The following is a 56,482-nucleotide window of genomic DNA, read 5'->3' on the forward strand; positions in this document are numbered from 1 at the left end:
CCGTAAATCACCACCGCACCGGCCGCTTGCAGACGGCTGGCCAGTTGCAGGTTGGACTCTTCATCGAACCGCGCACGCAATTCGATCACCGCGGTGACCTCTTTGCCGTTACGCGCCGCATCCACCAGCGCATCGACGATTTCCGAGTTGGCGCCAGAGCGGTACAGGGTCTGACGGACCGCCAAAACATGCGGGTCCTTGGCAGCCTGGCGCAGCAGGTCGACCACCGGGGTGAATGACTCGAACGGGTGCAGCAACAGGATGTCCTGCTTGCTGATCACGCTGAAGATGTTCTCGCTGTTCTGCAGCAGTTTCGGGATCTGCGGGGTGAACGGCACGTATTGCAGGTCACGCTGACTGTCCAGACCGGTGATGCTGAACAGGCGGGTCAGGTTGACCGGACCGTTGACCTGATACAGCTCGGTCTCGTGCAGGTTGAACTGCTTGAGCAAGTAGTCGGACAAGTGTTTCGGGCACGTGTCGGCGACTTCCAGGCGCACCGCGTCACCGTAACGACGCGAGAACAACTCGCCGCGCAGGGCGCGGGCCAGGTCTTCTACATCTTCGGTGTCGACGGCGAGGTCGGCGTTTCGGGTCAGACGGAACTGGTAGCAGCCCTTGACCTTCATGCCCTGGAACAGGTCATCGGCGTGCGCATGGATCATCGACGACAGGAACACGTAGTTGTCGCCCGAGCCGCCCACTTCTTCCGGCAACTTGATGACGCGCGGAAGCAGACGTGGCGCCGGGATGATCGCCAGACCGGAATCGCGGCCGAAGGCGTCGATACCTTCGAGCTCGACGATGAAGTTCAGGCTCTTGTTCACCAGCAACGGGAACGGGTGCGTCGGGTCGAGGCCGATCGGGGTAATGATCGGCGCGATCTCGTCGCGGAAATAGCGGCGCACCCAGGTTTTGATCTTGGTGGTCCAGTGACGCCGGCGGATGAAGCGGACCTGATGTTTTTCCAGCTCCGGCAACAGAATGTCGTTGAGGATCGCGTACTGGCGGTCGACGTGACCGTGCACCAGTTCGCTGATGCGGGCCAGGGCCTGGTGCGGTTGCAGGCCATCGGCGCCGGCCTGTTCACGGGCGAAGGTGATCTGCTTCTTCAGGCCGGCCACACGAATCTCGAAGAACTCGTCCAGGTTGCTGGAGAAGATCAGCAGAAACTTCAGCCGCTCCAGCAACGGGTAGGACTCATCCAGCGCCTGCTCCAGCACGCGGATGTTGAACTGCAGTTGCGAGAGCTCGCGATGGATGTACAGGCTGCTGTCATCCAGGCCGGGAATGGCAATCGCCGGCGCCGCCGCAGCAGGCTCGGCCACCGCCGCGGGTGGAGCAGGCTCCAGTTCCGGCGGGGTTTCGGCGATTTGCTCCACCACAGGTTGAGCGTCTTTTACGGCAACTTCAGTGAGCACTTCGGTATTCATCGAATGTTCCTGGGAGGGCTATTTTTGCTCTCGTAACAATTGAGCAGCACGGACGGCAAAGTAAGTCAGGATGCCATCAGCGCCTGCACGTTTAAAAGCGGTCAGGGATTCGAGGATAACCCCTTCGCTCAACCAGCCATTCTGGATTGCCGCCATGTGCATGGCGTATTCACCGCTGACCTGATAAACAAAGGTCGGCACTTTAAATTCTTCTTTGACCCGGTAGAGGATGTCCAGATACGGCATGCCTGGCTTGACCATGACCATGTCCGCGCCTTCTGACAAGTCCGCCGCCACTTCGTGCAGGGCTTCGTTGCTGTTGGCCGGGTCCATCTGATAGGAGGCCTTGTTGGCCTTGCCCAGGTTCAGCGCCGAACCGACCGCATCGCGGAACGGGCCGTAATAGGCGCTGGCGTACTTCGCCGAGTAGGCCATGATCCGCACATTGATGTGATCGGCCAGTTCCAGCGCTTCGCGGATCGCCTGGATGCGCCCGTCCATCATGTCCGACGGGGCCACCACCTGAGCGCCGGCTTCGGCGTGGGACAGCGCCTGCTTGACCAGTGCGTCGACGGTGATGTCGTTCTGCACGTAGCCTTCTTCGTCGAGGATACCGTCCTGGCCATGAGTGGTGAACGGGTCCAGAGCGACGTCAGTGATCACACCCAACTCAGGAAATTGCGCACGCAATGCGCGGGTGGCGCGCTGGGCAATGCCGTTCGGGTTCCAGGCTTCGGCGGCGTCCAGAGACTTGAGCCCCGGCGGCGTCACCGGGAACAGTGCCAGCGCCGGAATCCCCAGCTCGACCCACTTGGCCGCTTCTTCAAGCAACAGATCGATGGTCAGGCGCTCGACGCCCGGCATCGACGCCACCGCTTCGCGACGGTTTTCACCGTCCAGCACGAACACCGGCAGGATCAGATCGTCGACGGTCAGAACGTTTTCACGGACCAGTCGACGCGAAAAATCATCACGGCGATTGCGACGCAGGCGGGTTGCTGGAAACAAACGGTTGGCGGGGGTAAAGCTCACGGCAGACTCCTGAGCCCGCGCTGGCGGGCGAGCGTGACAGTTATAAGCGGCCATTATGACCAACGTATGACAGTTATGTGCATCCCTGCGTCACGTAGCCGCATTCCATTGTCCTTGTAGGAAATGTTCACGTCGAGACACATTTGGACACTTTCATGAATGTTCCCGAAGGGTTAGGCTGCGCGTTCATTTCGCCAGCATCCAGACAATGCTCCAACAATTTCTTCAGGAATTCGGCTACTTCGCCCTCTTTCTCGGCACGTTTTTCGAAGGCGAAACCATTCTGGTGCTCGCGGGCTTCCTCGCGTTCCGCGGATACATGGACCTCAAAGTGGTCATGATCGTGGCGTTCCTCGGCAGTTATGCCGGTGATCAGCTGTGGTATTTCCTGGGGCGCAAGCACGGCCGCAAGTTGCTGGCACGCAAACCGCGCTGGCAATTGATGGGCGACCGGGCGCTGGAACACATCCGCAGGCACCCGGACATCTGGGTACTGAGCTTCCGCTTTGTCTATGGCCTGCGCACGGTGATGCCGGTGGCGATCGGCCTGTCGGGCTATCCGCCGGGACGTTATCTGCTGCTCAACGGGATTGGTGCCGCGATCTGGGCCGCGGCGCTGGCTGCCGCCGCCTATCACTTCGGTGCGGTGCTCGAAGGCATGCTCGGCAGCGTCAAGAAGTACGAGCTGTGGGTGCTCGGCGCCCTGCTGATACTGGGCTTTTGCCTGTGGCTGCGCCGACGCTTCAAGAACGCTCGTCTGGCGAAGAAGATCTACGCCGACGAGCAGGCCTTGAAAGCTGAACAAGCCAAAACCAACGAACCTACGACGCCAGCCGAGTGAAACGGTTTCTGCAGCAGTAGAGACCGATACCGCTGAGCAGGCTGTAACTCAGCAGGCCGACCCAACCTGCCGCGCTGGCCGGCCACAGCCCAACGACCGGTGCCAGCCACACCAGCGGCACATTCGACGCCAGGCGCAGCAGCTCCAGCTTCAGCGCCCACGGGCGATTCTCCAGGGCCACGCCCAACGTAAACAAACCCAGCGCCACAGCACTCCAGCCGAGCACCAGCGCGGCGGTTGGCAAACTCTGCTCCAGGTTCATCAAGTAGCTGCCCAGCGCGATGTAGACGCAGAACTGCAACACGACGTAAAGCTGCTGACGCCCGTCCAGCGGCACCTCGAATTTACGGAACTGACTCAGGTCTGGCTTGTTCATCGGGTACTTGGCCGCCACGTCCGCCGGCCGCCAACCGGTGCGCATGAACCAGATGCGCAGCTTGTCCCATTTGCTTTGTGCACGCCGCGCGTCATCCCACAGTTGGGCGTAGAACTGCACGTTCGCCCACAACGGATTCCAGCTCGTGAGCGGCGTGGTGACACCGAAAATCACCGGTTCGTTATCGTCCTCTTCCTGGAACGAGCCAAATAGACGGTCCCAAACAATGAACACCCCGCCGTAGTTGCGATCCATGTAGAGAGCGTTCTGTGCATGGTGAGCCCGATGATTGGACGGCGTGACAAAGAACCACTCGAACCAGCCGAGCTTGGGAATGTGTTTGGTATGCACCCAGAATTGGTACAGCAAGTTCAGCGAGGCGACGCTGAAGAACACCAGCAGCGGCACGCCGAGCACGGCCATCGGCAGATAGAAAATCCAGCTCAACAGGAAGCCGGTACTGGTCTGGCGCAGCGCCGTGGACAGGTTGTAATCCTCGCTCTGGTGATGCACCGAATGCGCCGCCCAGAGGATGTTGCGTTCATGGCCCATGCGATGCAGCCAGTAGTAGCAGAAGTCGTAGAGGACGAAGGCGAATATCCAGACCCAAACGCTGTCGGCCGAGAGCTCGAACAGCGCCAGGTGCTTGAGGGCAAACGCATACGTCACCAGGCCGACGCCTTTGGTCAACAGGCCGGTGGTGGTCGACAGCACGCCGGTGCTCATGCTGTTGATCGCGTCCGCCACACGATAATTGCTCACCCCGCGCCAACGGTCGGCCAGCAGTTCGACGGCAATCAGCACAAAGAAAAACGGCACCGCATACAGAATGAAGTCCATGACGCGCCCTGATCGGAATCTTGAGGACAGATCCTAGGTGTAGCCGCGAATTAACCCTATGGCAACGAGTGACAAATTAGTGGACATTTAACGCCATGAATCTGGAGAAAAGCCCATGAGCAAAAAAATTGCAGTGATCCTATCCGGCTGTGGCGTGTACGACGGCGCCGAGATCCACGAAAGCGTGATCACCCTGCTGCGTCTGGACCAGCGGGGGGCTCTGGTGCAGTGTTTCGCACCGAACATCGCGCAGCTACATGTGATCAATCACCTGACCGGCGAAGAAATGCCCGAGTCGCGCAACGTACTAGTGGAATCGGCGCGGATCGCCCGAGGCAATATCAAGGATATCCGCGAAGCGGACGTTGAAGACTTCGATGCGCTGATCGTTCCGGGCGGTTTTGGGGCGGCCAAGAACCTGTCGAACTTCGCCGTCGAAGGCGCCGGCTGCACCGTGCAACCGGAAGTCCTGGCGCTGGCTGAAGCCTTTGCCGAGGCCGGCAAACCGGTCGGGCTGATCTGCATCTCGCCGGCGCTCGCGGCGAAGATCTATGGACCGGGCGTGACCTGCACCATCGGCAACGACGCCGATACTGCCGCCGCCATGAACAAGATGGGCGCCACCCACAAAGATTGCGCGGTGAGCGACATCGTCGAAGACAAGGCCCGCAAACTGGTGTGCACCCCGGCTTACATGCTGGCGCAATCGATCAGCGAGGCAGCGTCAGGCATCAACAAACTGGTCGACCGCGTTCTGGAACTGACCCACGAAAACGACGCGTAAAGGTAAGATCAAAAGATCGCAGGCTTCGCCAGCTCCTACATAGGGTCGATGTTCACCCGTAGGAGCTGCCGCAGGCTGCGATCTTTTCAGGCTTTGCGGGAAAGCCGCGTGAGGATCCGGTCCAGCGCATTGGCAAACGCCTGCTTCTCACGCTCGCCAAACGGTGCTGGCCCGCCGCTCATCTGCCCCTGTTCACGTAGATCGGTAAACAGGTTACGCACCGCCAATCGATCACCCATGTTCTGCGCATCGAACTCTTTGCCCCGTGGATCCAGCGCCGCAACGCCCTTTTTCACCAGACGGTCGGCCAGTGGCACATCGCTGCAGATCACCAATTCGCCGGGTACCGCGTATTCCACCAGGTAGTCGTCTGCGGCATCCGGACCGCTTGGCACCACGATCAGCTTCACCAGGGCCAAACCCGGTTTGATCTGCGGCTGTCCGGCCACCAACACCACTTCGAACTGGCGCTTGAGGGCGAACTTCACCACCAGATCCTTGGCCGCCCGGGGGCAGGCGTCGGCATCGATCCATACACGCATGTTTTTACCTCTTGAGGATCTCTCGGATCAGGAAACCTGCACCCGCCGCTTCTCAGCCAGCCAACTGCGACCATACAGCACGATGATCGCAATGATCGCCACGACCTGCGCACTCAGCGAATACGCATCCGCATGAATCCCCAGCCAGTCGAAGTCAAAGAACGGCACTGGCCGGGTGCCGAAAATCCCGGCTTCCTGCAACGCCTTCACGCCATGCCCGGCAAACACTACCGACAACGCGCACAACAGACCGGCGTTGATACTGAAGAATAACGACAGCGGTAGTTTCGCCGATCCGCGCAGAATCACCCACGCCAGCCCCACCAACATAACCAACGCCGTCGCACCACCCGCCAGTACCGCGTTATGGCCCGCTGGCCCCGCCTGCAACCACAGGGTCTCGTAGAACAGAATCACTTCAAACAGCTCGCGATACACCGAGAAGAACGCCAGCGTCGCAAACCCGAAACGCCCGCCGCCGCCCACCAGGCTGCTCTTGATGTAATCCTGCCAGGCCGCCGCGTGACGACGGTCGTGCATCCACACACCGAGCCAAAGCACCATGACGGCGGCAAACAACGCCGTCGCACCTTCCAGCAATTCGCGTTGCGAGCCGCTGACATCGATCACGTACGCCGCCAGCGCCCAGGTCGCCAGACCCGCCAGCAGCGCCAGCCCCCAGCCGACGTTGACGCTGCGTACCGCCGATTGCTGGCCGGTATTGCGCAGGAACGCGAGGATCGCTGCCAGCACCAGGATCGCTTCCAGGCCTTCGCGCAGTAGAATCAACAAACCGGAAATGTAGCTCAGGGACCAACTCAAACCATCGCTGCCCAGCAGGCCGGCGGATTCCTTCAGCTTGGCCTTGGCCGCGTCCAGACGCTGCTGGGCCTGGGCCACCGGCAAACCATCCTGCAACGACTGACGGTACGCCATCAGCGATTTTTCCGTGTCTTTGCGCACGTTGGCGTCGACGTTGTCCAGCGAGCTTTCGACCAGTTCGAATCCCTCCAGATAAGCGGCCACCGACAGGTCATAGGCCTGATCGTGATCGCCGGCACGGTAGGCCGCTATGCTTTTGTCCAGTGTCGCAGCGGTGTAGTCGAGCAACTGCGCCGGGCCACGCTTGACCTGCGGCGGTTGCGCTCGCTGCGCACGGAAGGTCGCCGCAGCTTGCGGCCCCTCGGCAACCTGCACTTCTGCGGGAGTCTGACGGGCCAGGTCGGCGATGTTGTAGGTTTTTTCGGATTTTGCAGCAGCCGGGTCGGCGCTGAAGCTGGCGATGTAGGTTGCCAGGTCCCACCGCTGACGATCGTCCAGCTGATCGGCGAAGGCCGGCATGTCGGTGCCTTCGACACCGAGGCCCAGGGTGCTGTAGATCGCGTAGAGGCTCAGGTGATCCAGTCGCGCCGCATCACGCAGATTGGACGGCGGTGGCGTCAGACCGACACCCGCCGGGCCATCCCCGGCACCCGCGTCGCCATGGCAAACCGAACAATGCTGAGCGTACAGCGGCGCACCACGGGTCGGATCCGGCGTAATGATCGGCGCCTGGCTGACTTCATAGGTCACCGCCAGTTTCGCGCCGAGTTGCCGTGCCTGACGGGCGACGTCTGCGCCGTCTTGTCGCGCAGCAATGGCGTTGCGCAGCGTGCTGACGCCCTGCTCCAGTCCGGCTTTTTCTGGCTTGGCCGGCATCGCGGCGATCAAGCCTTGCAGCGCCTTGATGGATTCCAGCTGCTGTTGGTATTCGGACTTATTAATGACCTTACCCGCCTGCACCGCTTCCGGGTAATCCGCGCCGATGTAATCGAGCAAATGCAGCGCTTGCGGCGCGCCTTCAACCGTGTCGGCCAGCAGGTTGAAACTGCACAGGGCAAACAACGGCAACATCAGCCAGGCCAGGAAACGGGACGGGGCAGTCATGAATGAATCTCAATTGGAAATACGAAGTAACACATTGTTCACTTCCAATGACTTTCACTCAAGCTTTGTTGTGGGGTGCACGGCACGGCTGGGTGGCCGACGCATCGGTTCGCGCTTCCGAGCCATGATGGCACTCCGTCAAAATGCGCAATTAAAAAGCCATTACATGGCCAGCATCCCTGTTTATAATGCCGCGCCCTCGTTATTGCGAAACGGTATTTAAGCTCCTCTTTTTATGAGGAATTGGCAGGATGCCAACATCCCCCGCCAGTAGGTCCCATCAGCCCGACCAGCATTTGCGGCTGCTTACATTCAGGGAAGAAGTACCCCAATGGCATCCCGCGCCCTTACCTCGATCGCGCTCAGCGCCGTCACCTTGCTCTCCGGCTGCTCGGCATTTCGTAACTACGACTCCGAACTGGCCCAAACCAACCAGCAACTGGCCGCCGGCAATGTCGATGCCGCGTTGACCCTGCTGGAAAAGAACAACACCAGCCCGGACAAAGACCTGCTCTATTACTTCGAGAAGGGTGAACTGCTGCGCGCCAAGGGCGATTTGTCCGGCAGTCAGAATGCCTGGAGCAGCGCCGATCAAGTGGTTGGCAAGTGGGAAGACTCGGTCAAGCTTGATACCGGCAAATACCTCGCCCAGTTCGGCAGTTTCCTGGTGAACGACAAGGTCCGTCGCTACGAAGGCTACGACTACGAAAAAGTCATGCTGACCACGCAGATGGCCCTCAACCTGCTGGCGGTGAACGACTTCGACGGCGCGCGCATGTCGATCAAAAAGACCCACGAACGCGAAGCCGTGATCGCCGACCTGCGCGACAAGGAATACCTCAAGAGCGAAGAGGAAGCCGAGAAAGAAGGCGTCAAAACCCAGTACAAGGATTTGCAGGGTTACCCGGTCGCCAGCCTCGACGCCCCGGAAGTGGTCAGCCTGAAAAACAGCTACCAGAGTGCGTTCAGCCACTACCTGGCCGGCTTCGTCTACGAAGCCCTGGGTGAAAAAGACCTGGCCGCGCCGGGCTATCGCAAAGCCGCCGAACTGCGCCCGAACACCCCGCTGCTCGAACAGGCGCTGGTCAATCTCGACAAGCCAAGTGGCAAGAACGATGACAGCGACATCCTGATCGTCGTGCAAAGTGGTCTGGCGCCGTCGCGCGATTCGATCCGCATCCCATTGCCCTTGCCGATCAGCAACCAGTTGGTGATCACGCCACTGTCGTTCCCGATCATCAAGCCGGACACCTCCACCGCCACGCTGACCCAGATTGGCGTGGACGGCCAGCAACTGAACTTGACGCAACTCAACAGCACCACTGCCATGTCCCGCCGCGCCCTGCGTGACGACATGCCAGGCATCATCCTGCGCACCACCGTACGTGCCGTGACCAAAGGCGTGGCGCAGAAGCAGATCAACGAAACCAACCCGCTGGCGGGCCTGGCGGTCGGTATTTCTTCAGCCGTGCTCGAAGGTGCCGATACCCGTACGTGGCGCACCCTGCCGGACTACACGCAAGTGGTGCGTCTGCGCCTGAAGAAAGGTGAGCACCAAGTCACCCTGCCGAGCGCCGTGGGCGGTTCGGTGGTCAAGGTCACCGTCGATCAGCGTTACCAGGTCATCAGCCTGCGCGCCGTGGGCAATCAGGTGTTCGCCAGCGGCCTGGCCGCGCATGTGATCCCGAGCGCCAACCCGACCGCCGTGGCCAGCCTCAAACCTTAAGAACGGAGTCTTTGCATGCGTTTCAAACTCATCGCTGTTGTCGCCCTGGCCTTACTGGCCGGGTGCGCCACCCCGCCACCGCCGGAACCTGGCAGCGCCGCCAGCAAGGTCGTGGCCATGGGCAAGCTCAAGAACATCGTGGTCGGCGCCATGCGCGTCGCCCGGGAAAATGGCTTCATGACGGTCAATGCGCAGCTGAGCAACACCAGCTTCAACAACAAGACCTTCTACTACCGTTTTGCCTGGCTCGGCCCTGAAGGCTTCCCCGTCGCCGAAGAAGAAACCTGGAAAAGCCAGATGATGTACGGCGAGCAGACCAGCTTCATTCAGGCGATCGCGCCAACCGCCAAAGCCGTGGATTTCCGTCTCGAAATCAAAACGCCTTAAGCCCGACACCCTATTCGTTCAGTTCTAGAGAGCATTCCCATGTTTGCACGCTTTTCGTTCATTGCCGTTATCGCCCTTCTGGCCAGCGGTTGCGCCAACACTTCGCCAACGCTGGGCAGCAAAAGCATCAGCTACGGTGACACCAAGGCTGTGGAAACAGTGACCAACGAGTTCGGTTCCACCGACCTGCAGATGATCGCTGAATCCATGACCCGCTCCCTGGCCCAGTCCGGCATCATGCAGGGTCGTCCGGTGGTTCAGGTCTACGACGTGAAGAACAAGACCAGCGAGTACATCGATACCCGCGAAATCACCACCAGCATCAAGACCCAGCTGATGAAAACCGGTGTCGCGCGCTTCGCCAGCGACAACAACGCGATGCAGAGCCAGGTTGACCAGCTCAAGCTGCAAAACCAGAGCGGCCTGTACAAGAAAAGCACCGTGGCCAAGACCGGCAACATGATCGCCGCCAAATACCGTATCGAAGGTTCGATCAGCTCGATCGTCAAGCGCAGCAGCGACTACAAGGACGTCTTCTACAAATTCAGCCTGCAATTGATTGACGTTGAAAGCGGTCTGGCCGAGTGGATGGACGAGAAAGAGATCCGCAAGACCACGGAGCGTTAATCAATGCGCGCATGGATTGGCATGATGGCCCTGGCTTGCGCGTTCAGCGTGCAAGCGGCCCCGAAAGTCGCGGTGACGGACCTCGCGTACCAGGAGCGAGTGGAGCAGTACATCCACATCGTTTCGGCACAGAGCAACCACAGCCAGAGTTACTACGGCGCCAGCGGCTCTTCGAGTTACAACGAAATCGAAGCCACCACCAGCTACATCGAACAAGGGGAATTGCGCAAATTCACCGGCGACATCAAGGGCGAGATTCTTCGTACCGGCATGTTCCAGTTGGTCCAGGGCACGCCTTACACATCGGCGTCCAAGGGTGACGTCTATGACGTGATCAAGCGGATCAAGGCCGGCAACTTCAAAGGCGCCGACTACGTGTTGTTCGGCACCGTGTCGGACATCGACTTCAACAACGACATCAACGAGCTCGCCAACACCGACAGCTATTCGGCGGTGCTGGCGTTGACCCTGGTGGCGGATTTCAGCCTGATCAATACCAAGACCTTCGAAATCACCTCGGCCTTCACGGCGATGGGCGAAGGTCAGGACACCAAACTGATGAACCATCGGGACATCCGTGTCTCGCTGAACCGCCCACGGGTGGTGCGTGACGTGTCCAAGTCCTTGGGCGAAGACGTGGCGGGGCAACTGAGCCAACAGCTCGGTGGCGGCGGTTACGAGCAGCCGCGGCAAGCCCCGCTGCGCAATAACCTGCCAGCGGACATAGCACCGGTCATTCTGCGCTGATCTAAGGCTTGCTCTGACCCTGTGGTGAACTGCTTTTGTGGTGAGGGGATTTATCCCCGTTGGACTGCGTAGCAGTCCCATCTCTGGGGCCGCTTCGCGACCCAACGGGGATAAATCCCCTCGCCACGAGGGCATCCGCATCACAAATGAAAAAGGCGACCTCGTGAGGTCGCCTTTTTTTGTGCCTGACGGTTTTACACAGCCACTTTGCGAAGGGTCGCCATGAATGCCGCCGCACCAATGAACAGCCCGGCAAACGTGCGGTTCATGCGTCTCTGCTGCTTGGGCGTGCGCAACATCCGCAGCACCTTCGATGCAAGTCCGGTGTAACCGGCCATGACGATCAAATCAACGCAGACCATGGTCACACCAATGATCAGGTACTGGATCAGCAGCGGCGCATGCGGATCAATGAACTGCGGCAACACCGCCAGCATGAACACCAGCGCCTTGGGGTTGCTGATGTTCACCAGAAAACCACGGAACACCAGGGCCATTGGCTTGCCAATCTGACGCACGGCCGCGTCATCGCTCATGTCGCTGGGTAGCGCACGCCATTGCTTGATCGCAAGGTAAACCAGATAGGCGACACCGAACCATTTGATCGCATAGAACGCCGTGGCCGACGCCGTGAGAATCGCGCCAACACCGGCACCGACAATCGCAATCTGTAACGCCAGACCCAGTTGCAGGCCCAGGGCGTTCCAGTAACCGCGCCAGAAACCGTATCGCAGACCGCTGGACATCGACGCAATGGCGCCGGCACCGGGAGACAGACTGATCACCCAGCAGGCGGCAAAAAACGCCAGCCATGTTTGAAGCACCATCGCACACCTCGACTCAGACTCGTGACAGACGTCTAAGCTAATGCGGCTTTGGGCCGATGACTACCGATTTTTTGCAGGACAGAACAGCTGCCGACCAACGTGGTCGGCATGTCGGCTACTTTTCGAAACCGTTGGAAGGGAATACATCGCTGCCGCGCCAGCGTCGAACCGAGCGCTGGAAGAACAGGCTGTTGGGCACTTGCACCATGGCGCTGCCGGTGCCGAGTTCTTCGGCTTCGATCAGCGTGGTGTAGAGCAGATTGATCGCAACGACCCGGCCTTTGACGCCGGGCTTGTCGGTGGTGTCCACCAACTCGACCACGTCGCCGAGGCGAAACGGGCCGACGGTGAAGATCAGGATTGCGCATAACAGATTCGAGAGCACGCTCCACATGGCGAAGAACGCCACTGCCGCTACCGCGACAAACCCGGACAGCGCGGTCCAGAGCACCGTCGCCGACACCCCGAGGCGTTCCAGCACGAAGATCAGCGCGCTGCCCATGATCAGCCAGCGCAGACCACCGCGCAGCGGCATCAGCAATTGTGGCGGCAACGGATAGCGCTCACCCAGGCGAGTCAGGCACTTGGCGACGCAACGCTGGGCAACATATCCCGCCAACAGAATCAGCAGGATCTGCACGAAGAGCCAGATCGGCTCGATCCACACAGCAGGCAATGGCAGCTTGAAGGCTTCCATCAGGACAGAGCCTCCAGCTCCGCCTGCATGCTTTCGAGCAGTTCCAGCGCTTCCATCCAGGCTTCTTCCAGCTCGGCTTCACGGACCTTCAGCTTGGCCTGTTCGGCCAGCAGATCACGCAAATCGTTCTTGCGCGCCGGCTCGTAAATGTCGCTGTCGCCGAGGCTGGTATCGATCTTCGCCAGTTTCTCGTGCAGCTTGCCCAGTTCGACTTCGAGCTTGTCAGCCTCGCGCTTGTGCGGTGCCAGTTGCTGACGCAACGCGGCCGCCGCCTGGCGCTGGGCCTTCTTGTCGGTCTTGTCCGGATTGACCGGCGTATTGCTGACCGGGGCGTTGCGCTGACGGTAGTCCACCAGCCAACGGGTGTAGTCTTCCAGGTCGCCGTCGAACTCCTCGACCTTGCCGTCCGCCACCAGATAGAAATTGTCGGTGGTGCTTTTGAGCAAATGGCGATCGTGGGAGACCACCAGTACCGCGCCACTGAATTCCTGAAGGGCCATGGTCAGCGCCAAGCGCATTTCCAGGTCCAGGTGGTTGGTCGGTTCGTCGAGCAGCAACAGGTTCGGCCGGCCCCAGGCGATCAACGCCAGCGCCAGACGAGCCTTTTCGCCACCGGAAAAGTTCAGCACCGGCTCATCGATCCGCGCGCCGCGGAAGTCGAAACCACCGAGGAAGTCGCGCAGGGTCTGCTCGCGCTCGGTCGGCGCCAGGCGCTGCATGTGTAGCAACGGGCTGGCCTTGGAGTCGAGTGAGTCCAGCTGATGTTGGGCGAAGTAGCCAACGACGGTGTTCTCGCCACGGGTCAGTCGGCCGGACAACGGCTCGAGTTCCCCGGCAAGGTTTTTGATCAGGGTCGATTTACCGGCGCCGTTCGGGCCGAGCAAACCGATCCGTGCACCGGGGGTCAGTTGCAGCTTGACCTTTTCCAGCACGGCCCGCTCGCCGTAACCCAGTCGGGCGTCGGAGAGGTCAATCAACGGGCTGGAGATTTTCACTGATTCGCGGAAAACGAAATCGAATGGCGAATCGACGTGGGCGGCGGACAATTCTTCCATCCGCTCCAGTGCCTTGATCCGGCTCTGGGCCTGACGGGCCTTGGTGGCCTGGGCCTTGAAGCGGGCGATGTAGCTTTCCATGTGCGCACGTTGCGCCTGCTGCTTCTCGTAGGCCTGCTGTTGCTGGGCCAGACGTTCGGCACGGGCGCGTTCGAAGGCGCTGTAACCACCGCGATACAGGGTGATCTTGCGCTGATCAACGTGGGCCACGTGATCGACCACGGCATCGAGGAAGTCCCGATCGTGGGAAATCAGCATCAAGGTGCCGGGATAGCTTTTGAGCCATTCTTCGAGCCAGATGATGGCGTCGAGGTCCAAGTGGTTGGTCGGTTCGTCGAGCAACAACAAATCCGAGGGGCACATCAAAGCCTGCGCCAGGTTCAGACGCATCCGCCAACCACCAGAGAAATCTCCTACCTGGCGATCCATCTGTTCATTGGTGAACCCAAGGCCGGCCAGCAGTTTTCGGGCCCGGGCATCGGCGGTGTAACCGTCGGCGCTGTCGAGTTCCGAGTGCAGGCGGGCCTGAGCGGTACCGTCATGGGCCGCTTCGGCTGCCGCGAGGTCGCGTTGCACCTCGCGCAGCCGCAGGTCGCCATCGAGCACATAGTCGACCGCCACGCGATCGAGAGTGTCGATCTCCTGGCGCATGTGGGCGATGCGCCAGTCCGCCGGCAGGAAGCAATCACCCGAGTCCGGGTGCAGGTCACCCAGAAGCAAGGCGAACAGGCTCGATTTGCCGGCGCCGTTGGCACCGATGAGGCCGGCTTTGTGGCCGGCGTGCAGGGTCAGCTCGGCGTCTTCTAGCAGACGTTGAGGGCCACGCTGTAAAGTCAGGTTCTGAAGTCGAATCATAATGGCGGCGGAGTCTACCAGCTTCGCTCGCAACTGGCGCGAGTAGCACTATGTCCTCTGACCTGTGGAGCTTTTCCCTTAGTACTTACGCCCGTCCCGGCGTTGAACCCGCATGCCTGCAGTTGCAGTCGGCGGGTATCAATGTGTGCTTGCTGCTCTGCGGGCTGTGGCTGGGAGAACGTGGCGTCGCCTGTAACGAACACCGATTGCAGCAACTGCGTAGCGTGGCCGAGCCGTGGGACGCAGACGTGGTGCGACCGCTGCGAGCCTTGCGGGTGAATTGGAAAGTCGCCGCCGACGACGATGGCGAACTTAATGCTTTACGCGAGCAAGTGAAGGCACTCGAACTGGACGCCGAGCGACATCTGTTGGTGCGACTGGAACGATCGGCGCTGAGTTGGCCGCAGGGTGAGGCGACCGATCTAACGGCTTGGCTGGAAGGTGTGGCGGCTGGCGCCGCCCACCTGGACCGCGACGCGCTGCATCAGCTGCGCGTCGCGGTAACCGGCACTTAAGAAGCGCTGGTTGGGGTGGTTGCTGCGATCGACGCGGCGGCCGGCGTTGGCGCTGGCGTGGCTGTCGAGGTGGCTGCTGCTAAAGCAGACGTTGCTACCGGAGCCGGGTTGGCTGGCTTGGCAACCGGCGCGGCGGCCGGCTTGGCGGCAACCGGTTTTTTCACTGCTGGTTTTGCAGCTGGCTTGGCGGCGGCTGGTTTTGCAGCACTGGCGGTGGCCGGTTTGGCAGCCGCGGCAGGTTTAGCCGCACCAGGTTTGGCGGCCGGTTTAGCGGCTGGTTTGGCCGCTGCTCTTGCAGCAGGTTTGGCCGCGGTTTTCGCAGCAGGTTTTGCAGCGGTTTTAGCCGCGACAGGTTTGGCGGCCGACTTGGCAGCAGGTTTCGCCGCTGCAGTTTTGGCTGCTGGTCTTGCTGCGGGTTTAGCGGCCGTTTTTGCAGCTGTTTTTGCAGCCGGCTTGGCGGCTGGTTTTGCAGCGGCTGTTTTCGCCACGGCGGGTTTTGCAGCAGCAGTTTTTGCAGCACCAGACTTGGCTGCGGCAGGCTTGGCAGCGGCTGTTTTTGCAGCCGGTTTTGCGGCGCTAGCAGCGACTGGTTTTTTCGCCGCAGGTTTAGCGGCAGGTTTTGCTGCGGCTTTCACCGGTGCTTTGGCGGCCGGTTTGGCAGCAGGCTTGGCCGGTGCTTTTGCAGCAGCCGGTTTGGCAGCGGCTTTCTTGGCAGGAGCCGCAGCAGGCTTGGCCGAACGCAGGGACAACGCCTTGCCGACAGCCTCTTGTACACGTCCGACGCCCTGGGCCAGTTTCAGGCTTTCTTGAGCATCGCGCTTGAGTTGCAGAATGTAGCTACGAGTTTCGGATTGACGATCCTTGAGGGCATCGAGCAAGTCCTCAAGCTCCTTCACCGCGCCCTTGGCTTTGGTTTGTGCCTTGGCCTTGCCGGCCGCCGCAGCGTCCTGCAATTTGGTACGGGACTTGTGCAATTTTTCTTGCGCTTTTCCGCGTTGCTTTTCCAGTTTGGCGAGCAGTTTTTCAGCATCAGCCAAGGCTTGGGAACAAGCGTTTTCCAGATGCTCGAGCAAGCTGCCCGAGAGTTGTTGGAGTAAGTGCAACGGAGTATTTACAGGCTTCTTGGTGGCCGACATGGTTTACCTCCTGGCTGACGTGGGTGCGGCTCATACTAGACCTCTGCTGCTACCGCCGCTAGGGCATGTTGACAGTATCCAAAGCGCTGCGTTGCAACGGATTGAAATTCTTCTGCGCCTACGCAAAACCAGTTCACCGTAGAGCGCATTCACACTGGCATAATCTCCCGCATCTCAGGTCGGAGAGTGCCCATGTCGCGCTACCTTTTTTTATCACTGTGCGTGTTTTTTTCCGCGGCTCAGGCCGCCGAAAAAACCAAAGAAAATGACACTCATGATCTCTCTTACAGCCTGGGCGCGAGCCTCGGCGAACGCCTGCGCCAGGAGGTTCCCGATCTGCAACTTCAGGCGCTGATCGAAGGTTTGCAACAAGCCTATCAAGGCAAACCCCTGGCGCTTAAAGATGAGCAGATCGAACAGATTCTTGCCGAGCACGAAGCCCAGGTCGCCTTGCAACCGAGCACGCCGCAAAGTGAAATCGCCCTCGAAAAAGAGCAGGCCTTTCTCGCCGAGGAAAAAGCCAGACCGGGCGTTCGTGAACTGGCAGATGGAATATTGCTAACGGAGTTGGCGCCAGGCACTGGTGCCAAGGCTGGCCCCAACGGCAAAGTCCAGGTGCTGTATATCGGTCGCCTTCCCGACGGCACGGTGTTCGATCAGAACAGTCAGCCGCAGTGGTTCAGTCTCGACAGCGTGATCAGCGGATGGCGCAGCGCGTTGCAGCAGATGCCGGTCGGTGCGAAATGGCGCCTGGTGATTCCATCGGCCGAAGCCTATGGCGCCGAGGGTGCCGGCGACCTGATTGCACCGTTCACACCGCTGGTATTCGAAGTCGAATTGCGCGGTGCCACGAGCTGAATACCGGAAACGAAAAACGGCGCGCATAGCGCACCGTTTTTGGAGGTCTTGCAGGAAGGGGGTTCAGGCCTGAACCGGGTCCTCTTCCTTGTGAGCGGTGTGCAGCACTTCGATCAGGCAGTCTTCCAGTTCGAAGCGTTCGTGCAACAGGCCACCCAGCTCTTTGAATTTCTCTGCCACGCATTGACCTGCATCACACAGGTCGTTGAACGCGAGCAGCTTCTCGGTGATGACGTCGATGCGAGGGTAGATGGTCTCGGCCAGCTCGAGCCCGCGAGTATCACCAAACGCCTTGGCTTCGCCGGTCAGCTGTTCGTAGATCTCGAAGTGCCCGGCAGACACGTAATCGACCAGCACGCCGCAGAATTCCTGCAACGGCTTACGGTTCTCACCCAGTGCCTCAGGCTTGGCGCCGAGAGCATCATAGGCCCGAACCAGTTCGTGACGCTCCTGCAACCAGCGATCGATCAGCAGATGCACTCCACCCCAACGTTCCTGAGCATTCTGACAACTTTCGAGCATGGTGATCTCTCTTCCCTTGTGGGTCATGCTGCCCTACACCCGTCGCCACACTTGAAGGTCAAGTATCGGCCAGGCAGAGCGTCATTCGAGCAACATAATTCCAATGACACGTGCGGGCCAGATTATGCCCGCGCGACAATGGCTTCAAGGTACGCAGGAGATAAAGTTCATACAAGTGTTTAATCACCCGTCAGCGCCCGGTGCGACGAACCGCCGCTGAGCGGTCGCAGACAGGCTTTCCAGACAACGCGCAGCAGCTGATAAATTCCCAGAATTGTCATCGCCATGAAGAACAGCAGACTCCATTCAGGAATGCTCAGGTCGAACAGTGTCCAGGAAATCTCCGCGCATTCCGCCTCCCCTTTGAACATCTGCGTGGCCTGACACAACCAAGGCATGTCCTCGTACTGAACTGCCAGATTGGGCGAGCACGTCAACAGCTGATGCATTGGATCGCTCTGCAGCAATACCTGCCGCCACGCCGTGACCGTACCCGCCAGACTGCAAAACAGCCCGAGCATCCAATACAGGAAAGACCCGAAGCGGCCCGGCCCATGCACCGAAGCCACCAGGCAGATACCCGTGAGCAACGCGAGGCAAAAGCGCTGCAACAGGCACAACCCGCAAGGCTTGAGGCCGACCGCATATTCCAGGTAATAGGACACGCCCAGGGCCAGGGCACCTGCAATGAAAGCCATGAAAAACAAGGAGCGTGAACAGGCCAAAGACATGGCATTTCCGTAACAGTAGAGACAGGCGGTTACGGTAGAGGAAAGCGCTGCAGCCTTTCAAGGCAGGCCAGCGGGGACACTTCAACAGAAGTGTAGGGAATTCCCGACAAGAACGAGAGGATTAGGTGTAGTCCTCTGTAGGATTCTGCCGTTGACGGACTACAAAGGTAAATTTCCGGCAGTCTGCAGACGACTGGATCGCTCCTTCGAGCGACCCGTCATCCACTCTTCAAGCGTGAACAGGAACCGGCAACGGTGCCGCCAGCAAGCGCTCGTCCAACAAACCCAAGCCCTCCTGGAACAACTGATTACTGCGTTCTGTGTCACCCAGCTGCGCCAGCAGCCGCGCCAGTTCCGCGCAGGCTTCCGGGTTGCGCTGCACGCGCAGGCTGCTTTCCAGATAGTCCCGGGCCTTGCCCCAAAGGCTGCTTTGCAGACACAAGCGCCCCAAGGTCAGCAGCAGGCTCGGGTCGGCCGGATGATCCTTGAGCCAGCCCTCGGCAGTGTGCAGTTGACGTGCCGGATCGCTGCCGCGAACGAGTCCGTAAAGGCGCGCCAGATGACTGTCGTAGTTGCGCTTGAGCGCCGTTCGCAGGATCTCTTCGGCCTCGACCTGAGCACCCAGTTGCCGAAGTTGCTCGGCATAAGCGAGCACCAGTTGCGGCTCCTGACGTTGAGCTGAGGTCAACTGCTGCCAGGCGCGATTGAGCGATTGCAAGCCGACCGTCCCGTCTTCTTCCTGATGCGCCGCCAGGGACAGGTTCTCACCCCAGGCCCGGCGTTCCAGTTCGGCCAGTTCGGCCGGTGGCAGGACCTTGTCCTTGCGCAGCTCCGGCAGCAGACGAATCACGGCCGACCAGTCGCCCCGCTGTTGGTGCAAGCGCTGCAACTGGCGCAAGGTCTGGACGTTATGAGGATGACGCTCGTGCATGGCTTGCAGGGTCACCAGGGCGCCTTCGGTATCACCGCGGTCGGTCTGCAATTGTGCGTGGCTCAGGGCAATCGCCAATTCTGCCTGGGGCTGTCGCTCCAGAGCGCGCTCCAGCAGGTTGTCGCTTTCCTCGTATTGACCTTGTTCGTTCGCGGCCCGGGCAGCGCCGAGGTAGTAAAGCAAAGGCTGGCGCTCGGCTTCCGCTGCCCGATGCAGATGGCGCTGCGCACTGGCCCAGCGACCTTCGGCCAGATCCAGCTGACCGTGTTCAATTGCCACCTGCACCCGGCGACTGCGATTGCGCCGCGACCAGGGATTGACCACGCCACTGGAGGTCGTCACCAATTCGATCAACGCCTTGATGCCCCAGAACACCAGCCAGAGCACGGCGACCAACGCCAGGGTTGCCCACAGGCTCGATTCGTAACGGAAGCTTTTGTAGGCGATCAGCACGTAACCGGAATGCTCGGCAATCGCCAGCCCCAGCGCGGCAGCAGCGGCGATCACCAGGAACACGATCACATAGAGGCGTTTCATGGCGTCGCCTCCTGAGCGGTGTCCGCGGCAGGTTTGGCCATCGGCTTGATCGAGTCCTCGGCGTTGACATTACGCCGCTCCAGATACCCCTGAACCGCGCTCAGCGTGCCGGTCAGGTCTGGCGTGACGACGGTGACCGGTTGCTTGCTCAACTCGCCTACCTGCTCAAGCATCACCTTGCTCTGAGGGTTGTCCGGGTTGAAGTTGCCCTTGAGCACGTCCCGCGCTTCGGCCAGCGCCTGGGTATAAACCGCGGCCTGGCCATTGAGCGCGGCCCATTGCGCCTGCTCCAGCGCCAGGCTCAGGGCCAGGCGCACCTGGCTCAGGCCCTGCCCGGCCAGCAACGGACGCACATTCTTGTCAGCGTTAAAGTCGATGCGGATGTAGCGCGAGACCTGATCCCACCATTGCGCCCAGCGACTGGCGCCGTCGCCATCGGCGGTGAGACCCAACAGGGATTCGCCACGGTCCTTGTACTCAGGTGCCAGCTCGGTGAGGCTGATTACCTGATCGCGCAGCGCCCCCAGTCGCAGGAACAGCCCGGTGCGATCCGGCTGTTGGGTGCTACGCAATGCCACCAACGTTTTGGCCACTTGCTCGCGAGCGGCAAAAGAGCCCGGGTCGTTCTGTTCGCGCAGAATTTCATCGGCGCCCTGCACCAAAGCCTGGGCACTGCTGATGTCCTGCAACGCGGAAAGACGCAGGCTGGCCAGACGCAGCAGGTGCTCGGCCTCGGCCAGACGCCAATCCTTGCGGCTGGCGCCGAGAACCGTTTCCAGACGTTGATTCAAGCGTTGCTGATCACCTTGAAGTTGAGTGACCAAACGACTGCGCGCGTCGAGCTCGGCGGCGGCAGGCATTTGTTCCAGGCGAGCAGTCAGGCGTTGTTCATTGAGCTTCAGGTCCTGTGCCTGATCGTTCAATGCCTGGACCTGGCTCAACTGTTGTTGAGTATTGGCTTGCAGGTGACGCACCTGCCAGACTCCCCAACCGCCCACGGCGACACCGGCAGCGCCCAGCAGCAGCGCGACGATTGCCAGCCCATTGCCTCGGCGCTGCACTGCAGCGGACCCAGTTTCAACCGGTGCTTCAACCGGTGCATCGAGCACTGGCTGGACGTCATCTTTAGGCAAGGCTGTTTCGCTCACGTATCCATCCTTTGCATTAGAGAACGGGTCCGGGATGCTCCCGTAACGCCGTCAGCAAAGCCGTGGCACTGGCGCCACGACAATCCACAACTGTTTGGGCCCCGGCGGCAAGTGCCAGCTCGGCGACCCGGGGGCTTGGAACAAACAACGGCAACCGCGCCAATTGCGGCCAGGCATCGCCGGCCAATTGATGCAGGTGCTCAAAACCCTGTCCACTGCTGACCACCAGCCCGTTCAAGCGTTCCGCTTCGATCAGGTCAGGCAGCGCTGCCGGCGGGTATTGCGGCAGGTCGCGGCGGTACAACTCCAGATACTCGACACTAGCACCAAGCTCGCGCAAACGCTCAGCCAGCAACTCGCGCCCGCCCTCCCCGCGCATGATCAACACGCGTGGACCGGGCCGCGCGATTGCCTCGCGCAACTGAGGAAGTTCAAGCAAGGCTTCGCTGTCATCGCCATCCACCGGAAAGCTGATGTCCAACCCGCGATCCTCGAGGATCTGCGCGGTGGCTGCGCCCACGCTGAACCACTTCAAACGAGGGGGTTGCGGCCGATACCGGTCAAGCAGATCCACTGCAATTCTGGCGGCCGGCTTGCTGACCACGATCACCGCGCAATAACGATCCAGCCCCTGAATCATCTCGCGCATTGTGTCAGAGGCAGAAATCGGCTCGATCTCCAAAAGCGGCAAACTGCTGCTGAAAATCCCCTTTCCGGCCAAAAGACTGCTCAGCGCCGCCGACTCATCCGCGGGACGCGTCAGCAGCAGGCGCCAACCCGTCACTCGTGACCTGCCTCGCCGTAGACTGCTTTCAGAATGTCGTTGGCGCCTTGACTCAGCAGGTCTTCAGCCACTTGCACGCCCAAGGCTTCGGCGTCGCTACGTGGCGCACGAGCCTCGGCGCTGAGCAGCAGACCGCCGTTCGGATCACCGACAAGACCACGCAACCAGATCTGCTCGCCTTCAAGCACGGCATAGCAGGCGATCGGCACTTGGCAGCCGCCATTCAAGTGTTTGTTGAGAGCACGTTCGGCGGTCACGCGGGTGGCGGTGTCCTGATGGTGCAGCGGTGCCAACAACGCGTGAATTTCGCTGTCGACGCTGCGGCATTCGATACCCACCGCGCCTTGGCCACCGGCCGGCAGACTGTCGTCGACGCTGATGGCCGAGGTGATGCGGTCTTCAAAGCCGAGACGAATCAGGCCGGCGGCGGCGAGGATAATGGCGTCGTACTCGCCGGCATCGAGCTTGGCCAGGCGCGTGTTGACGTTGCCGCGCAGGAAGCGAATTTCCAGGTCTGGACGCCGGGTCAGCAACTGGGCCTGACGGCGCAGGCTGGAGGTGCCGACGACGCTGCCTTGCGGCAATTCGTCCAGGCTGGCGTAGGTATTGGAAACGAAGGCATCACGCGGGTCTTCTCGCTCGCAGATGCAAAACAGACCGAGGCCTTCAGGGAAGTCCATCGGCACGTCTTTCATGGAGTGCACGGCGATGTCGGCTTCGTTTTCCAGCAGTGCGGTTTCCAGTTCTTTGACGAACAGGCCCTTGCCGCCGATTTTCGACAGTGGCGAGTCGAGCAACTTGTCACCGCGACTGACCATGGGCACCAACGTCACGAGCAGACCCGGATGGGCCTCTTCCAGACGGGCTTTGACGTATTCGGCCTGCCACAGGGCGAGAGCACTTTTACGGGTGGCGATGCGGATTTCGCGAGAGGACATGGATCAATCCGTACTGAATAGATACGGCGGATAATAACAGCTCAGCCAAATCCACTTTGACTTGTATCAGAAACCGCGTGGCCTCCCTGGCCTCAGACATCCAGCAATCGGGATGAAACCCGCCCGTAAATGGCGGATTAAAGCTGTTGCATCATCTTGCGCACGCCGGCCACATGCCGTCGGCTGACGATCAGGGCGTCGCCGTTCAAGCCTTTGAGGAACAGCTGAAAATGCCCCAGAGGCGTGCGCTGCAGGCGTTCGATGCGTTCGCGGGCGACCAGCGCGTTGCGGTGGATTCGCACGAAGCGGTCGCCAAATTCATCTTCAAGGGCCTTGAGCGGCTCATCCAGCAGCACTTCGCCGCCTTCGTGGCGCAAGGTCACGTATTTGTGATCCGCAATGAAGTAGACCACCTGACCCAACGGGATCAGTTCGATACCTTTACGGGTACGGGCGCTGATGTGGCTGCGCGGGCCACTGCCACTTTCGGCGGCGGGACGGGTCAGGGCCGCGAGCTGGACGCGATTGGGCCGCTCGGCTTTTTTCAACGCTTCATGCAATTGTTCTGTACGCACAGGTTTCACCAGATAGCCTACGGCGCTGGCCTGTAAGGCTTCCACGGCAAATTCATCGGGCCCTGTGCAAAACACCACGGCGGGCGGGGTTTCGCGTTCGCACAATCGTGCAGCCACTTGCAGGCCATCGAGACCCGGCATGCCGATATCGAGCAGCACGATATCGGGTTTGTGGCTGTCGATCAGAGCCAACGCCTCATCGCCGTTCGTGGCGCTAGGCTCCAGGACACTGTATCCCTCAAGTTCGCCAACCATTCGGCTCAGGCGCTCGCGGGCAAGGGGTTCGTCATCAACGATCAGGACATTCATATTGCGCTGGATTCCTGCGTGAGTCTCGCACAAGGATAGCGTAGACAGGTGAAGTGACGTCCGTCACCGCGATCCACGCTAAGACTAGCGCGAGGGCCAAAAAGTGCCGCCCGACCGACGGTTAAATTTTCATCTGTCGTGCGTTTGGCGGCCCAGGCCCGCGTTGGCGAGGCATCGCCGTAGGGTTTGTTGATACACAATATGAACACCCCCTCTTCTTATAGTCAGCTGCATCGTCTGGAAGTGCGCTGATCCTACTGTCCAACTGTAGACGGTTGCCGGCACGATATTGCTCAATTGAAAAATATCGTTGCGCAAATCCCCTCGGCGTTGATTCGAGTATGGACCGCCGCCTGAGAAAAAAACGTATCGACCAGTGCCAGCGACAGGATTGGCAACCCTGTTATTATCCGCGACAGCTTTCTACGCCATCTTTCTTCAGCCGACACGAGCGAATTCATGAGCACTGACAAGACCAATCAGTCCTGGGGCGGCCGCTTCAGTGAACCCGTCGACGCCTTCGTCGCCCGCTTCACCGCCTCCGTCACTTTCGACCAGCGCCTGTATCGCCACGACATCATGGGCTCGATCGCTCACGCCACGATGCTGGCCAAGGTCGGCGTGCTGACCGATGCCGAGCGCGACAGCATCACTGATGGCCTGAAGACCATCCAGGGTGAAATCGAGGCCGGCCAGTTCGACTGGCGCATCGACCTCGAAGACGTGCACATGAACATCGAGGCGCGTCTGACCGACCGCATCGGCGTCACCGGTAAAAAGCTGCACACCGGCCGCAGCCGTAACGACCAGGTCGCCACCGACATCCGCCTGTGGCTGCGTGACGAGATCGACCTGATCCTGAGCGAAATCACCCGTCTGCAAAAAGGCTTGCTGGAGCAGGCCGAGCGCGAAGCCGGCAGCATCATGCCGGGCTTCACCCACCTGCAAACCGCGCAGCCGGTGACCTTCGGGCATCACATGCTGGCCTGGTTCGAGATGCTCAGCCGCGACTACGAGCGCCTGGTCGACTGCCGCAAGCGTACCAACCGCATGCCACTGGGCAGCGCCGCACTGGCGGGCACCACCTACCCGATCGACCGCGAATTCACCGCTCAACTGCTGGGCTTCGACGCCGTGGGCGGCAACTCGCTGGACAACGTGTCCGATCGTGACTTCGCCATCGAGTTCTGCTCGGCCGCGAGCATCGCGATGATGCACTTGTCGCGCTTCTCCGAAGAGCTGGTGCTGTGGACCAGCGCGCAGTTCCAGTTCATCGATCTGCCGGACCGTTTCTGCACCGGCAGCTCGATCATGCCGCAAAAGAAAAACCCGGACGTTCCAGAGCTGGTGCGTGGCAAGACCGGTCGCGTATTCGGCGCGCTGATGGGCCTGCTGACCCTGATGAAAGGCCAGCCACTGGCCTACAACAAGGACAACCAGGAAGATAAAGAGCCACTGTTCGACGCCGCCGACACGTTGCGCGACTCGCTGCGGGCCTTTGCCGACATGATCCCGGCGATCAAACCCAAGCACGCAATGATGCGTGAAGCGGCCCTGCGCGGTTTCTCCACCGCCACCGACCTGGCCGACTACCTGGTACGTCGTGGTCTGCCGTTCCGTGACTGTCACGAAATCGTTGGCCATGCCGTGAAGTACGGCGTGGAAAGCGGTAAAGACCTGGCGGAAATGAGCCTGGAAGAGCTGCGCAAGTTCAGCGACCAGATCGATCAGGACGTGTTTGCCGTGCTGACCCTGGAAGGCTCGGTGAATGCCCGTGACCATATCGGCGGGACTGCGCCGGCACAGGTCAAGAAGGCTGTGGTTCGCGGCCAGGCATTGATCGCCAGCCGCTAAAAGCATCGCGGGCAAGCCCGCTCCCACATGATCTCTGAGTAGTCAAAGATTGATGGCAAATAGAGAAACCTGTGGGAGCGAGCTTGCTCGCGATGACTGACTTTAGAACGCTACAAAACCTACTTCTTGCCGGCAACCATCGCCAAAAACGCTGGCATTGCCGCGTCCTTGTCCTTTGCGATCCGCTGCACATTCGGATTCTGCCCCAGACGTTCCAGCAGCGCCTTGGCCGCCGGCATCTCAGCCAGCAAATCCAGGTCAAACAGCTTCTGCGCCACCGCACAGGCCAGCGGCACGCTGTAGAGGAAATACAAATCCGCAATGCTCAGGCTGTCACCTGCCACATAAGGGGCGAACTTGCCGTGCCTGCCCAGTGAGGCAAACCCCAGCAGCAACTCGGCTTTGGTCTTGTCCTTGATCGCATCCGGCACAGTCATGCCGAAAAATGCTTCGGCGTAGCAGGCACGCCCCGGCAATTCGATGTACAGCTCGATTTCCTTGGCCAGTGCCAGGACCTGCGAACGCTCAAAGGGATCGCTCGGCAACAGCGGCGTGCCTTTCTGGCTGTGTTCGAGGTGTTCGAGAATCACGCTGGTTTCGTTGACGAAACCCTGTTCGACACCCAGCACCGGCACCTTCCCGCGCGGGCTGATGGCTAATGCCTCGGGGCTAGGCCCCGGGTAAAACAGTACCTCTTCAAATGGCAGACCCTTCTCGAGCAGCGCCAGCTTGACCATGTTGTAGTAGTTGCTGACGGAGAATCCAAAAAGCTTGAGCATCACATAGCCTCCAGGCCGTGCGGGGTTGGCAGGTGCCTTTTATAGAACGCCGCAGAGTTTCTTGCCAGCAGCATCACAGCGCTGAATGCAGGTAAACTGGCCGCCTTAACTTGAGGAGCCTGCCATGAGCGAGCCAACCACCGGCATCAACAACGACGACATCGACGAAGAAGAGTTCGCCGAAAACACCCTGGTCGAAGCCATCGAAAACCAGATCGAAAGCGACAACCCGCCAGCCGCCAAGGCAACCTTCAACAAGCTGACATTAGTGGGTTACGAGCGTGAAGAAATCCTCAATCTAATGGCCCACGTTCTGGCCGTGGAAATCGACGCAATCCTCGAAGAAGACCGCGCGTTCAACACCGAATGGTATGAAGCCGCGTTGCGTGCATTACCAGAGTTGCCGCCGGAAAAGAAATAAGCCCGCAGGCCCTTGTGGCGAGGGGATTTATCCCCGTTGGGTCGCGAAGCGGCCCTGAAACCTGTGATCGCGATGTTTCAAATAAACCGCGATCACAGGTTTACGGCTGCTGCGCAGCCGAACGGGGATAAATCCCCTCGCCACAAAAATCCCTTCACCACAGGCAATCTCCACAACCACAAAAACCCGCTCCCACACAGATTGTCACCAATCAGTCCCGCCTTCCTCCAGACCCTGACTACACTGAATCCACCCCGCTGCCGCACCACCCACCGGGGAATGCTTCCCAAGGCGAAAAAACCCTGTCGCGAGCACTGGACATGCCGCCCGAGTGGGATCACCTTAGGGACGCTGTCGTCCAATTCCTAGAAAGTCTGGAGTCCTTATGTCGCTTACCCCTGAGTTGGTTGCCGAACTGGAAATCCTCGCACTCTTCAACCTGGACAGTTCCCAGGAAGGTTTGAAAATTCATCAGACCGCTGCCCCGAAAGCCATTGCTGCCGCCCAAAGACTGTTCGACAAAGAACTGATCACCCAGCCAGATGGTGGTTATCTGACCAGCCTGGGCCGTGATGCCGCGCAAAATGTGCAAACCGTTCTGACCATTCTCAACGTCCGGGAAACTGCCTGAGCATTACCGTAGCGCCCACGGAAACCCCTGCTACGGGATTTCCGCGGGCACATTTCGTTACCTGCCCTGTTGCCTGCCGTCGCCCCGCGATAAAAATCTGACGCCAGAAAAACAAAATCAGCTTAAAAGTCCTGGAGCCGAGGCGCTAAACTGCCCCTCATCCGCAGACACCCACGTCTGAGCCCCGCGAGCCGGTTTGAGCTGACATGACCCGCACCCATGAAATCCGCCCCGATCTGGACGAGGGAATCGACCGCAAAGTTCTCAGCCAACTGCGCGCACGTTTTCTGAAGCTCAATGAAGGCCGTATGGCCCGCGCCATGGAAGGGTTGTCGACCCGCCAGCAAGCGGTGCTGACCCTGTTGCCGCTGTTTTTTCACGTCAATCATCCGCTGTTGCCGGGGTACGTTTCGGGCAGCACGCCGGCCGGGCTGTCGAATTACGAACCCGACGCCAACGCCCTCGCCGAAGCCCAACGCCTGACCCGCTCGTTTTCCTATAAGCCTCGCCATGGCAGCAATCCGCCGCGACCGATTCACGGCCTGTTCCTGATGGGCAGCCTCGGCACCCTCGCCCAGGCCGACCAGAGCGACATGGACGTGTGGGTTTGTCACGGGCCGGACTTGAGCGAAAGCGAGCTCACTGAACTGCGCAAAAAATGCCAACTCCTCGAAATCTGGGCCGCCAGCCAGGGCGCCGAGGCGCATTTCTTCCTGATCGACCCGACCCGTTTCGTACGCGGCGAACGCGATACGCAACTGAGCTCGGAAGATTGCGGCACCACCCAGCACTATCTGCTACTGGACGAGTTTTATCGCACCGCGATCTGGCTGGCCGGACGCACGCCCATCTGGTGGCTGGTGCCGGTCTACGAAGAAGCGAGCTACGACCGTTACACCCACACCCTGATGTCCAAGCGCTTCATCCGTGCCGACGAAACCCTCGACCTGGGGCATCTGGCCTATATCCCGCCGGGGGAATTCATCGGCGCCGGACTCTGGCAGTTGTTCAAGGGCATCGAGTCGCCGTACAAATCGGTCCTCAAACTGCTGCTGACCGAGGTCTATGCCAGCGAACACCCCAAGGTTCATTGCCTGAGCCTGCGCTTCAAGCAAGCGGTGTTTGCCAATCGGCTCGACCTTGATGAGCTGGACCCGTACGTTGTGGTCTACCGGCGCATCGAGGAATACCTCACCGCCCGTGGCGAGCCGGAACGGCTGGAGCTGGTACGCCGGGCGTTGTACCTGAAGGTCAATCGCAAACTCACCGGCAGCAGCAGTCGCACTCAGAGCTGGCAGCGTTCGTTGCTCAAACGCCTGGCCCACGAATGGCAGTGGGATCATCGTCAACTGGCCCTGCTCGATAGCCGCAGTCAGTGGAAAGTCCGCCAGGTCGGCTCTGAACGCAGGGCCTTGGTCAACGAGCTCAATTACAGCTATCGCTTCCTGACCCAGTTCGCCCGCAACGAACAGACCGTCAGCCTGATCAACAAGCGCGACCTCAACGTGCTGGGCCGACGGTTGTACGCGGCCTTCGAGCGCAAGGCCGACAAGGTCGAGTTCATCAACCCTGGCATCGCCACGGATCTGGCCGAAGACACCCTCACGCTGGTGCACGCGCCGAACAAAAAAGAATCGGGGCAAACTCAGTGGGGTTTGTACAACGGTAGTCTGACGGCCCTCGAATGGGAGCATTTCGCACCGATCAAGCGCAGCCGCCAATTGCTGGAACTGCTGACCTGGTGTCACCGCAATGGCGTGATCGACAGCAGCACTCGCCTGGCCTTGCATCCCGGCAGCAGCGACCTGAGCGAGTTCGAACTGTTCAACCTGCTCGGCAGCCTGCAACAGAGCATCGCCCTGCCGCTGACGACCGTCGCCGAAGAACCGTTACTGCGCGCCAGTGTGCCGAGCGAAGTGCTGATTCTGGTGAACGTCGGCGTCGATCCACTCAAGCACCACCGCGACCTGAACATCCTGATGACCACCGAGCGCACCGACTCCCTGAGCTACGCCGGCGTCCGGGAAAACCTGGTGCTGACCCTGGATCAGGTCACGCTCAATAGTTGGAACGAAGTGCTGGTCAACCGCTTCGACGGCCCTCACGCGCTGCTCGACTGCGTGCGCGATTACCTCAACAACCTGCCCGGCGGGCTACAACAACCCACGTTGCGGGTTCGTTGCTTCTGCCACAACCGCGCACAGTTCATCGCCCGGAGGGTCGAAGAGATCCTCGACACCGCGCAGAACCTGCTGTTGAGCAAACTCAATCATCGCTACCTGATTCAGGTCCAGCAGCACTACCACGTGCTGGAATTGGTGCCCGGCCAGGTCAATCATGTCGCCCTCGCCACGCTGCCGGCGCTGGTCGATTACCTGGGCGAAGAGCTGGCAAGCTACAGCCCGCTGCACCTGGACCCGATGGCACTGGAAGACCACGACCTGGCGCTAGTCTTGCCGATGGGCCAACCCGATTGCATTCAGGTGTTCTACCGGATCAACGAGTACCGCGCCGACCTGTACGTGCTGGATGAATTCAATGCCCTGTGGCAGCAGCGCTTGCCCTACCACGACGAGCAAAGCCTGCTGGTGCCGCTGCAACGGTTCCTGCAATCGATCCAGTACCGGCGCGACGCCTTGCTGCCGATGGACGTCGCCCAGCCGCTGAGCCTGGACATCTTGTATTACCAACTGCTGCCCTCCGGCCCCGTACGGGCGCGTCGGGTCGAAGCTCGGCCAGCGCCGCAAACCCCGGTTAACAAACCGTTCTACGACGTGCAGGCGATTGTCGGCAAAGCCGCACCGGGGCAGGTGCAGGTCACGTTGTATTGCAATCAGCGGGAATTTTCAGAGCTGGAACATGGCGACCAACTGTTCAGCGTGGTCGCCCGGGAAATCGTCGAGCAGCGCCGTGAAACCGAACGCTATCGCTGCTACATCACCGACCTGGACCTGTCGGGCCTGCTCGGTGATGGTCAGAGTTCAAGCATTTTGTATTTGCGCTACAAGGCTGACCTGGAGCGCGCATTGAACGAGGCGCTCGAGCAGGTCTGACGGGTTTATTCCGGAAAGTGGCCGCCCTCGGCCGGCTGCGATTCAACTTCCAGCAGGGTCAGTTTCAACGTCTTGCCGCCCGGTGCTGGCCAGTCGATGTGCTGACCAACCTTAAGCCCCAGCAACGCGCTGCCGACCGGCGCCAGAATGGAAATCTTGCCTTCGTCGGCATTGGCATCCTTCGGATAAACCAGCGTCAGGTGATAGTCCTTGCCGCTGCCTTCTTCGCGGCAATGCACACGGGAATTCATGGTCACGACATCGGCGGGTACTTCATCGTGACCGACCAGGGTATCGGCGCGGTCCAGTTCGGTTTGCAGCGCGATAACGCCCGGCAGCGTGTCATCCAGGCTGTCGATCAGGCGCTCCAGACGTTGCACGTCCAGACGGGTAAGGGTGATTGAAGGTACGGTCATGATTTGGGCAGACTCCTTTCTTCTGCACAGAAAAAGCAAAACCCCGCCAGAAAAAGGCGGGGTTTTCACGAGCCTCGATGGGTTGAGGCGTTTCTCGACACTATCACAGCTCAATAAATATACAAGTCAGGGGCGACCGCCACCCTTGAGACTTTTATAGAGAACCTCTGTGGCGAGGGGATTTATCCCCGTTCGGCTGCGAAGCAGTCGCAAAAACAGAGAACGGGGGTGTGTCCGGCACTCCACAGTTGCAGATTTCAGGATCGCTCCGCGACCCAACGGGGATAAATCCCCTCGCCACAATTAGTCGTCACATAGATGACTTGCGTTCGGTGGCCTGCGCGCAGATAACCCGACGCCGATCGTCATCGGCCGAGCGCCATTCTCGGATGTCTTCGACATGGCGAAAACACCCAAGGCAGACCTTCTGCTCATCCAGCCGACACACACCGCTGCACGGCGAAGCCACCGCCGGGCTGACATTGCTGTAGAGCGGTTTGGGCGGACGAACGGGCGCAGGCTGGGTCACGATCTCACAGACCTTCGAAATCGAGCTCGGCGTCAGCTTGCTGCTTGACGATGCGCTCGAGCATCTCGCCGAGTTGTTCGTCGCTCTTGTCACACATCCAGCGCTTGCTCTCTTCGTCGTAATCGAAGTGGAACCCGCCGGACACGGCCGCCAGCCACAGCTGCCGCAACGGTTCCTGACGGCTGAAAATCAACTGGCTGCCGTTTTCGAACTTGACGGTGAGCACACCGGCCGAGCTCTCCAGATCGATATCCAGGTCACACTCGTCAAAAATATCCTCCAGCGTCTGCTGGGTGGCATCGACCAGATCGTGGAAACGGGCTTCAGTCAAACTCATTGCGGGAACCTCAAAAAGTGTCTACTCACGCTCAAGCGCCGCAAGATACGGGCGAGCCCCGGTGATTGCAAAGGATAACGACCAAGCGCCGATTTAGGTACATCAAACGCAGGCCCTGTGGGAGCGGGCCTTTGTGGTGAGGGGATTTATCGAAACGTCGCACCGCCCCGTTGGGTTGCGAAGCAGCCCCAGCAGTTCAAGGTTAAACGGGAGTGCTTGCGACTGCTGCGCAGCCGAACGGGGATAAATCCCCTCACCACAAGGCCCGCCGGACGGGAGCCCCGTCGCATAGGCAAGCTGCCGGGTGGCCGGTATACTCCGGCGCAATTAACGCATTTTCAAGGATTTCGCCATGAAGCGCCTGATCTCTTCCCTTGCTGCGCTCGTCGCGGTTGCCTGCCTTGTGTCGGCCTGTGGTCAAAAAGGCCCGCTGTACCTGCCTGACGATAGCCAGGACCCTGCCGAGCAAGCCAAGTCGTCGCAGAAGTCTCCGTCGAAAGCACACAAGCACGACGTCTACCAATAAGGGAACGCCATGGACGCTTTTAATTACCGTGACGGCGAGCTGTTCGCGGAAGGGGTTGCCCTGTCCGCCATCGCCGAACGCTTTGGCACACCGACCTACGTCTACTCCCGTGCGCACATCGAAGCCCAGTACCTGGCTTATGCCGATGCGCTGGCCGGCATGCCGCACCTGGTCTGCTTTGCGGTCAAGGCCAACTCCAACCTGGGTGTACTGAATGTCCTGGCGCGTCTGGGCGCCGGTTTTGACATCGTCTCCCGTGGCGAGCTGGAACGTGTACTGGCCGCTGGCGGCAGCGCCGACAAGATTGTCTTCTCTGGTGTCGGCAAGACCCGTGACGACATGCGTCGTGCCCTGGAAGTCGGCGTGCACTGCTTCAACGTCGAATCCACCGATGAGCTGGAACGCCTGCAGGTTGTAGCCGCCGAGCTGGGCGTTCGCGCGCCGATCTCGCTGCGAGTGAACCCGGATGTCGACGCCGGCACTCACCCGTACATTTCCACCGGTCTTAAAGAGAACAAGTTCGGCATCGCCATCGCCGACGCCGAAGACGTGTACATCCGTGCCGCGCAGCTGCCGAACCTGGAAGTGGTCGGTGTCGATTGCCACATCGGTTCGCAACTGACCACCCTGCCGCCGTTCATCGATGCCCTCGACCGCCTGCTGGGCCTGGTCGACCGCCTCGGCGACTGCGGCATTTACCTGCGCCACATCGATCTCGGTGGTGGTTTGGGCGTGCGTTATCGCGATGAAGAGCCGCCATTGGCTGCCGACTACATCAAAGCCGTGCGCGAGCGTCTCGACGGTCGTGACCTGGCACTGGTGTTCGAGCCGGGCCGCTTTATCGTCGCCAACGCCGGCGTGCTGCTGACCCAGGTCGAGTACCTCAAGCACACCGAACACAAAGACTTCGCCATCGTCGACGCGGCCATGAACGACCTGATCCGCCCGGCGCTGTACCAGGCCTGGATGGACGTCACCGCCGTGCGCCCGCGCAACTCCGCTGCCCGTGCCTACGACATCGTCGGGCCGATCTGCGAGACCGGCGACTTCCTGGCCAAGGATCGTGAGCTGGCCCTGGAAGAAGGCGACCTGCTGGCCGTACATTCGGCCGGTGCCTATGGGTTTGTCATGAGTTCCAACTACAACACCCGCGGCCGTGCCGCTGAAGTGTTGGTGGACGGTGATCAGGCATTTGAAGTGCGTCGCCGTGAGACGGTAGCCGAGTTGTTTGCTGGCGAAAGCCTGCTGCCGGAGTAAAACCATGCTGCTGCGTTTTACCAAGATGCACGGCCTGGGCAATGACTTCATGGTCCTCGACCTGGTCAGCCAGCATGCGCACATCCTGCCCAAACACGCCAAGCAATGGGGCGATCGGCATACGGGTATCGGTTTCGATCAGTTGCTGATCGTCGAAGCGCCAAGCAACCCGGACGTGGATTTCCGCTACCGGATCTTCAACGCCGACGGCTCCGAAGTGGAACAGTGCGGCAACGGTGCGCGCTGTTTCGCACGCTTCGTGCTCGACAAGCGCCTGACCGCGAAGCGGCAGATCCGCGTCGAGACCAAAAGCGGCATCATCGAACTGGATATCCGCAGCGACGGGCAGATCGGTGTCAACATGGGCGCACCGCGCCTGGTGCCGGCCGAGATTCCATTTGAAGCGCCGGAGCAGGCCACGAGCTATCAGGTTGACGTCGACGGCACTCTGGTCGACCTGGCCGCCGTGTCCATGGGCAACCCCCATGCCGTGCTGCGGGTCAGCGACATCAACAATGCACCGGTGCATGAGCTGGGGCCGAAAATCGAAAACCATCCGCGCTTCCCGGCGCGGGTCAATGTCGGTTTTCTCCAGGTCATCGACCGGAGCCGCGCGCAGCTGCGCGTCTGGGAACGCGGGACCGGGGAAACCCAGGCTTGCGGAACCGGCGCTTGCGCTGCCGCAGTGGCCGCGATCAGCCAGGGGTGGATGGATTCGCCGCTATTGATCGACCTGCCCGGCGGGCGTTTGTCCATTGAATGGGCAGGCCCTGGTCAACCGGTCATGATGACCGGCCCGGCAGTGCGCGTTTATGAAGGACAAGTGCGTCTTTGAGAGAGTCGAATCCATGAAAGATAAGCCCCAGGTTCCCGCCCTACAGCCCGACGAATCCCCTTCCGAAAGCCTTGAGGCGGCGGCGATTGCCGCGTACCTGGAGGCTCATCCGGATTTCTTCGTCGAGCATGAAGAACTGCTCGCAACCTTGCGCATTCCGCACCAGCGCGGCGACACCATTTCGCTGGTCGAACGCCAGATGAGCATCCTGCGCGACCGCAATATCGAGTTGCGTCATCGCCTCTCGCACTTGATGGACGTGGCCCGCGACAACGACCGCCTTTTCGACAAGACCCGCCGCCTGATTCTCGCGCTGATGGACGCCACCAGCCTGGAAGACGTGGTGATCAGTGTCGAAGACAGTCTGCGCCAGGACTTCCAGGTGCCCTTCGTCAGCCTGATTCTGCTGGGTGACAACCCGATGCCGGTCGGCCGCTGGGTCACTCATGCCGACGCGCAAACGGCCATCGGCGGCTTGCTCTCGGAAGACAAAAGCGTCAGTGGCAGCTTGCGTGAGCATGAACTGGACTTCCTGTTTGGCGAAGAACAGCGCAAACAGATCGGCTCCACCGCCGTTGTCGCTATCAGCTACCAGGGCATCCACGGCGTCCTGGCCATCGCCAGCCGCGACCCGCAGCATTACAAGAGTTCGGTGGGTACGCTGTTCCTCAGCTACATCGCCGAAGTCATGGGCCGCGTGCTGCCACGGGTCAACACCTCCCTGCGCTCGGTACGCTGATCGTGGAACGGCAACTGGACGCTTACTGCGAACACCTGCGCAGTGAGCGGCAGGTGTCGCCTCACACGCTGTACGCCTACCGCCGCGATCTCGACAAAGTGCTGGGCTGGTGCGTCAAACAGAACATCAGCAGTTGGGCGGCCCTGGACATCCAGCGCCTGCGCAGCCTGATCGCTCGCCTGCATTCACAGGGCCAATCGTCCCGCAGCCTGGCCCGGCTGCTGTCGGCGGTGCGCGGGCTCTATCATTATCTGAACCGCGAAGGCCTCTGCGACCACGACCCGGCCAACGGCCTGGCGCCGCCGAAGGGCGAACGTCGGCTACCAAAAACCCTCGACACCGACCGCGCGCTGCAACTGCTTGAGGGCGCGGTGGAGGATGATTTTCTGGCACGTCGGGATCAAGCGATCCTGGAGCTGTTCTATTCCTCAGGTTTACGGCTGTCGGAGCTGACCGGGCTCAATCTGGATCAGCTGGACCTGGCCGACGGCATGGTTCAAGTGCTCGGCAAGGGCAGCAAGACCCGACTGCTGCCGGTCGGCAAAAAAGCTCGCGAAGCGCTGGAGCTGTGGCTGCCGCTGCGGGCCATGACCAACCCTGCGGACGACGCGGTGTTTGTCAGCCAGCAAGGCCGGCGCCTCGGCCCACGGGCGATTCAAGTGCGGGTTAAAGCCGCTGGCGAGCGCGAACTGGGACAGAACCTGCATCCGCACATGCTGCGACACTCCTTCGCCAGCCATTTGCTGGAGTCGTCCCAGGACCTGCGGGCGGTGCAAGAGCTGCTCGGCCACTCGGACATCAAGACCACCCAGATCTACACCCACCTGGACTTCCAGCACCTGGCCACGGTTTACGACAGCGCCCATCCACGGGCCAAACGCATCAAAGGCGATGAGTCATGAGAATCCAATTGATCACCTTCGACCTCGACGACACCCTGTGGGATACCGCCCCGGTGATCGTCAGCGCCGAAGCCGTATTGCGTGAATGGCTGACCGAACATGCACCAAATCTGGGCGCCGTGCCGGTGGAGCATTTGTGGGCGATTCGCGAACGGATCCTCAGCAGCGAACCAAGCCTCAAGCACCGCATCAGCGCCCTGCGCCGCCGAGTCTTGTTCCACGCGCTGGAAGAGGCCGGTTACGACCATGGCCAAGCTTCGGATCTGGCCGACAAGAGTTTTGAAGTGTTTCTGCATGCGCGGCATCAGCTGGAAATCTTCCCGGAAGTGCAACCGACCCTGGAGACGCTGGCCAATCACTACGCCCTCGGCGTGGTCACCAATGGCAACGCCGATGTGCGTCGGTTAGGGCTGGCGGATTACTTCAAGTTTGCGTTGTGCGCCGAAGACATCGGCATCGGCAAACCGGATGCGCGACTGTTTCACGAGGCGTTGCAACGGGGTGGTGCGACGGCTGAAACGGCCGTGCATATCGGCGATCATCCGGGTGACGACATTGCCGGCGCCCAGCAGGCGGGATTGAGGGCGATCTGGTTTAACCCGGCGGGCAAGGTTTGGGAAGCCGAGAAGGCACCGGATGCCGAGATTCGCAGCCTGAGCGAGTTGCCGGCGTTGTTGGCCCTCTGGAACTTGGAAAAGATTTGAGGTTTTTCTGAAAAGATCGCAGCCTTCGGCAGCTCCTACAGGTGTACACCCAATAGTGTAGGAGCTGCCGAAGGCTGCGATCTTTTGATTTTGTTTCACCCATGAAAAAGCCCGCAGCGACGGCGGGCTTTTTCAGCAAGCAAGTAGCAGGCTCAGATAGGCCGGCTGCCGTACTTGTTGTCAGGCTTCTTGGGCGGATCGGCGACCACATTGGCCTCCACTTCCTGCACCTTGCCGCCCTTGGCCAGGAACTCTTCCATGGCCCGCGCCAGAGCATCACGCTCCTTGTTTTTCGCTTCGACGCTCGGCAGCTCATCGACCGATACCGCTGCCTTGGCTTTGCCTTTGGCGGTCGGAACGGGCGCTTCACCGCCATCGTCGTCAGCAACGTCTTCCGCTGCTGTTTCCAGACCTTCTTCGGTTTCGTCGTCGCCTACTTCGAGGTCGTCGTTTTCCAGATCATCGTCGCTCATGTTCTACCTCATGACTTGCGAAAAGCAGATTAGTTATAGCCCAGCTTCGCCGTCTGTCGAAGGCCGCTGGAAAAAATTCTACAACCGCTGACAACCAGCGGTTTATGCCTCTTCACCGTGCACGGTGGCGAGGACTTTACGGGCACCGCCAAAATCACGGTGCTCGCCCAGATAAACGCCTTGCCAGGTTCCCAGCGCCAGTCGGCCTGCCGAAATCGGCAAACAGAGCTGACAGCCAAGCACACTGGCCTTGAAGTGCGCCGGGAGGTCGTCCAGGCCTTCGTCGTTATGCTCATAGCCGTCTGTACCTTGTGGGATCAGACGATTGAAAAATCGTTCGAAGTCGCGACGTACCGCCGGATCGGCGTTCTCGTTGATGGTCAACGACGCCGAGGTATGCTGCAGCCACAAATGCAACAGACCGACCCGACATGCCTTGAGTTCAGGCAGGCCGGCGAGTAACTCGTCCGTTACCAGATGAAAGCCCCGGGGCCTCGCCCGCAGGGTAATCAGAGTCTGTTGCCACATACAGTTCTCCGCACGTTCGGGGCGCATTCTAGCGCGCTCTGGGAAAAAACAAAGGCCCTAATATTCCTTCAATCATGTAAGCCATTGGCCGCAGAAAAACGCCCGTCGTAAACGCCACTAAACGTGTACGAAAAAACCTTTCAGCAGTTCCTTCACTGACAAACTCCAGACAAAAAAATGCCCGGCAAGCCGGGCAAGTTTTTTTGTGCGCGTACTTACAAGTTGTAGCCGCGTTCGTTGTGGAGTGCCAGATCGATGCCGACAGCCTCTTCTTCCTCAGTGATACGCAGACCCATGACGGCGTCCAGGACCTTGAGGATGATGAAAGTGACGATCGCGGTGTAGATCACCGTGAAACCCACGCCTTTGCACTGAATCCAGACTTGTGCGGCGATGTCGGTGACGGTGCCGAAGCCACCCAGCGACGGTGCAGCGAAGACACCGGTCAGGATCGCGCCGAGGATACCGCCGATACCGTGCACACCGAAGGCGTCCAGGGAGTCGTCATAGCCGAGTTTGCGTTTCAGGGTGGTGGCGCAGAAGAAGCACACCACGCCGGCTGCCAGACCGATGACCAGAGCGCCCATCGGGCCCACGGTGCCAGCGGCTGGCGTAATTGCAACCAGACCGGCCACAACACCCGAAGCGATACCCAGAGCACTTGGTTTGCCGTGAGTGATCCACTCGGCGAACATCCAGCCCAGTGCAGCGGCGGCAGTTGCGATCTGGGTCACCAGCATCGCCATACCGGCCGTGCCGTTGGCCGCAGCGGCGGAACCGGCGTTGAAGCCGAACCAGCCGACCCACAGCATGGCGGCGCCCATCAGGGTGTAACCGAGGTTATGCGGCGCCATCGGGGTGGTCGGGAAACCTTTGCGCTTGCCCAGTACCAGGCAGGCAATCAGACCGGCCACACCGGCGTTGATGTGCACCACGGTGCCGCCGGCGAAGTCCAGCACGCCCCAGTCCCACAACAGGCCGCCGTTACCGGACCAGACCATGTGCGCGATTGGTGCGTAAACCAGGGTGAACCAGACGCCCATGAAGATCAGCATGGCGGAGAACTTCATCCGCTCGGCGAAGGCACCGACGATCAGCGCGGGGGTAATGATGGCGAACGTCATCTGGAAGGTGATGAACACCGCTTCAGGGAACAGCGCCGCAGGGCCGGTCAGGCTCGCTGGCGTGACACCGGCGAGGAAAGCCTTGCCCATGCCACCGAAGAACGAGTTGAAGTTGATGACGCCCTGTTCCATGCCGGTAGTGTCGAACGCGATGCTGTAGCCATAAATGACCCACAGGATGCTGATCAAACCGGTAATGGCAAAGCACTGCATCATCACGGAAAGAATGTTTTTGGAGCGAACCATGCCACCGTAGAACAGCGCGAGGCCGGGAATGGTCATGAACAGCACGAGGGCTGTCGAGGTCATCATCCAGGCGGTGTCGCCGGAGTTGAGGACTGGGGCCGCCACTTCGTCTGCCGCCATAGCCAGGCCGGGCATTACGAGGGACAACAGGGCTCCTAGCCCTGCGAATTTACGCAGAGTCATATTGTTTTCTCCTGGGGCGTTGGGTTTGTGGCGGCTTAGATTGCGTCGGTATCGGTTTCGCCGGTACGGATGCGAATCGCCTGTTCCAGATTGACCACGAAGATCTTGCCGTCACCGATCTTGCCGGTGTTGGCAGCCTTGGTTATCGCCTCGATAACCCGGTCAAGATCCTTGTCGTCAATGGCGACATCGATCTTCACCTTTGGCAGGAAATCGACCACGTATTCCGCGCCGCGATACAGCTCGGTGTGACCCTTCTGCCGACCGAAGCCTTTGACTTCAGTAACGGTAATGCCCTGCACGCCGATCTCGGACAGCGACTCGCGTACGTCGTCCAGTTTGAACGGCTTGATGATGGCAGTGACTAGCTTCATGAAAACTCTCTCCCGAATTGGTGGACTTGCCCCAGGAAAACAAACCCGACTCAAGTCTAAGCGCAGTGCCTGGCTTTGTAACGCATCGTCGGCCTTACCTGCCCGTCCGACGCCTGCTAACCACTCCGCGCGAAACTCTTCCCCCGTTCCGCTTGGCGCACTGCATTCGTCACAGCGACTGCATCAGTGCATGGGTCACTAGGCACTAAGCAGAAAGCTTGCCATCTCCACAAAACTCTCTGTTTTCAAGCCCTTGACCGCAGATGCCAACCACTTCGCCGCAACTCTTGCCGCGTTACGCACAACAACAGTGCGATGCCGTCCGTCCGCATGCGCGAAAAGCGTGCACGGCCAGCGGTCGGGATTGACTATAGACACTGCGTGATACACTGCCCGCCATTGTTGACAGGACATTTCCCATGCTCGCGCCCAAAGACTTCCTCGACGCCCTGACCGGCACCGCCTCCCGCCTCTTCAGCGGCGACACCCCACTGCCGAAAAGCGAAATCGAAAGCCAGTTCAAGGCTCTGTTGCAGAGCGGCTTCAGCAAGCTGGATCTGGTGAGCCGGGAAGAGTTTGATAGCCAGATGGTTGTGCTGGCACGCACACGGGCACGCTTGGAGAGTCTTGAAGCGAAAGTGGCGGAGCTTGAAGCGAAGCTCAATCCACCTTCCGAATAACACCACAATCCCTGTGGGAGCGGGCTTGCCCGCGAATGGGGTCGCCTCGGTCACCAGCCCTCCCACGCTGGACAGACCAACCCTGTAGGAGCTGCCGAAGGCTGCGATCTTTTGATCTTTAAGCCCTCAAAAACCCCGGCAACGTCCTACAAGAAAACCACCGCCGTCCGATTGCGCCGCAAAGCCCCGGTTCCTAAGCTCACCCAATGCTGAATGTTCAGCACTGGGTTTGGCGACCCGGATAGCATCTAAACGCATCGCGACCACGTTCGAACCAGGGAATTATCCCCATCTCGAATTATGGCGGCTATGCGTGGGAGACCTTCGGGTCTGCCGGTTTCCGGATGCACCGGTTCGCCAACCCGCGCATGGCTGCCACCCTTTTCGTTTGGCGACGATCAGAGGCAGTTTCCTTCATTCGCATCCGGGAGCTGCACCATGGAAGAAAACTATCTAATCCCTCACGTCTTCATCCGCCACAAACTCCACCTTCACGCGCTTTTGATCGAAAACCAGCCTTGGTTCAGCGCCCGAGACTTAGGCCGTCTGCTTCGTCTTTTCCTCGACGAACGCGCCGTCCGAAAACTCGATCCCGATCAACATCAATCCGCGCGAGTCGTCATCCACGGCACCATCGAAAACACCCTGCTAATCAGCGAATCCGGGGTCTACGCCTTGCTGGTCTACCACTACTGCCCCGAATACCGGGCCCTGCGCGAATGGCTAACCCACGACGTCGTCCCAGCCCTCAGAGACGCCCAGCAACCCACCTCAACCGAACGCCCGATTCTGAGCCTGCTGAACTGGCCGGATATGTCACTGAGCTTGCTGCATTGGAATAATCAGCCGTGGATTCGGTTGCAAGACGTTCCGCAGATGTTGCCGGACCGCGATCGACCACGAAGCGCCGTCAACAAACCTTGGTGGAAGCGAGCTTCACGAGCTCTGCAATCGCTTTAACAGAGACGGATGCAACCTTTGTAGCAGCTGGCGGAGCCTGCGTTCGGCTGCGCAGCAGTCGTGAAGCCGATGTGCTCGGTTTACCTGACGTACCGCATGCTTTGATTTTGCGACTGCTGCGCAGCCGAACGCAGGCTTCGCCAGCTGCTACAGATCGCGTTACGGCGTAACTGGCTAGCAACATTCTGCGAAAGTTTTGTGCCTCAATCACCAAGCTCAAGCACCAACCCGCGACTACCCTTAAAAAAGCCGCAGGAAGCGGCTCCCGTCAGCTCAAGGAACGACCATGTCCCTCTCCATCGTCCACAGCCGCGCCCAAATAGGCGTGGAGGCGCCCGCCGTCACCGTAGAAGTTCATCTGGCCAACGGCTTGCCATCACTGACGATGGTCGGTTTGCCGGAGGCGGCAGTGAAGGAAAGCAAGGATCGCGTACGCAGTGCGATCATCAACTCGGGCCTGCAGTTTCCGGCACGGCGCATCACGCTGAATCTCGCGCCAGCCGACTTACCAAAGGATGGTGGACGGTTCGATCTGGCGATTGCCCTTGGGATTCTGGCGGCCAGTGTTCAAGTGCCTACGTTGACGCTGGATGATGTGGAGTGCCTGGGGGAGTTGGCGCTCTCAGGCGCCGTGCGGGCAGTTCGGGGGGTATTGCCGGCAGCACTGGCCGCGCGCAAGGCCGGGCGTTCTTTGATGGTGCCACGGGCGAATGCCGAGGAGGCGTGCCTGGCTTCGGGGTTGAAGGTGATCGCGGTGGATCATTTGCTCGAAGCGGTCGCGCATTTCAATGGCCACACGCCGGTTGATCCTTATGTTTCCAATGGATTGCTCTACGCCAGCAAACCCTATCCCGACTTGAATGAAGTGCAGGGCCAACTCTCGGCCAAGCGTGCGTTGCTGATTGCCGCGGCGGGCGCTCATAACCTGCTATTCAGCGGACCTCCAGGCACCGGAAAAACCCTGTTGGCGAGCCGTTTACCGGGGCTTTTGCCACCCCTGGCCGAGAGCGAAGCGCTGGAAGTTGCGGCGATTCAATCGGTCACCAGTTGTGTCCCGTTAAGCCATTGGCCGCAGCGACCGTTTCGCCAACCCCACCACTCCGCCTCAGGTCCCGCGCTGGTAGGCGGCGGTTCCAAACCGCAACCTGGAGAAATCACCCTCGCCCACCATGGCGTGCTGTTTCTCGATGAACTCCCGGAATTTGATCGCAAGGTATTGGAGGTTCTGAGAGAGCCATTGGAGTCGGGCTGCATCGTGATTTCCCGCGCCAAGGACCGCGTGCGCTTCCCGGCGCGCTTTCAATTGGTGGCGGCGATGAATCCGTGTCCCTGTGGATATCTTGGCGAACCGAGTGGCCGTTGCTCCTGTACGCCGGACATGGTCCAGCGCTACCGCAACAAACTGTCGGGTCCATTGTTGGATCGCATCGACCTGCACTTGACCGTCGCCCGTGAAGCGACGGCGTTGAACCCCGCGTTGAAGGCTGGAGACGATACGGCCACTGCCGCTGTTCTGGTCGCCGATGCACGAGAACGGCAACACAAACGCCAGGGCTGCGCCAACGCCTTTCTCGATCTGCCAGGCTTGCGTCGCCACTGCAACTTATCCACAGTCGACGAAACCTGGCTGGAAACTGCATGTGAACGACTGACCTTGTCGCTAAGGTCAGCCCATCGACTGCTCAAAGTGGCGCGCACCCTGGCGGACCTTGAGCAAGTCGATGGCATCACCCGCGAGCACTTGGCCGAGGCACTGCAATACCGGCCGAGCACAAATTAGCAGTGATTATTCCTTGGTGAGATCCACCAACGGCGTTTGCCGCACCTCAGTCTGCCGCCCGCCCTGAATCTCATTCACTCGCTTCAACGCGTTATCCACAGCCCCCTTGTCCGCCAGCAAGCTGTAGCTGATTTGAAACTGCTTCTGCTCCTTGGCCGCAATCGTTGGCACCAGATTCAGTGGCCGCTGATACCGACGGTTGTAGGAAAAGCTCGTTCCCGGTTCAAGACCCGTGACATAGCCCTGCCCTTGGGTATCGGTGTTTTTCCACAGAGAGAACACTGGCAGCTGCTGAGTATTAAAACCAACCGAAACCCCAAGGCTGCCAGCCTTGTTATGCAGCACGGTCAGCGTGTCACCCTTGGCATCGGCATAAGGCACGACGTTGTAAACCGTCTCGTCGTAATCCTTGGTCGGTGCGCGATAGGTCTGCCAGTCCGGCAGATCCCCCTTGGCCTTGTCATTGAACGGCGACACCTGTTTAACCGGCGCAACAAAACGCGCGCCCTGCTCCAGGAACGGCGTGCTGAAGTTGCTGTGATACAGCGCCTGATATTCCTTCGGATAGTCGCCGTTGTTGGTCAACGTGTCGTTGAGGGCAAACGCTACGCTGCCGGGCTCGGTGACCAGTTCGGTCATCACCGAGAAGTCGACTTTCTTGAACGCCTGCTCTTTCAGCTCGCCGCGCAGGCTGATGGCGTAGGGCGCTTTTTCGTCGATGTGCAACGTGACTTTGCTGGCCGGGATGTTGGCGGCACGACCGTGGAGCGTCAGCAGTTCACCGTTATCCATGCCTGGGTGACCGACCCACTCGTAGCCGCAGCGGGCGACCAGTTCGTTAAAGCCCTCAAGCCAGCCCAACCCTCCACGGCCGTTGAGTTCGATGAAGGACGGATTGACCACGTCCTTGACCGGCGAATCCCAACCCATGCGCACATTTCCCACCGACGCCTGTAGGACGTTCATCCCGCGGGTCGGCACCACCGAGAGCTTGAGGGTGCCGTTATCGATGTCGACGATACTGACGCCCTCCTGCCGACCGCCGTGCAAGGTGCGCAGGGTGACCGAGAAGGGTTTGTCGGTTTTGATGCCGAGCTGCTGACTGGTGATCTGCCAGTTCTGGGCTGCTTTGTCGGTGTCGAGCAGCACGTAGTCCCAAGCCATGGCGTGGGAGGTAGCCGACAACGCGCCGAGAGCGATGATGAGTTTGAGCGGAGTCATGACAGGAGCCTTTCTTGGAGTTGTGCAGTTTTTATAGTCTTGCTGAAACGCTTCATCAAGCTTAAAAAGCACTACATCGAAGGCAAAATTATAGTGATGCGGGTATTGGGGTTGAAAATGGGGAATTGAGTCGATCCCATCGCGAGCAAGCTCGCTCCCACAATTGATCTCGGGTGTTCACAAATTCTGTGTTTCCACCGATCCAATGTGGGAGCGAGCTTGCTCGCGATAGCTATTCCAAAGGCGCCTCAGCGGAACCGGTCAACCTCATGTCGCAAATCTGCCGCCAGCTTCTCCAGCTCTTTGGCGGTGATCGCCAGATTGGACACCACTTCGCGCTGCTCACTGTTCGCCAGGGCAATGCTTTGCAGGTTGCTGCTGAGCAAGGTGGCGGTACTGCTCTGTTCCTGGGTCGCGGTGGTGATCGCCGCGAATTGCTGACCGGCCGAGCGGCTTTGCTCATCGATCCGCGCCAGGGCACTGGCGACGTTGGCGTTGCGCGACAGGCCCTCCTGCATCAACAGGTTGCCCTGCTCCATGGTGCTGATGGCGTTACCGGTTTCCTGCTGAATGCTTTGGATCATGCCGGAAATTTCGTCGGTCGCTTCGCGAGTACGTGAGGCCAGGTTACGAACTTCATCGGCCACGACCGCAAATCCACGCCCCTGCTCACCGGCACGAGCGGCTTCGATGGCGGCGTTGAGGGCCAGCAGGTTGGTTTGATCGGCGATCGAGGTAATCACACCGACAATGCCACCGATTTCCTGGGAGCGCTGACCCAAGGTATTGATCACCGTCGCCGTGCTGTTCAGCGCGCCGGCGATTTGTTCCAGGGACGAGGACGCTTCGTCCATCGACGTACGACCGATCTGGGTTTGCTGTGCGTTTTCCTGGGCCAGACGCTGGGTGTTACCCATGTTGTCGGCAATGTTCAGGGAGGTGGCGCTGAACTCTTCCACGGCGCCGGCCATGCTGGTGATTTCGCCCGACTGCTGCTCCATCCCTTCATAGGCGCCACCGGACAGACCGGACAAGGCCTGGGCACGGCTGTTGACCTCTTGCGAGGCCTTGCGGATGTGCTCGACCATGGTCGACAGCGCCTGGCTCATCTGGTTGAACGCGCGGGCCAGCTGACCGATTTCGTCATTGCTCGATACGTTCAGACGCACGCTCAAATCACCGGCGCCCAAGGCTTCCGCCTGACGCACCAGATCACCCAAAGGTGCGAGTTTGCTGCGCAGCAACCAGACCGCCGCCCCCACAGCGATCAACATCGACAGCAGACTGCCAATCGCCAACTGAATCCCGACACTCCAGGTCACGGCACGGATTTCGGTTTTCGGCATGCTCGCCACGACCGACCATGGGCCGCCTTCAAACGGTACGGCAATGCTGTAGAAATCTTCGGATTTGTCGCTCCAGAACTCGCCCTTGCCCGGCGTTTTCGCCAAACCAACGATGGTCGGCGTCGCCTGATCCAGCGCTTGCACACCCGCGATCGGCACCAGCCATTTGCCTTGGTCGTCGAGCAATGCCAGGGAACCGGTCTGGCCGATACGGAAGCGCTTGAGGTTGGCAAACTGCGCGTTCTGCGCGTCGGTGTAGTCGAATCCTACGAACAGAACAGCAATCACCTTACCGCCGCTGTCACGTACGGGGGTGTACTGAGTCATGTAGGAGCGTTCGAACAGCAAGGCGCGACCGACGTAGGCCTGCCCCGCCATCAAGCGCGCATAGGCCGGGTTCGCGTGATCGAGCAGCGTGCCGATGGCTCGGGTGCCGTCCTGTTTGCTCAGGGACGTGCTGACCCGAATGAAGTCTTCGCCGCTGCGTACAAACACCGTCGCAACGCCCGCCGTCATTTGCTTGAACTCGTCCACTTCCTTGAAATTGTTGTTCAACACTTCGCTGCCCAGGTGCAAGCCCGGGGTCTGAGTGCCCGCCACGGCCACCGGCTCGTCCGGATGCACGCTCAACCCGGCGCTGAAGCGCTTCTCGAACAGACCGGCCAAGCGCTGGGTGCTTTCACGCAACGTGCCGTGAAAGGTACTCAACTGATCGGCCAGCAACCGGGCTTCACTGGCCAGGTGTTCTTCGCGGGTGGCGAGGTTGGCGGTGTCCAGCGAGCGCAGGGCGAACACGGTACTGCCACTGATGACAATCGCCAGTATCACGGCAAGCGCAAGACCAAGCTGTGAGGCGATCCGGGCACGAGGTTGAGACATGACAGCTCCTGGCCGAGCGACCGGATCCTCCTTGATCTGGCTGCACACTCAGCAAAATTCTAATAATGGGAATTACGTCGAACCTGCACGAAGGTTCCACCTGCATTTTCGGCGGAAAATCGGAATACTTGAGTAATTAGCCGGGAAATGGCGAAAGGCCGCCATTGCGGCGGCTCTATCGATTCAGCCCAAGTGTTGAACGTCGGGCAATTCCATTGCTCGGGCTTCGCCTTGCAGGAAGTCGCTGAGCCTGCGCAAACGTTCACCTCCGGGGCGGGTTTTTGGCCAGACCAGGTAATATTTCTCACCGCTGGCGACGGCCGTCGGCCACGGCAGACTCAGACGTCCCTGAGCCACATCTTCCGCCACCATCAGCAGATCGCCCATGGACACGCCATAACCTCGGGCGGCGGCGATCATGCCCAGTTCCAGCGTGTCGAACACCTGCCCGCCCTTGAGCGACACCTGATCCGCCAGCCCCATGCGTTCCAGCCAACTGCGCCAGTCGCGACGATCCGGCGTCGGGTGCAGCAGTTCGGTATTGGCCAGCCGTGCGACATTCCATGGTTGATCCTGCAGAAGATTCGGCGCGCCGACTGGAATCAGCTCTTCCGGGAACAGGAAACTCGCCTCCCAGTCCGGCGGAAAATGCCCGTTGCTGAGGATGACGGCGCAGTCGAACGGTTCATGGTTGAAGTCCACCGAGTCGACGTCCATCCAGGCGCTGGTCAATTGCACCTCGTTGCCCGGTTGCAGGTGCCGAAAGCGGCTGAGCCGTGCCAGCAGCCAGCGCATGGTCAGGGTCGACGGCGCTTTCATGCGCAGGATGTCATCTTCGGCGCGCAAGGTATTGCAGGCCCGCTCCAGGGCGGTGAAGCCTTCGCGAATGCCGGGCAGGATCAGCCGCGCCGACTCGGTCAGTTGCAGATTGCGCCCACTGCGGTGAAACAGCCGACAGGCAAAATGCTCTTCGAGCGTACGAATATGCCGACTGACCGCACTTTGAGTAATCGATAACTCTTCGGCCGCACGGGTAAACGAGCTGTGCCGCGCCGCCGCTTCGAATGCGCGCAGGGCATACAAGGGAGGAAGACGACGGGACATTCGGAAAGTTCCTATAGCGGGATTCGGTCACCCTAGCAGAAACTCTCCAGCATGAGTTTGAATCATGCCACCCATCCTTTTTATCCCTTTGTGCAAACCCCGTAGAGCGCCGAGAATCGACGCTTTCCTGTCCCTCTTTAATTATCGAGCGTGATGACCATGCAGCATCCAGCACGTACCGAACTCTGGGCCATCCTGCGGCTGGCGGGGCCGTTGATTGCCTCGCAGTTGGCGCACATGCTGATGGTCCTCACCGACACCTTGATGATGGCGCGCCTGAGTCCAGAAGCGCTGGCCGGAGGTGGCCTGGGCGCAGCAACTTACTCGTTCGTATCGATCTTCTGCATTGGCGTGATCGCCGCGGTCGGCACCCTCGTGGCAATCCGCCAGGGTGCCGGCGACATCGTCGGCGCCGCCAGGTTGACCCAGGCCGGGTTATGGCTGGCGTGGTTGATGGCGTTGGTGGCCGGGCTGCTGCTGTGGAACCTCAAACCGGTGTTGCTGCTGTTCGGCCAGACCGAAACCAACGTCCACGCCGCCGGGCAGTTCCTGCTGATCCTGCCGTTCGCCCTGCCCGGCTACCTGAGCTTCATGGCCCTGCGCGGTTTCACCAGCGCCATCGGCCGGGCAACACCGGTGATGGTCATCAGCCTCGGCGGCACCGTGGCTAACTTCCTGCTCAATTACGCATTGATTACCGGCATGTTCGGTCTGCCGAAACTGGGGTTGATGGGCATCGGGCTGGTTACCGCTGTTGTCGCCAACTGCATGGCGCTAGCGCTGGCCTGGCACATCCGTCGGCATCCGGCCTACGACGCTTATCCCTTGCGTCAGGGCCTGTCGCGGCCTAACCGTCAGTATCTGAAGGAACTGTGGCGCCTGGGCTTGCCGATTGGCGGCACCTACGCGGTGGAAGTCGGGTTGTTTGCTTTCGCCGCGCTGTGCATGGGCACCATGGGCAGTACGCAAATGGGCGCACACCAGATTGCCCTGCAAATCGTCTCGGTGGCATTCATGATTCCGGCGGGGATTTCCTATGCGATCACCATGCGCATCGGGCAGCACTACGGCGCCGGGCAGCTGCTGGATGCACGTCTAGCCGGACGGGTCGGGATCGCCTTTGGCGCGGCGTCAATGCTGGGCTTTGCCATGGTTTTCTGGTTCCTGCCAAATCAATTGATCGGCTTGTTCCTGGACCATAACGACCCTGCGTTTCGCGACGTCATCAATCTGGCTGTGAGCCTGCTGGCAGTAGCCGCGTGGTTCGAGCTGTTCGACGGCACGCAAACCATCGCCATGGGCTGCATTCGCGGGCTCAAGGATGCCAAGACCACGTTCCTGGTCGGGCTGGGCTGCTATTGGCTGATCGGTGCGCCGGCCGCCTGGTGGATGGCGTTCAACTTGAACTGGGGGCCGACGGGTGTCTGGTGGGGATTGGCGCTGGGGCTGGCGTGTGCGGCGGTGAGCCTGACGTGGGCGTTTGAGTGGAAGATGAAGCGAATGATTCGGCAGGAGCCTTCGTCAGGGGCAAGTTTTCAGGTAGCTCAGGCCGATTAAGATCAAAAGATCGCAGCCTTCGGCAGCTCCTACATGGGAATGTGTACACCCGTAGGAGCTGCCGAAGGCTGCGATCTTTTAAATGGCCTCCACAACTGCCTGCTGGCTGGAATCAAAGGTCAAATACTCAACCAGCTCCGCCAACGGCAATGGCTTGCTGATCAAATATCCCTGCACCTGATCGCAGCCAAACCCGCGCAACAGATCCAGTTGCTCCGGCGTTTCTACGCCCTCGGCGACCACTTCAAGGTTGAGGTTGTGCGCCAGATTGATCATCGCGTGGACCAGTTTGCGATTCTCTTCGCGCTGCTCCATGCCGCCGACAAAGCTCTTGTCGATTTTCAATAAGGCAATCGGCAGGCTGTTGAGGTGCACGAACGAAGAGAAACCGGTGCCGAAGTCGTCGAGGGAGAAGCGCACACCCAGACGCCCCAGGGCATCCATGGTCTGTTTGACCAGATCGCTGCGGCGCATCACCGCGGTTTCAGTCAGTTCGAATTCCAGCCATTGCGCCTCGACACCACGCTCGGCAATCAACCGGCTCAGCGTCGACAGTAACTGGCTGTCCTGAAACTGCCGGAACGACAGGTTGATCGCCATGTGCAACGCCGGCAACCCCCGTTCGCGCAACGCCTGCATATCGCGCAAGGCGCGGGAAATCACCCAATAACCGAGCGGCACGATCAAACCACTTTGCTCGGCCAGCGGCACGAACTCACTCGGCGGCAGCAAGCCGCGCTCGCCATGACGCCAGCGCACCAAGGCTTCGAGGCCGACGATCTGCCCGTCCTCAAGGTTCAGGCGTGGCTGGTAATGCAGTTCCAGTTCATCCCGGCGCAACGCCCGGCGCAGCTCGCTTTCGAGGTCGGCCATGCTGCGGGCATTGCGATTGATGCGTTCATTGAAGATGTGGAAGGTACAGCCTTGAGTACTTTTGGCTTGTTGCATGGCGATGTGTGCGTGCCACATCAGCGGGTCGGCGCCGGCCTGGGCCCGGGCGTGGGCAATACCGAGGCTGGAACCGATCAACAGGCTTTCGCCGTCGACCCAGTAAGGCTCGGCCAGCGCTTCGGTAATGCGCTCGGCCATCCATTCGGCGCGCTGAGGCGCGCGGCGGGTGTCGATCAGCAAGGCGAACTCATCACTGCCCAGTCGCGCCAGTTGATCGCCGGCCTCAAGCTGGCTTTTCAGCCGCGCGACCACTTGCAGGATCAACCGGTCACCGGCCTGGTGGCCGAGGGCGTCGTTAGCGTGACGGAAGTTATCGAGGTCGAGGTGACCGAGGGCCAGGCCGCGGCCGTCGTTTTCCGCCAGGCGTGCCGCCAGCAAGGTCTGGAAACCCTGGCGATTGGCGATGCCGGTCAGCGGGTCTTGCTCGGCCAGGCGCTGCAGGGTGTTTTCCAGCACGCCACGCTCGCGCACATGCCGCAGGCACCGGCGCAACATGCCGGGATCAAGGTGATCGCGTACCAGCCAGTCGCTCACCCCATCGGGCGGCGCCAGTGGTTCGTGCTCGAGCAGCAATACCGTCGGCAGGCTGCAACGGCCAGGTAAAGGTTGAAGCGCTGGAATCGTCAACAACACCGCGCTGCGGTTGTCATCGAACAGACTGCTGACCGACTCCCAACTCGGCGCGCTGATCAGCACGGTCGAGCTCCCCATCGGAGCCAGACACTCGCGCAACAACGCTGCCCACGCTGGCTCTTCGGCCAGTAGCAGCAAACGCAAGGGTTCGACAGGCGTAGACAAGCTAGCTCCCTAGACTCTGCAAAGATGTAGGCGGCGGGCATTATGCAGCGCCGGTAACCAATGACCAAATGACCTCGGTTATCAAACGCGGCTTTGTATCTTGAATAACGAACAATAGACGCACATTTATCGCGCATCCTGCGTGAAAGTATCAAAACCGGCAAATATAGATAGCGTGCTGCGTCACAAGTCGGAGAGAGCAGCACAAATCGCTGAGCCTGTTAAAATGCCGGCCCATTTCGCAAACGACTCCCTGATTTCGTATGTCCCGACTCAATCCCCGGCAGCAAGAAGCCGTGAGCTACGTCGGCGGCCCTCTTTTGGTGCTCGCCGGCGCAGGCTCCGGCAAGACCAGCGTGATCACGCGCAAGATCGCCCACTTGATCCAGAATTGTGGCATTCGCGCCCAGTACATCGTCGCCATGACCTTTACCAACAAGGCCGCGCGCGAGATGAAGGAGCGGGTCGGCACCTTGCTCAAGGGCGGCGAAGGTCGCGGCCTGACCGTCTGCACCTTCCACAATCTGGGCCTGAACATCATCCGCAAGGAACACGTGCGGCTGGGCTACAAGCCAGGTTTCTCGATCTTCGACGAGACCGATGTCAAAGCCTTGATGACCGACATCATGCAGAAGGAATACTCGGGCGACGACGGCGTCGACGAGATCAAGAACATGATCGGCTCGTGGAAAAACGACCTGATCCTGCCGCCCGAAGCCCTGGAAAACGCGCGCAATCCCAAGGAACAGACCGCCGCCATCGTCTACACCCACTATCAGCGCACGCTCAAGGCGTTCAACGCGGTGGACTTCGACGACCTGATCCTGTTGCCGGTGAAGCTGTTCCAGGAACACGCCGACATCCTCGAAAAATGGCAGAACAAAGTCCGCTACCTGCTGGTGGACGAATACCAGGACACCAACGCCAGCCAGTATTTGCTGGTGAAGCTGCTGATCGGCACGCGCAACCAGTTCACAGTGGTCGGTGACGATGACCAGTCGATCTACGCCTGGCGCGGCGCCCGCCCGGAAAACCTGATGCTGCTCAAGGACGATTACCCGTCCCTGAAAGTGGTGATGCTGGAGCAAAACTACCGCTCCACCAGCCGCATCCTGCGCTGCGCCAACGTGCTGATCTCGAACAACCCGCACGAATTCGAAAAGCAGCTGTGGAGTGAGATGGGCCACGGCGACGAGATCCGCGTGATCCGTTGCCGCAACGAAGACGCCGAAGCCGAGCGCGTGGCCGTGGAACTGCTGACCCTGCACTTGCGCACGGATCGGCCCTACAGCGATTTTGCGATTCTGTACCGCGGTAACTACCAGGCCAAGCTGATCGAGCTGAAGCTGCAACACCACCAGATTCCGTATCGCCTGTCCGGCGGCAACAGCTTTTTCGGACGTCAGGAAGTAAAAGACCTGATGGCCTACTTCCGCCTGATCGTGAACCCGGACGACGACAACGCCTTCCTGCGGGTGATCAACGTCCCACGCCGGGAGATCGGTTCGACGACGCTGGAAAAGCTTGGCAACTACGCCACTGAACGCAAAATCTCGATGTACGCCGCCACCGACGAAATCGGTCTGGGCGAGCATCTGGACACGCGCTTCACCGATCGACTGTCGCGCTTCAAGCGCTTCATGGACAAGGTCCGCGAACAGTGCGCCGGCGAAGACCCGATCTCGGCGCTGCGCAGCATGGTCATGGATATCGACTACGAGAACTGGCTGCGCACCAACAGCTCCAGCGACAAGGCCGCCGATTACCGCATGGGTAACGTCTGGTTCCTGATCGAGGCGTTGAAGAACACCCTCGAAAAAGACGAAGAAGGCGAGATGACCGTCGAAGACGCCATTGGCAAACTCGTCCTGCGCGACATGCTGGAGCGTCAGCAGGAAGAGGAAGACGGTGCCGAAGGTGTGCAGATGATGACCTTGCACGCCTCCAAGGGCCTGGAATTCCCTTACGTGTTCATCATGGGCATGGAAGAGGAAATCCTCCCACACCGTTCCAGCATCGAAGCCGACACCATCGAAGAAGAACGTCGCTTGGCCTACGTGGGAATTACCCGCGCGCGTCAGACCCTGGCCTTCACCTTCGCCGCCAAGCGCAAGCAATACGGCGAGATCATCGATTGCGCGCCGAGCCGCTTCCTCGATGAACTGCCGCCGGACGACCTGGCCTGGGAAGGCAACGACGACACGCCCGTTGAAGTCAAAGCTGTTCGCGGTAATACGGCATTGGCGGATATACGCGCGATGTTAAAGCGCTAGAATCGACTACTTTTTAACCAGCCTTAGACGCATAGCCGTCCTTAGAGGAAAGCTTCATGGAAGCACTGCACAAGAAAATTCGCGAAGAAGGCATCGTGCTTTCCGAGCAGGTCCTGAAAGTCGACGCCTTTCTGAACCACCAGATCGACCCGGCCTTGATGAAGCTGATCGGCGACGAATTCGCCACGCTGTTCAAGGATTCGGGCATCACCAAGATCGTCACCATCGAAGCCTCGGGCATTGCCCCGGCGATCATGACCGGTCTGAACCTCGGCGTGCCGGTGATTTTTGCGCGCAAGCATCAGTCCCTGACCCTGACCGAAAACCTGCTGTCGGCGACCGTTTACTCGTTCACCAAGCAGACCGAAAGCACCGTGGCGATTTCCCCGCGCCACCTGACCAGCAGCGACCGCGTGCTGATCATCGATGACTTTTTGGCCAACGGTAAGGCGTCGCAAGCACTGATCTCGATCATCAAACAGGCCGGCGCTACCGTCGCGGGTTTGGGTATCGTGATCGAGAAATCGTTCCAGGGCGGCCGTGCGGAACTGGATGCGCAGGGTTATCGCGTTGAATCGCTGGCGCGGGTGCAGTCGCTGGCTGGCGGCGTCGTAACCTTCATCGAGTAAAGCCACACCGCACATCCCCTGTGGGAGCGAGCCTGCTCGCGAATGCTGAGTGTCAGTCGACATCAATGTTGACTGACCCAACGCTTTCGCGAGCAGGCTCGCTCCCACAGTGGTTTTTGAGGTGACAGTTACTGTGCGGTGGCTTTCAGGCCGGTGAGCAGCAATCGCTGAAACAAATCCTCTTTCAGCCCTTCCGAGTTGGTCAGTTGCATCCGCTCCAGGTGTTCGGGAAATGCCGAAGGCTCCGGCGCATCCAACGCTGCCTTGCCCAGTTCCAGAATCTCCGTGAGCTTGAACTTGCTCTTCAGCCAATTCAGCGCCCGCAATAGATCCTTCTCCTCGGCGGTGAAATCACAGCCCAACGGATACTCCGGAAACAACTGCGGATGCCGCGCCTGAATGGCCCGCAAGCGCTGCGGACTGTTGTCGGCGAAGCGTGGATCAATGCGGAAATTCTTCGGTAACTTGTCGACTGCCTGAGCCTGTTCGATCAGCCCCGGCTGAAAACGTGAGTCACTGATGTTCAGCAACGCCTCGATCACCGCCGCATCGGTCTTGCCCCGCAGATCGGCGATACCGTACTCGGTGACCACGATGTCTCGCAGGTGTCGCGGGATCGTGCAATGGCCGTACTCCCAGACAATGTTCGAACTGATCTCACCGCCTGATTCGCGCCAGCTGCGCAGAAGCAACACCGAACGCGCCCCTTCCAGCGCATGCCCTTGCGCAACGAAGTTGTACTGCCCGCCGACGCCACTCAAAACGCGCCCATCTTCAAGCTGATCAGCCACGCCTGCACCCAGCAAGGTCATGGTAAACACGGTGTTGATGAAGCGCGCATCGAGGCGCTGCAAGCGTTTGAGTTCTTCCTGACCGTAGAGCTCGTTGATGTAGCTGATGCGGGTCATGTTGAATTCGAGCCGCTTGCTGTGCGGCAACTCGCGCAGGCGCTCATAGAAACTGCGCGGCCCAAGGAAGAAACCGCCATGCACCGAGATGCCGTCAGTCTGCGCGGCTTCGTCCAGCGTGCCGGCATTCGCCTGTTGCTGGGTCGGCACATCCGGATAGACCTTGCGCCGCACGATCCCGGCGTCGGCCAGCACCAGCAAGCCGTTGACGAACATTTCGCTGCAACCGTAAAGGCCCGTGGCGAAGGGGTCGACGCCGCCTTCGCGGTCGATGAGTTGCGCCCACTGGCTGAGATTCACGTCCGCCAGCAACGCCTTGTAACCGTCATTGTCGGCCTGCCTCGCCAGCAGCGCAGCGGTCAGGGCATCGCCCATGGCGCCGATGCCGATCTGCAACGTGCCGCCGTCCCGCACCAGCGTGCTGGCGTGCAACCCGATGAAGTGATCCTGGAAACCCACCGGCATGTTCGGCGTGGAGAACAGCGTGGTGCTGTCCTTCTCGTCGATCAGCAGGTCGAAAGCGTCCATGCTGACTTCCGCGTCCCCCGGCATGTAGGGCAAATCGTTGTGCACCTGGCCCACCAGCAGGATCGTCTCCCCCGCCGCCCGACGCTTGGCGATCATGGGGAACAGGTCGAGGGTGATGTCCGGGTTGCAGCTCAGGCTCAGGCGGTCAGGTTGCTCGCTGTGGCTCGCCACCAATTGCGCCACCAGGTTCAACCCGGCGGCGTTGATGTCTCGAGCGGCGTGGCTGTAATTGCTGCTGATGTAATCCTGCTGGGCCTGTGCGCTGTGGAGCAGGCTGCCGGGCAGCATGAAGAATTGCTGAACATGGATGTTGGACGGCAGGCTGTCGCGATGCAGGTCGGCCAGGAAATCCAGTTCCGGATAATCGCCGAAAACCCGCTCGATGAAGGGCTCGAGAAAGCGCTTTTGCAAACCGTCGCCCAAGGAAGGACGGCCCAGGCACAGGGCGGTGTAGATCGTCAGCTGCCGCTCGGGCAACTGCACGATGCGCTGAAACAGCGCGTTGACGAAGTGGTTAGGCTTGCCCAGACCGAGGGGCAGGCCCATGTGGATATGCGCCGGCAACCGTGCCAAGACATCATCGACCGCTTGCTCGATAGAACACAGCTGCACCATCTGATCCTCCCTTACATTCCGCGAATTGGGGTTGGACCGGGCTTGCCGGGCCTTTGCTGCAAAGAATAGTCCCCCAAGGCAAATCGCAGGCACAAAAAAGCCGCTCGTAAGCGGCTTTTTCGCTGAAGATGAAAGCTTATTTCAGGCCGGACATCTTCTGGATGGCGCCCTTGAGGTCGGCATCAGCGCAATCGGCGCAGGTGCCTTTTGGAGGCATTGCATTGATGCCGGAGATGGCTTTCGCCAGCAAGCCGTCAACGCCGCCTTCTTTCTTGGCGCGCTCGCCCCAGGCTGCGGCATCACCGATTTTCGGCGCGCCTAACAGGCCGGTACCGTGACAAGCGTTGCAGTGTTTCGCAATCACCGAGTCAGGGGTTTTGGCATCACCACCACCCGCGGAAGCAGCGACTTCCATCCCCTTGCACTCTTTACCCTGAACGCAAACCTGGCCGACTGGCTCAAGGCGTTTAGCAATATCGTCGTTGGTCGCAGCTTGTGCGCTGACTGCCCAAAGGGCCAATACGGTTGCTGGTACGGCCAGCATTTTCATAATTAGATTCACGCGTTCACCCTCAATGGTGGCTAGTCACGCCCACGGCCACGGTTCGCAGGCGGGCGCAAGTATAACGGTAAGCCCGCCACACTGAAACAACCCTAAAGTCG

The 56,482-nt window shown here is 60.1% G+C and carries 54 protein-coding genes and 1 pseudogene (1 of these 55 running past the window's edge); 24 read left to right on the plus strand and 31 right to left on the minus strand.

Annotated elements, in window-relative coordinates; all coding sequences use genetic code 11:
- Positions 1-1,433 carry the 5' portion of a polyphosphate kinase 1 gene (gene ppk1, locus ACA059_RS30495; RefSeq protein ID WP_497632055.1) on the minus strand. Its footprint begins 790 nt before the window's first position, so the window shows 1,433 of its 2,223 coding nt (coding positions 1-1,433); its start codon is at positions 1,431-1,433; its stop codon lies beyond the left edge, outside the window.
- 18 nt (positions 1,434-1,451) lie between these two features.
- Positions 1,452-2,465, minus strand: coding sequence for a porphobilinogen synthase (hemB, locus tag ACA059_RS30500; protein ID WP_497632056.1), 1,014 nt, complete (start codon positions 2,463-2,465; stop codon positions 1,452-1,454).
- Positions 2,466-2,673: 208 nt separating this feature from the next.
- Between hemB and ACA059_RS30505 the strand changes: the two genes are divergently transcribed.
- Positions 2,674-3,306 carry a DedA family protein gene (locus ACA059_RS30505; RefSeq protein ID WP_497269239.1) on the plus strand — a complete coding sequence of 211 codons (633 nt, stop codon included), beginning with the start codon at positions 2,674-2,676 and terminating at the stop codon, positions 3,304-3,306.
- On the opposite strand, the gene ACA059_RS30510 is transcribed toward ACA059_RS30505, so the two are convergent.
- Complete coding sequence (locus ACA059_RS30510; RefSeq protein ID WP_497632057.1) at positions 3,287-4,522, minus strand: sterol desaturase family protein; 1,236 nt, start codon at positions 4,520-4,522, stop codon at positions 3,287-3,289. The two genes, ACA059_RS30505 and ACA059_RS30510, sit on opposite strands and share 20 nt — an antisense overlap.
- Positions 4,523-4,637: 115 nt before the next feature.
- On the opposite strand from ACA059_RS30510, the gene elbB reads away from it, so the two are divergent.
- A complete protein-coding gene (gene elbB, locus ACA059_RS30515) occupies positions 4,638-5,306 on the plus strand; it encodes an isoprenoid biosynthesis glyoxalase ElbB (protein WP_497632058.1) in 669 nt (222 codons plus the stop codon).
- Between the two features lie 86 nt (positions 5,307-5,392).
- Here the strand turns inward: elbB and ACA059_RS30520 are convergent, their stop codons facing one another.
- A complete protein-coding gene (locus ACA059_RS30520) occupies positions 5,393-5,848 on the minus strand; it encodes a YaiI/YqxD family protein (RefSeq protein WP_033060654.1) in 456 nt (151 codons plus the stop codon).
- 27 nt (positions 5,849-5,875) lie between these two features.
- A complete protein-coding gene (locus ACA059_RS30525) occupies positions 5,876-7,774 on the minus strand; it encodes an FTR1 family protein (RefSeq protein ID WP_497632059.1) in 1,899 nt (632 codons plus the stop codon).
- 331 nt (positions 7,775-8,105) lie between these two features.
- On the opposite strand from ACA059_RS30525, the gene ACA059_RS30530 reads away from it, so the two are divergent.
- Genes ACA059_RS30530 through ACA059_RS30545 form a run of 4 tightly spaced genes read left to right on the plus strand, consistent with a single transcriptional unit; the run spans position 8,106 to position 11,261 of the window.
- Positions 8,106-9,500 (plus strand): COG3014 family protein, encoded by a 1,395-nt coding sequence (locus tag ACA059_RS30530; protein WP_497632060.1) that lies wholly within the window; start codon positions 8,106-8,108, stop codon positions 9,498-9,500.
- Positions 9,501-9,515: 15 nt separating this feature from the next.
- Positions 9,516-9,887, plus strand: a complete 372-nt coding sequence (locus ACA059_RS30535; RefSeq protein ID WP_283182138.1) for a YcfL family putative periplasmic lipoprotein — start codon at positions 9,516-9,518, stop codon at positions 9,885-9,887.
- A 39-nt stretch (positions 9,888-9,926) separates the two neighbouring features.
- On the plus strand, positions 9,927-10,514 hold the full coding sequence (gene lpoB, locus ACA059_RS30540; RefSeq protein ID WP_283182139.1) for a penicillin-binding protein activator LpoB: 588 nt from the start codon (positions 9,927-9,929) through the stop codon (positions 10,512-10,514).
- A 3-nt stretch (positions 10,515-10,517) separates the two neighbouring features.
- Positions 10,518-11,261: a penicillin-binding protein activator LpoB gene (locus tag ACA059_RS30545; RefSeq protein WP_497632061.1), complete on the plus strand. Its 744-nt coding sequence runs from the start codon at positions 10,518-10,520 to the stop codon at positions 11,259-11,261.
- Between the two features lie 194 nt (positions 11,262-11,455).
- Here ACA059_RS30545 and ACA059_RS30550 read toward each other — a convergent pair whose 3' ends face one another.
- From ACA059_RS30550 to ACA059_RS30560, 3 genes are all read right to left on the minus strand, one after another.
- Positions 11,456-12,088: a LysE family transporter gene (locus tag ACA059_RS30550; protein WP_497632062.1), complete on the minus strand. Its 633-nt coding sequence runs from the start codon at positions 12,086-12,088 to the stop codon at positions 11,456-11,458.
- 115 nt (positions 12,089-12,203) lie between these two features.
- Positions 12,204-12,785, minus strand: coding sequence for a mechanosensitive ion channel family protein (locus ACA059_RS30555; RefSeq protein WP_129440102.1), 582 nt, complete (start codon positions 12,783-12,785; stop codon positions 12,204-12,206).
- A complete protein-coding gene (locus ACA059_RS30560; protein ID WP_415758660.1) occupies positions 12,785-14,695 on the minus strand; it encodes an ATP-binding cassette domain-containing protein in 1,911 nt (636 codons plus the stop codon). The genes ACA059_RS30555 and ACA059_RS30560 overlap by 1 nt, the downstream gene beginning before the upstream one ends.
- Positions 14,696-14,745: 50 nt before the next feature.
- Here ACA059_RS30560 and ACA059_RS30565 point away from each other — a divergent pair, with 50 nt between their 5' ends.
- Positions 14,746-15,210, plus strand: coding sequence for a TIGR02444 family protein (locus tag ACA059_RS30565; protein WP_497632063.1), 465 nt, complete (start codon positions 14,746-14,748; stop codon positions 15,208-15,210).
- Here the strand turns inward: ACA059_RS30565 and ACA059_RS30570 are convergent.
- A complete protein-coding gene (locus ACA059_RS30570) occupies positions 15,207-16,346 on the minus strand; it encodes an AlgP family protein (RefSeq protein WP_497632064.1) in 1,140 nt (379 codons plus the stop codon). The genes ACA059_RS30565 and ACA059_RS30570 overlap by 4 nt on opposite strands.
- 192 nt (positions 16,347-16,538) lie before the next feature.
- Here ACA059_RS30570 and ACA059_RS30575 point away from each other — a divergent pair, with 192 nt between their 5' ends.
- On the plus strand, positions 16,539-17,204 hold the full coding sequence (locus tag ACA059_RS30575; RefSeq protein ID WP_497632065.1) for an FKBP-type peptidyl-prolyl cis-trans isomerase: 666 nt from the start codon (positions 16,539-16,541) through the stop codon (positions 17,202-17,204).
- Between the two features lie 63 nt (positions 17,205-17,267).
- On the opposite strand, the gene ACA059_RS30580 is transcribed toward ACA059_RS30575, so the two are convergent.
- From ACA059_RS30580 to ACA059_RS30615, 8 genes and pseudogenes are all read right to left on the minus strand, one after another.
- On the minus strand, positions 17,268-17,726 hold the full coding sequence (locus ACA059_RS30580) for an Rsd/AlgQ family anti-sigma factor (protein WP_033053386.1): 459 nt from the start codon (positions 17,724-17,726) through the stop codon (positions 17,268-17,270).
- A gap of 179 nt (positions 17,727-17,905) precedes the next feature.
- Positions 17,906-18,457, minus strand: coding sequence for a disulfide bond formation protein B (locus ACA059_RS30585; RefSeq protein WP_497632066.1), 552 nt, complete (start codon positions 18,455-18,457; stop codon positions 17,906-17,908).
- Between the two features lie 229 nt (positions 18,458-18,686).
- Positions 18,687-19,925, minus strand: a complete 1,239-nt coding sequence (locus tag ACA059_RS30590; RefSeq protein WP_309676540.1) for a heme biosynthesis protein HemY — start codon at positions 19,923-19,925, stop codon at positions 18,687-18,689.
- Entirely contained in the window at positions 19,922-21,073 is a 1,152-nt protein-coding gene (locus tag ACA059_RS30595) for a uroporphyrinogen-III C-methyltransferase (protein ID WP_497632067.1), read from the minus strand. The genes ACA059_RS30590 and ACA059_RS30595 overlap by 4 nt, the downstream gene beginning before the upstream one ends.
- A 16-nt stretch (positions 21,074-21,089) precedes the next feature.
- On the minus strand, positions 21,090-21,857 hold the full coding sequence (locus ACA059_RS30600; RefSeq protein WP_497632068.1) for a uroporphyrinogen-III synthase: 768 nt from the start codon (positions 21,855-21,857) through the stop codon (positions 21,090-21,092).
- A complete protein-coding gene (hemC, locus tag ACA059_RS30605; protein WP_497632069.1) occupies positions 21,854-22,795 on the minus strand; it encodes a hydroxymethylbilane synthase in 942 nt (313 codons plus the stop codon). Before hemC ends, ACA059_RS30600 begins: the two co-directional genes overlap by 4 nt.
- A gap of 137 nt (positions 22,796-22,932) precedes the next feature.
- A complete protein-coding gene (locus ACA059_RS30610; protein WP_046045093.1) occupies positions 22,933-23,679 on the minus strand; it encodes a LytR/AlgR family response regulator transcription factor in 747 nt (248 codons plus the stop codon).
- Positions 23,676-23,995, minus strand: a pseudogene (locus ACA059_RS30615) (sensor histidine kinase); the annotation flags it as partial. The pseudogene ACA059_RS30615 and the gene ACA059_RS30610, both read right to left, overlap by 4 nt.
- Positions 23,996-24,138: 143 nt before the next feature.
- Between ACA059_RS30615 and argH the strand changes: the two are divergent.
- Complete coding sequence (gene argH, locus ACA059_RS30620; RefSeq protein WP_497632070.1) at positions 24,139-25,533, plus strand: argininosuccinate lyase; 1,395 nt, start codon at positions 24,139-24,141, stop codon at positions 25,531-25,533.
- Positions 25,534-25,652: 119 nt separating this feature from the next.
- On the opposite strand, the gene ACA059_RS30625 is transcribed toward argH, so the two are convergent.
- Positions 25,653-26,312 carry a glutathione S-transferase family protein gene (locus ACA059_RS30625; RefSeq protein WP_497632072.1) on the minus strand — a complete coding sequence of 220 codons (660 nt, stop codon included), beginning with the start codon at positions 26,310-26,312 and terminating at the stop codon, positions 25,653-25,655.
- Between the two features lie 124 nt (positions 26,313-26,436).
- Here ACA059_RS30625 and ACA059_RS30630 point away from each other — a divergent pair, with 124 nt between their 5' ends.
- The 3 genes from ACA059_RS30630 to ACA059_RS30640 all read left to right on the plus strand — a co-directional run bounded on the left by ACA059_RS30630 (position 26,437) and on the right by ACA059_RS30640 (position 30,417).
- Entirely contained in the window at positions 26,437-26,733 is a 297-nt protein-coding gene (locus ACA059_RS30630) for a hypothetical protein (protein WP_497632073.1), read from the plus strand.
- A 385-nt stretch (positions 26,734-27,118) separates the two neighbouring features.
- Positions 27,119-27,364, plus strand: a complete 246-nt coding sequence (locus ACA059_RS30635) for a TIGR02647 family protein (RefSeq protein WP_008150272.1) — start codon at positions 27,119-27,121, stop codon at positions 27,362-27,364.
- A gap of 206 nt (positions 27,365-27,570) precedes the next feature.
- Entirely contained in the window at positions 27,571-30,417 is a 2,847-nt protein-coding gene (locus tag ACA059_RS30640; protein WP_497632075.1) for a class I adenylate cyclase, read from the plus strand.
- Positions 30,418-30,422: 5 nt separating this feature from the next.
- Here ACA059_RS30640 and rnk read toward each other — a convergent pair whose 3' ends face one another.
- From rnk to cyaY, 3 genes are all read right to left on the minus strand, one after another.
- Entirely contained in the window at positions 30,423-30,833 is a 411-nt protein-coding gene (gene rnk / locus ACA059_RS30645) for a nucleoside diphosphate kinase regulator (RefSeq protein WP_489069404.1), read from the minus strand.
- 310 nt (positions 30,834-31,143) lie between these two features.
- On the minus strand, positions 31,144-31,362 hold the full coding sequence (locus tag ACA059_RS30650) for a DUF1289 domain-containing protein (RefSeq protein WP_497632076.1): 219 nt from the start codon (positions 31,360-31,362) through the stop codon (positions 31,144-31,146).
- 4 nt (positions 31,363-31,366) lie between these two features.
- Positions 31,367-31,699 (minus strand): iron donor protein CyaY, encoded by a 333-nt coding sequence (gene cyaY / locus ACA059_RS30655; RefSeq protein WP_008150266.1) that lies wholly within the window; start codon positions 31,697-31,699, stop codon positions 31,367-31,369.
- Positions 31,700-32,051: 352 nt separating this feature from the next.
- On the opposite strand from cyaY, the gene lptM reads away from it, so the two are divergent.
- The 6 genes from lptM to ACA059_RS30685 are packed head-to-tail and all read left to right on the plus strand — an operon-like array spanning position 32,052 to position 36,662.
- Positions 32,052-32,225, plus strand: a complete 174-nt coding sequence (gene lptM / locus ACA059_RS30660; RefSeq protein WP_497269277.1) for an LPS translocon maturation chaperone LptM — start codon at positions 32,052-32,054, stop codon at positions 32,223-32,225.
- A gap of 9 nt (positions 32,226-32,234) precedes the next feature.
- Entirely contained in the window at positions 32,235-33,482 is a 1,248-nt protein-coding gene (gene lysA / locus ACA059_RS30665) for a diaminopimelate decarboxylase (protein ID WP_046053812.1), read from the plus strand.
- A 4-nt stretch (positions 33,483-33,486) separates the two neighbouring features.
- Complete coding sequence (gene dapF, locus ACA059_RS30670) at positions 33,487-34,317, plus strand: diaminopimelate epimerase (RefSeq protein ID WP_046045083.1); 831 nt, start codon at positions 33,487-33,489, stop codon at positions 34,315-34,317.
- Between the two features lie 13 nt (positions 34,318-34,330).
- Entirely contained in the window at positions 34,331-35,056 is a 726-nt protein-coding gene (locus ACA059_RS30675) for a DUF484 family protein (protein WP_046045082.1), read from the plus strand.
- Positions 35,057-35,058: 2 nt separating this feature from the next.
- On the plus strand, positions 35,059-35,958 hold the full coding sequence (gene xerC / locus ACA059_RS30680; protein WP_008150257.1) for a tyrosine recombinase XerC: 900 nt from the start codon (positions 35,059-35,061) through the stop codon (positions 35,956-35,958).
- Positions 35,955-36,662: an HAD family hydrolase gene (locus tag ACA059_RS30685; RefSeq protein ID WP_497632077.1), complete on the plus strand. Its 708-nt coding sequence runs from the start codon at positions 35,955-35,957 to the stop codon at positions 36,660-36,662. The genes xerC and ACA059_RS30685 overlap by 4 nt, the downstream gene beginning before the upstream one ends.
- A gap of 152 nt (positions 36,663-36,814) precedes the next feature.
- On the opposite strand, the gene sutA is transcribed toward ACA059_RS30685, so the two are convergent.
- From sutA to glnK, 4 genes are all read right to left on the minus strand, one after another.
- The gene (gene sutA, locus ACA059_RS30690) at positions 36,815-37,135 is read right to left on the minus strand and encodes a dormancy-specific transcriptional regulator SutA (protein WP_223429536.1); all 321 of its coding nucleotides are present in this window, start codon (positions 37,133-37,135) and stop codon (positions 36,815-36,817) included.
- A 102-nt stretch (positions 37,136-37,237) separates the two neighbouring features.
- Positions 37,238-37,663, minus strand: a complete 426-nt coding sequence (locus ACA059_RS30695) for a secondary thiamine-phosphate synthase enzyme YjbQ (protein ID WP_497632078.1) — start codon at positions 37,661-37,663, stop codon at positions 37,238-37,240.
- Between the two features lie 215 nt (positions 37,664-37,878).
- Complete coding sequence (locus ACA059_RS30700) at positions 37,879-39,216, minus strand: ammonium transporter (protein ID WP_497632079.1); 1,338 nt, start codon at positions 39,214-39,216, stop codon at positions 37,879-37,881.
- Between the two features lie 35 nt (positions 39,217-39,251).
- On the minus strand, positions 39,252-39,590 hold the full coding sequence (glnK, locus tag ACA059_RS30705; protein WP_002555808.1) for a P-II family nitrogen regulator: 339 nt from the start codon (positions 39,588-39,590) through the stop codon (positions 39,252-39,254).
- Positions 39,591-40,009: 419 nt separating this feature from the next.
- Here glnK and ACA059_RS30710 point away from each other — a divergent pair, with 419 nt between their 5' ends.
- The 3 genes from ACA059_RS30710 to ACA059_RS30720 all read left to right on the plus strand — a co-directional run bounded on the left by ACA059_RS30710 (position 40,010) and on the right by ACA059_RS30720 (position 43,010).
- Positions 40,010-40,270, plus strand: coding sequence for an accessory factor UbiK family protein (locus ACA059_RS30710; RefSeq protein ID WP_497632081.1), 261 nt, complete (start codon positions 40,010-40,012; stop codon positions 40,268-40,270).
- A gap of 438 nt (positions 40,271-40,708) precedes the next feature.
- Positions 40,709-41,230, plus strand: coding sequence for a BRO-N domain-containing protein (locus ACA059_RS30715; protein WP_497632082.1), 522 nt, complete (start codon positions 40,709-40,711; stop codon positions 41,228-41,230).
- Between the two features lie 286 nt (positions 41,231-41,516).
- Entirely contained in the window at positions 41,517-43,010 is a 1,494-nt protein-coding gene (locus ACA059_RS30720) for a YifB family Mg chelatase-like AAA ATPase (protein ID WP_497632083.1), read from the plus strand.
- Positions 43,011-43,016: 6 nt separating this feature from the next.
- Here the strand turns inward: ACA059_RS30720 and ACA059_RS30725 are convergent, their stop codons facing one another.
- The 3 genes from ACA059_RS30725 to ACA059_RS30735 form a co-directional block, all read right to left on the minus strand.
- Complete coding sequence (locus ACA059_RS30725; protein WP_497632085.1) at positions 43,017-44,231, minus strand: aldose 1-epimerase family protein; 1,215 nt, start codon at positions 44,229-44,231, stop codon at positions 43,017-43,019.
- A gap of 248 nt (positions 44,232-44,479) precedes the next feature.
- Positions 44,480-46,456: a methyl-accepting chemotaxis protein gene (locus ACA059_RS30730; protein WP_497632086.1), complete on the minus strand. Its 1,977-nt coding sequence runs from the start codon at positions 46,454-46,456 to the stop codon at positions 44,480-44,482.
- Between the two features lie 183 nt (positions 46,457-46,639).
- Positions 46,640-47,560: a LysR substrate-binding domain-containing protein gene (locus tag ACA059_RS30735; protein WP_497632087.1), complete on the minus strand. Its 921-nt coding sequence runs from the start codon at positions 47,558-47,560 to the stop codon at positions 46,640-46,642.
- Between the two features lie 159 nt (positions 47,561-47,719).
- Here ACA059_RS30735 and ACA059_RS30740 point away from each other — a divergent pair, with 159 nt between their 5' ends.
- Positions 47,720-49,117 (plus strand): NorM family multidrug efflux MATE transporter, encoded by a 1,398-nt coding sequence (locus ACA059_RS30740; RefSeq protein ID WP_497632088.1) that lies wholly within the window; start codon positions 47,720-47,722, stop codon positions 49,115-49,117.
- Positions 49,118-49,195: 78 nt separating this feature from the next.
- On the opposite strand, the gene ACA059_RS30745 is transcribed toward ACA059_RS30740, so the two are convergent.
- Positions 49,196-50,866, minus strand: a complete 1,671-nt coding sequence (locus ACA059_RS30745; protein WP_497632089.1) for a putative bifunctional diguanylate cyclase/phosphodiesterase — start codon at positions 50,864-50,866, stop codon at positions 49,196-49,198.
- 263 nt (positions 50,867-51,129) lie between these two features.
- Between ACA059_RS30745 and rep the strand changes: the two genes are divergently transcribed.
- Positions 51,130-53,139 carry a DNA helicase Rep gene (rep, locus tag ACA059_RS30750; protein WP_123367140.1) on the plus strand — a complete coding sequence of 670 codons (2,010 nt, stop codon included), beginning with the start codon at positions 51,130-51,132 and terminating at the stop codon, positions 53,137-53,139.
- A 56-nt stretch (positions 53,140-53,195) separates the two neighbouring features.
- The gene (locus ACA059_RS30755; RefSeq protein WP_497632090.1) at positions 53,196-53,768 is read left to right on the plus strand and encodes a xanthine phosphoribosyltransferase; all 573 of its coding nucleotides are present in this window, start codon (positions 53,196-53,198) and stop codon (positions 53,766-53,768) included.
- Positions 53,769-53,896: 128 nt separating this feature from the next.
- Here ACA059_RS30755 and ACA059_RS30760 read toward each other — a convergent pair whose 3' ends face one another.
- Together ACA059_RS30760 and ACA059_RS30765 are read right to left on the minus strand one after the other, a co-directional pair.
- Positions 53,897-55,819, minus strand: a complete 1,923-nt coding sequence (locus ACA059_RS30760) for an acetyl-CoA hydrolase/transferase C-terminal domain-containing protein (RefSeq protein ID WP_497632091.1) — start codon at positions 55,817-55,819, stop codon at positions 53,897-53,899.
- Positions 55,820-55,955: 136 nt separating this feature from the next.
- Positions 55,956-56,381, minus strand: a complete 426-nt coding sequence (locus ACA059_RS30765; RefSeq protein ID WP_497632092.1) for a c-type cytochrome — start codon at positions 56,379-56,381, stop codon at positions 55,956-55,958.
- Positions 56,382-56,482 lie beyond the last annotated feature (101 nt).

The sequence above is a fragment of the Pseudomonas sp. LBUM1647 genome (genome assembly GCF_059716175.1).

Bases quoted from the DNA above. Each gene is read 5' to 3' on its own strand.
- rnk (WP_489069404.1), bottom strand. From the start codon at position 30,833: ATGACCGTACCTTCAATCACCCTTACCCGTCTGGACGTGCAACGTCTG.
- ACA059_RS30565 (WP_497632063.1), top strand. From the start codon at position 14,746: ATGTCCTCTGACCTGTGGAGCTTTTCCCTTAGTACTTACGCCCGTCCC.
- ACA059_RS30675 (WP_046045082.1), top strand. From the start codon at position 34,331: ATGAAAGATAAGCCCCAGGTTCCCGCCCTACAGCCCGACGAATCCCCT.
- lptM (WP_497269277.1), top strand. From the start codon at position 32,052: ATGAAGCGCCTGATCTCTTCCCTTGCTGCGCTCGTCGCGGTTGCCTGC.
- ACA059_RS30740 (WP_497632088.1), top strand. From the start codon at position 47,720: ATGCAGCATCCAGCACGTACCGAACTCTGGGCCATCCTGCGGCTGGCG.
- ACA059_RS30580 (WP_033053386.1), bottom strand. From the start codon at position 17,726: ATGCTCGAAAGTTGTCAGAATGCTCAGGAACGTTGGGGTGGAGTGCAT.
- ACA059_RS30710 (WP_497632081.1), top strand. From the start codon at position 40,010: ATGCTCGCGCCCAAAGACTTCCTCGACGCCCTGACCGGCACCGCCTCC.
- ACA059_RS30560 (WP_415758660.1), bottom strand. From the start codon at position 14,695: ATGATTCGACTTCAGAACCTGACTTTACAGCGTGGCCCTCAACGTCTG.
- ACA059_RS30730 (WP_497632086.1), bottom strand. From the start codon at position 46,456: ATGTCTCAACCTCGTGCCCGGATCGCCTCACAGCTTGGTCTTGCGCTT.
- ACA059_RS30575 (WP_497632065.1), top strand. From the start codon at position 16,539: ATGTCGCGCTACCTTTTTTTATCACTGTGCGTGTTTTTTTCCGCGGCT.
- lysA (WP_046053812.1), top strand. From the start codon at position 32,235: ATGGACGCTTTTAATTACCGTGACGGCGAGCTGTTCGCGGAAGGGGTT.
- ACA059_RS30530 (WP_497632060.1), top strand. From the start codon at position 8,106: ATGGCATCCCGCGCCCTTACCTCGATCGCGCTCAGCGCCGTCACCTTG.
- dapF (WP_046045083.1), top strand. From the start codon at position 33,487: ATGCTGCTGCGTTTTACCAAGATGCACGGCCTGGGCAATGACTTCATG.
- ACA059_RS30585 (WP_497632066.1), bottom strand. From the start codon at position 18,457: ATGTCTTTGGCCTGTTCACGCTCCTTGTTTTTCATGGCTTTCATTGCA.
- ACA059_RS30550 (WP_497632062.1), bottom strand. From the start codon at position 12,088: ATGGTGCTTCAAACATGGCTGGCGTTTTTTGCCGCCTGCTGGGTGATC.
- ACA059_RS30635 (WP_008150272.1), top strand. From the start codon at position 27,119: ATGTCGCTTACCCCTGAGTTGGTTGCCGAACTGGAAATCCTCGCACTC.
- ACA059_RS30525 (WP_497632059.1), bottom strand. From the start codon at position 7,774: ATGACTGCCCCGTCCCGTTTCCTGGCCTGGCTGATGTTGCCGTTGTTT.
- ACA059_RS30725 (WP_497632085.1), bottom strand. From the start codon at position 44,231: ATGACTCCGCTCAAACTCATCATCGCTCTCGGCGCGTTGTCGGCTACC.
- ACA059_RS30510 (WP_497632057.1), bottom strand. From the start codon at position 4,522: ATGGACTTCATTCTGTATGCGGTGCCGTTTTTCTTTGTGCTGATTGCC.
- ACA059_RS30590 (WP_309676540.1), bottom strand. From the start codon at position 19,925: ATGAAACGCCTCTATGTGATCGTGTTCCTGGTGATCGCCGCTGCTGCC.
- rep (WP_123367140.1), top strand. From the start codon at position 51,130: ATGTCCCGACTCAATCCCCGGCAGCAAGAAGCCGTGAGCTACGTCGGC.
- ACA059_RS30630 (WP_497632073.1), top strand. From the start codon at position 26,437: ATGAGCGAGCCAACCACCGGCATCAACAACGACGACATCGACGAAGAA.
- ACA059_RS30520 (WP_033060654.1), bottom strand. From the start codon at position 5,848: ATGCGTGTATGGATCGATGCCGACGCCTGCCCCCGGGCGGCCAAGGAT.
- ACA059_RS30685 (WP_497632077.1), top strand. From the start codon at position 35,955: ATGAGAATCCAATTGATCACCTTCGACCTCGACGACACCCTGTGGGAT.
- ACA059_RS30570 (WP_497632064.1), bottom strand. From the start codon at position 16,346: ATGTCGGCCACCAAGAAGCCTGTAAATACTCCGTTGCACTTACTCCAA.
- ACA059_RS30625 (WP_497632072.1), bottom strand. From the start codon at position 26,312: ATGCTCAAGCTTTTTGGATTCTCCGTCAGCAACTACTACAACATGGTC.
- cyaY (WP_008150266.1), bottom strand. From the start codon at position 31,699: ATGAGTTTGACTGAAGCCCGTTTCCACGATCTGGTCGATGCCACCCAG.
- hemC (WP_497632069.1), bottom strand. From the start codon at position 22,795: ATGTCCTCTCGCGAAATCCGCATCGCCACCCGTAAAAGTGCTCTCGCC.
- ACA059_RS30720 (WP_497632083.1), top strand. From the start codon at position 41,517: ATGTCCCTCTCCATCGTCCACAGCCGCGCCCAAATAGGCGTGGAGGCG.
- ACA059_RS30735 (WP_497632087.1), bottom strand. From the start codon at position 47,560: ATGTCCCGTCGTCTTCCTCCCTTGTATGCCCTGCGCGCATTCGAAGCG.
- ACA059_RS30505 (WP_497269239.1), top strand. From the start codon at position 2,674: ATGCTCCAACAATTTCTTCAGGAATTCGGCTACTTCGCCCTCTTTCTC.
- argH (WP_497632070.1), top strand. From the start codon at position 24,139: ATGAGCACTGACAAGACCAATCAGTCCTGGGGCGGCCGCTTCAGTGAA.
- ACA059_RS30715 (WP_497632082.1), top strand. From the start codon at position 40,709: ATGGAAGAAAACTATCTAATCCCTCACGTCTTCATCCGCCACAAACTC.
- ACA059_RS30535 (WP_283182138.1), top strand. From the start codon at position 9,516: ATGCGTTTCAAACTCATCGCTGTTGTCGCCCTGGCCTTACTGGCCGGG.
- ACA059_RS30640 (WP_497632075.1), top strand. From the start codon at position 27,571: ATGACCCGCACCCATGAAATCCGCCCCGATCTGGACGAGGGAATCGAC.
- ACA059_RS30610 (WP_046045093.1), bottom strand. From the start codon at position 23,679: ATGAATGTCCTGATCGTTGATGACGAACCCCTTGCCCGCGAGCGCCTG.
- ACA059_RS30555 (WP_129440102.1), bottom strand. From the start codon at position 12,785: ATGGAAGCCTTCAAGCTGCCATTGCCTGCTGTGTGGATCGAGCCGATC.
- sutA (WP_223429536.1), bottom strand. From the start codon at position 37,135: ATGAGCGACGATGATCTGGAAAACGACGACCTCGAAGTAGGCGACGAC.
- lpoB (WP_283182139.1), top strand. From the start codon at position 9,927: ATGTTTGCACGCTTTTCGTTCATTGCCGTTATCGCCCTTCTGGCCAGC.
- glnK (WP_002555808.1), bottom strand. From the start codon at position 39,590: ATGAAGCTAGTCACTGCCATCATCAAGCCGTTCAAACTGGACGACGTA.
- ACA059_RS30755 (WP_497632090.1), top strand. From the start codon at position 53,196: ATGGAAGCACTGCACAAGAAAATTCGCGAAGAAGGCATCGTGCTTTCC.
- ACA059_RS30545 (WP_497632061.1), top strand. From the start codon at position 10,518: ATGCGCGCATGGATTGGCATGATGGCCCTGGCTTGCGCGTTCAGCGTG.
- elbB (WP_497632058.1), top strand. From the start codon at position 4,638: ATGAGCAAAAAAATTGCAGTGATCCTATCCGGCTGTGGCGTGTACGAC.
- ACA059_RS30760 (WP_497632091.1), bottom strand. From the start codon at position 55,819: ATGGTGCAGCTGTGTTCTATCGAGCAAGCGGTCGATGATGTCTTGGCA.
- ACA059_RS30700 (WP_497632079.1), bottom strand. From the start codon at position 39,216: ATGACTCTGCGTAAATTCGCAGGGCTAGGAGCCCTGTTGTCCCTCGTA.
- ACA059_RS30695 (WP_497632078.1), bottom strand. From the start codon at position 37,663: ATGTGGCAACAGACTCTGATTACCCTGCGGGCGAGGCCCCGGGGCTTT.